This window comes from Ciceribacter azotifigens (assembly GCF_048159625.1).
In the GTDB taxonomy this organism is placed as follows: domain Bacteria; phylum Pseudomonadota; class Alphaproteobacteria; order Rhizobiales; family Rhizobiaceae; genus Allorhizobium; species Allorhizobium azotifigens.
In genome coordinates this window covers 1-56,655 of record NZ_JBLQTA010000014.1, presented here as the reverse complement: position 1 = coordinate 56,655, position 56,655 = coordinate 1, and the positions used below count along the sequence as shown (strand labels likewise).

Below are 56,655 nucleotides of genomic sequence, written 5' to 3'. Positions count from 1 at the left end.
CTTGGCCACGAGCCGGCCGAGCGCAGTGATAAAGGCCTCGTAGCACTCCGTCGCTTTGGCGTGCGCGGCCTGCGCCACCGGTTCGGGCAAGGCCGGCGTCGTGGTGGTCCAGAAGCGGATGAACACTTCCAACGTCTCCACCGCGATGCCCGACATCGCGCTCCAGCTGCTACATTCGCCCCGATCGGTGGCGTACCGGCGATCATGACGATCTCGTCGGCTGGCAGAAGCTCCATCATTTCGCCGGCGTCAGCAGCGCACGGGCAGTTTCCCCGCCGCGACACCATGATATGACCGAACCAGCGGCTCAACCTATGGCCCGCGTAATTCTTCATCGCTCAAATCTCGGCTGCCGGGCCGAGAGCGTCCAAGGCGCGTTTCGAGGTCGGCTCATCGTTGGTGGCGAGGCTGACGCGCACATGGCAAGTGTCTCGGATCGTGTCGTTGGGGCCGTATGCACTCTCAATCTGGTTCAGCGACTGGGCGATCACGAACATCTTCAGGCGCCAGCCGGTAGGTGCGCTATCGGCAAGGCGGTCGGATCAGTCCGCCTTTCGGTGGCCACCTGCTAGCGCGCCACCGCTCCGAGGCGACAAAGGCGGGTGCCCCCGGGATGGTTGCTCGGGGCGAGGGTCGAACAGATTTCGATCCCCGGAAATAAAACCACTCGCAATCATGCGATGAAGACCTGCTGCCGAAGAAATCCACGCAGACCCCGCAGTCGTAGATTTTTCGCAGCAGGGCTCCTCGTCGCCCATCCCACCCCAGGAAAAGCCTTCACCGCGGCTGATCCGATTTCTCCGCGATATAGGCGACAATTGCCGAGATCGTCGCAAGACGAGGGTAGTCCTCCTCGGGCATCGGCAGACCAAACCGCTTGCCGAGCGCCGCCATCAGATTGAGGAAGTCGATTGAATCGAGATCATACTGCTCCCGCAACGAACGTTCGGGGACGACCTCGGCCGGATCGATGTCTGGCGCGATCCGCCGCAGTTCCGCCTTGACGGCATTTTCGATGTCCTGTGCGGTCATAATGCCTCCGGTCGCTGGAGCAGATCTGTGATGGTACTGAGGAAAAGCGCACCACGATGGCCGTCGCTGACCCGGTGATCCCCGGCAAGCGAAAGGCTGACGACGCGCCGCGGCAGGATGTGGTCGTCTTCGAAGACAGCTTTCGTCGCAGGGGTGCCGAAACCGACGATCGCCACTTGCGGCGGATAGATGACACCGTAGAGCGTTTCCACCCCTCTGTCCCCGAGACTCGATATCGTAATTGTGGGGTCGGCCAGTTCCGAGCCCCGGAAGCGTCCGGCGCGCACGCGGGCGACAAGGTCCTTCAGTTTCTCCATCAGTTCCGGGAGCGGCATCCGGTCGACGTCGTGGATCGCCGGCGCGACGAGTCCGCCTCCACGGATATTGATCGCCACGCCCGCATGCACTGCGCTCGCCGGCGCGAATGCGCCGTTCAGATAGTGACCGTTGAACTCCGGGTAGCTCTTCGCCGCGACTGCCACGGCCTTGATGAAGAGAGCGCCAAGCAACAACCGGCTCGCGGGATCCCGGCCGGCATTGTACGCGGCAAGCCATGCCTCGGCCTTCGCGAGCGCTGCGTTGTGGGCGAGGTAATAGTGAGGGATTTCGCGCTTCGATCGCGCCATCGCCGCGGCTATCGCGGCGCGCATGCCCGTCATCGCCTGGCCCGTCGAGGCCGCCTCCCCTTGCCGCAGCGCGTCCTCCCGGCCTTTGCGGGCCTCGACATCAGCAAGCACGATCTCACCCCGGGGGCCGCTGCCATGCAACTCCGCCAGCGCTATTCCGGACTGCTCGGCGAACCGTCGCGCCGCGGGCGTGACGAGAATGCGTGCGGCAACTCCCGGCCCGACCGGAACCACGGGCACGGCCTGTGGAATGGGCGGTGGGGCGACCGCTGTCGCGATCATCTCCGCCACCTTCACGGCAACCGGCGGCGCCGGAGCTTCGACGGCAACCTCACCGGGATGGGCGATCACCGCCATCGGCGCACCGACCGGCAATCGGTCGCCGATCGCCACGAGGCTCTCCTCGAAGACCCCGTCCTCGAAGACCTCGATTTCGATCGCCCCCTTCTGGGTCTCGACGACGGCGATCACATCACCATGTCGGACGGCGGCGCCGGGTTTGACGAGCCATTCGACCAGTGTCCCCGCCTCCATGTCGGCGCCGAGAGAAGGCATGTGGAAGGTGCCCATGCTCAGCCCTTTCCAAACATTGCCTTGACAGCCGCGACGATCGTCGCGGTCTGCGGGATCGACGCCTGCTCGAGATGGGCGGGATAGGGGATCGGCACCTCCGCACTGCAGACGCGGGCCGGCGGCGCATCGAGGTCGAAGAAGCCGCGCTCGGCGATCTGCATGCCGATCTCGGCGGCAAGACTGCTCGTCCTCCAACCCTCGTCGACGACGAGAATTCGATGGGTCTTGCCGACAGAGGTGAGGATCGTGTCCATGTCGAGCGGCCGAAGCGATCTGAGGTCGATCACCTCCGCCTCGATGCCCTCTTTCGCCAGCTGCTCGGCGGCTTCCAGGGTCTTGAACAGCGACCCGCCGTAGGTGACGAGCGTGACGTCGCGCCCCGCGCGGCGGATGGCGGCGCGGTCGATGTCGACCGCACCGGCATTCACCGCGAGCCTCCCGGTGCGGTTATAGAGCATGACATTCTCGAAGATCAGCACCGGATCCGGCTCCTGAAGCGCCGTCCAGAGCATGCCGCGGGCGTCCTCGATCGTCGCCGGCGCAAGTACGCGGATCCCCGGAATATGGGCATACCAGCCCTCGAGGCTGTGCGAATGCTGGGCGGCGAGCTGCCGGCCCGCGCCCGTCGCCATGCGGATGACGACGGGGACGGGAAATTGCCCGTTCGACATGTGGCGGAGCGTGGCGGCGGTGTTGACGATCTGATCAAGCGCAAGCAGCGAGAAGTTCACGGTCATCACCTCGACGATCGGCCGCATGCCGGCGATCGCCGCACCGATCCCTGCTCCGGTGAAACCGGATTCCGAAAGCGGCGTGTCACGGATGCGTTCGGGCCCGAACCGGTCGAACAGGCCCTTGCTGACGGCATAACAGCCACCGTAGCGGCCCACGTCCTCCCCCATCAGGAAGGTTCTCTCGTCCCGTTCCAGCGCCTCGACGATCGCCGCCTTGACGGCCTCGCGATAGCTGATCTCGACGGTTTCTGCCGACGGCGCAATCATTGCCGGCGCGGGCGGTCGCACATCCGCGTAGACATCCCGCGTCAGCGTTTCCACCGGTTCCCAGGTGCCGGCTTCGGCAAAGGCGACGGCCTCGGCGATTTCGCCGGCGACCTCCGCCTCGATCGCGGCAATCTCGGCCTCGTGGACGATGCCGTTCTGTGTGAGCCATGACTGGAAGCGGACGATCGGACCCTTGGCCCGCCATGCCTCAACCTCGGCCTTGTCGCGATAGAGCTGCGCATCGAACATCGAATGGGCACGGAAGCGATAGGTCCTGAGCTCGAGGAAATAGGGCTTTCCGGTCTCACGGATCGCGTGGATGGCGCGCCTTGCCGCCACCTCCACGGCGACAACATCCATGCCGTCGACCGCCTCGCTCGTGATCCTGTAGCTCTCCGCCTTCCTGTGAATGTCGGTCTCGGCCTCGGATCGCTCCAGCGCCGTGCCCATCGCATAGCGGTTGTTCTCGCAGATGAAGAGAACCGGCAGGCCCCAGAGCGCGGCGAGATTGAGGCTTTCGTGGAACTCGCCCTCCGCGACCGCACCCTCGCCGAAGATGCAGGCTGTGACACGGTCCTCCCTGCTCATCCGGTCCGCCAGCGCCAGACCGACCGCGAGAGGCAGGCCGCCGCCGACGATGGCGTTTCCGCCGTAGAAATTGTCGGCACTCGAAAAAAGATGCATCGAGCCTCCGCGGCCGCCGGAACACCCCTCCGCCTTGCCATACATCTCGGCCATTACCGCGCCCATCGGCACACCGCGAACCAGCGCATGCCCGTGCTCGCGATAGGTGGCGACCAGACGATCCCGCTCCTCCAGCACGGGAATTACGCCGACGGCGATCGCTTCCTCGCCGTCATAGAGGTGCAGGAATCCTCGGATCTTCTCCTGGGTATAGAGTTCGGCGCATTTGTCCTCGAATCGCCGGATGCGGATCATCTGCTTCAGGAGGCCGAGCGAGTGCTCGCGGGTGAGATGCGGCTTGAGGCTGCTGTCGCTGGTCATTTTTCGTCACTCTCGAGCGTGGAGATATCGCCCTCGGGGAGGCCAAGTTCACGGGCCTTCAGGAGCCGTCGCATGATCTTTCCGCTACGGGTTTTCGGAAGGTTCGTCCGGAAGGCGATCTGTTTGGGCGCGACGGCCGGACCGAGGCGGCGCCGGGCATGGCCGAGCAGGTCGAGTTCGAGCTCCTCTCCCGGCTCGTATCCGTGCCTCAGCGCAACAAAGGCCTTGACCACTTCCCCAGCCGTCTCATCGGGAACGCCGATGACCGCAACTTCGGCGACGGCCGGATGCTCCATCAACACGCTTTCGACCTCGAAGGGGCCGATCAGGTGGCCGGAACTCTTGATCACGTCGTCGTCGCGCCCGACGAACCAGTAGTAGCCGTCGGCGTCCCGCATCGCGAGATCGCCGGAGAGATACCAGTCGTCGAGGAAGCACTTGCGGTAACGTTCCTCCTCATGGAGATAGGCGCGCATCATCGACGGCCAGCCAGGACGAAGCGCCAGATGTCCGATCGTCATAGGGGCCGTCACTTCACGCACGCCCGTTTCGCTCTTCTCGACGATGCCGGCGGTTATCCCGGGCAGAGGCTTGCCCATGGAGCCCGGCTTCACGTCCATGGCGGCATAGTTGGCGATCATGATCCCGCCAGTCTCAGTCTGCCACCAGTTGTCGTGAAAGGGTTTGCCGAAGGTCTCGTTGCCCCAGACGACCGCTTCGGGATTGAGCGGTTCGCCGACGCTTGCCATGAACCGAAGATGAGAGAGATCACGACGCTTCACCGGGCCGGTACCGACCTTCATCAGCATGCGGATTGCCGTCGGTGCCGTGTACCAGACATTGACCCGTTCGGCCTCGAGAATGCCGTACCAGCGCTCGGCATCGAATTCGGCCTCGTCGACGATCATCGTCACGCCGTTCGTCAGGGGGGAGATGATGCCGTAAGAGGTGCCCGTCACCCAGCCCGGATCGGCCGTACACCAGAAGATATCGTCGGGATGCAGGTCGAGTGCGGTCCGGCCGGTGACGTGATGGGCGACGACCGCCTCATGCACATGCACCGCTCCCTTGGGCCGGCCCGTGGTGCCGCTCGTGAAATGCAGAAGCGCCATGTCTTCTGGCACGGTCGGTGCGACCTCGAAATGCGGTGATGCCTCGGCCATCAGGTTGCGGAGGTCCAATGTTCCTTGTGGCGGCTCGCCGTCACCGTCAATGATGAGGACATGGGCAAGGCCCGGAAGCTCGCTCCGCCACCCGGCCACCTTGCGCTTGAAGAGCGCGGCCGAGGTGACCAGCACCCGCGCGTCGCCGATCTCCATGCGTGCCTTCACCGGCTCGGGCCCGAATTGCGAGAACATCGGGCAAAAGACCGCGCCGGCCTTCAGCGTCCCGAGCGCTGCTATGTACAGCTCGGGCACCCGCCCGAGAAGCGCGTAAACACGCTCTCCCTTGCCGATGCCGAGCGACGCCAGCACATTTCCGAAGCGGTTCGTCCGGTCCTTCAGGTCGGAATAGGTAAGATTGTGACGGCTGTCGTCCTTGGCGATCCAGCGAATGGCGACCTTGTCCGCAAGACCATCGGTGACATGGCGGTCGACCGCCTCATGGGCGATGTTGAGGCCACCACCCGGCAATCCGTCGAGAAGGGAGCGGGCATCGTCCCAGGTGAAGCCTTCGAGCAAAGCCTCATAGCTGGAGAAATTCGCGCCCTCGACGGTGCTGCGGTCCTTGGCAATGATCTCCATCCCTGCTCCCCGCCGGCCCGACCCGGCATCGCTCGGCAACCGCCACCTGTTCCGGGCCTCCCGAACGTCTTTCCCAGCCGGCCACTTACCGGGCGATTGCGCGATAACGCCTTTTGTTCTTTTATTCGGATATGATTACATTGTTGTTGGCCTATATCAATCAACCACAATTGTAAGAGAAGACCTGGAATGACGCCCCGGCGGGGCGGTTGTCGAGGGATCGTTCGATCTCCTCAGACGGCCGCGGCGCTTTATCTTTTCCTCACAGCGCCCTGCCACCTTCGCAATCGAGACCTGAAGCGTCGTCGCCGTTGCGTTCGCCCGTTCCAGCAGGCAAACGCTGACATGTCCGATATTGTCTTTCTGATATTGGGCTGCAGCACGCTGTTGATGCTTGTGCTCTACGCCCGCGCGCTGCTCCTGGGCGTGCCTCGCGACCGGCCGCGCATCCTGACGCAGCTCGTCCTTTGACCCCCGGTGATGACGAGCGGCATCGGTTTCCTCTCCGCCGTGACCGCGATCGCTCAAGCGATGGCCAGTGCCGGGCCCGGGCCAGGCCCGATGGTGGGGCCGCGAGCACCTTCGCGGCCATTCCAGACGCTGGCAAGCAGATCGAACATGAGCAGCTAAGGCAGCGACAGAGGTCTGCACGACCGATGCAGACGCGCAGATCTGCCCCGGGAGCAGCGTTCCCACCCACCCGAAGTGGCCAATTTAGGCAACGGTCGTCGCGCCGGGTCCCGTGGACAACACCAGTCGGACGTTGCCTGGCCTCATTGTGTCGCCTTGCCAGGGCGCAGCCTCCCGCCGCCCGCATCTGGCGAAAAGGCCCGGATCACTTCACAAGACTGAACGACACCATTGCGTTCCACACAACACATGAAGCCGCCGTTCGAAGCGCAATATGGTTGGTGGATGAGCGAGCGGCCGGCCATCATGTCGTCGTCGTGCTTTTTCATGCAAGAATCAAACTTGGAGGACTGTAGCTGCGCCATCGTGCAGCCCCTTATCTTGTCCTGCCGCTTCGGCTTTGCATCGGCCATCGAGGAATTCGAAACCGCAAGAGCCACCGCGAAGGCTATCGCGACCGCCGTGCGAGGCAACGCTCCAACTTGTATGGCCATAGGCACCTCCTGTTTCAAGGCTCAGGGTTGCTGCTTCACGCTCTCCGGACCGAGTGCATTTCGGGCCCAACGCGACGTGTCTCAACGTCGACAAGGACGTCCAGAGGCATTGGCGACACCCGCTTCACGAACATTCGTGTCGATACCCATTCGTCAGCGTTTGGTAACGACGACCGCCAGATACTCGCCCCCGACGATCAGCGAACGGTCGCCGTCCCGGTTGAACCGGTTCAACAGGGCCAGGATGTCCGCTCGGAGCGAACTCTTTCCGTTCTCGGCGAGGGCGGCAAAGGCGCGATTGGTCGGGCCATAAAATCTCTGGAAGATTTCCAGCCAATGATCGGCCGATTTGTAGCGAAAGGTGAACGTCTGGGGCGTAGCAACGACCTCATGTCCCGCGAACAACTGGCCGAGATGTGTGGGTGTGCCCCATAATGCCGGAGACTGAAGATTGAGCGGCGGTGGGACGTGCCTGCCGATACACTTGAACAACTGACCGATGAATCCCTCCGGCGTCCAGTTCGCAAGCCCGATCCGGCCGCCGCTACGGCATACTCTCAGGAGTTCCCCGGCAGCCTTCGCCTGATCGGGAGTGAACATCACGCCGAAGGTTGAAAGAACCACGTCGAAGCTACCGTCGTCGAAGGGTAGTGCTTCGGCATCTGCCTCCTTGAAACCGATACTGAGGCCTTCCGCTGCTGCCCTCGCGCGGGCCCGGTCCAGCAAGCTGCCGACATAGTCGACGGCGGTGACGTCGGCCCAGCGGCGTGCCGCCGCCAAGGACGCATTGCCATTGCCGGCGGCGACATCGAGGACCTTCTCGCCGGCCCGTAGATCGACGGTTTCGCAGAGGTGTTCACCCACGCTTTGAAGGGTTGTTCCGATAACTGCGTAGTCGCCGGCAGCCCAGGTCGCCTGCTGGCGCGCCTTGATTGCTTCCAGGTTGGGTTCCGGCGGATGCGCGTCGCGTTCAAGCGTCGCAGAGTCAGGGGCAACCGTGGTCATAAGCGTCGTCCTCCGTTTGTTCGGTGGTCAACAAAATCTCTCGAAGCCGGCGCGCTCTTCAAGTACAGTTTCTGGACTGGTGATCAACCGACTTTTGTGATTGGTTTCCATGATGCCGGAGAGTGGTTACCGCCAGTTCTGTCCTGTCGCGAAAGGCGCGGAAATCGTCGCCACGCGCTGGACTCCTCTGGTCCTGCGCGAGTTGATGTGCGGTGAGATGCGCTTCAACGACATCCATCGCGGCGTGCCGCGAATGTCACGTTCGCTTCTGTCTGCACGTTTGCAGCAACTGGAAGCAGACGGCATTGTCAGACGGGTCCAGCGATCCCGCGGCAACGAACTGGGTTCGGTCTGGACACTTACACCTGCCGGGGATGCCTTGCGCGAAGTCGTCGAAGCCATTGGCAAGTGGGGACTGATACATGGACGGCAGAACGTTACAGGGGAAGACTTTGACTCGACGGTGTTGATGTGGGCGCTGCGGCGGCGAATTAATCGGACGCTGCTGCCCCCGCATCGTGTCGTCATACGATTCGACTTGTCAGGTGTCGCTCGCTGCCGGACTGGTCTGAGATTGCATTGGCTCGTCCTGGAGCCCGACGGCGTGGATGTCTGTCTCAAGGATCCGGGTCATCCCGTGGATGCCATTGTAGCTGGTCCAATTTCGATCCTCATCGACGTCTATCTGGGATATCGTCCGTGGCGAGAGGCTGTGCGCGGTTCGCTTACACTCGACGGAAGCCGTACAATCACAGGACAGCTCGAAAAGTGGCTGCGCCTGGACCACGTAGTCGGTCGTGACCTGCCGATCGTGCCACCGCGGCCGGCGTAACGACCCGTCCACGCGATCAGGGCCTCCGCCGGCAGGTGGAGTCGACGTGCGCTCCCGTAGAGGCCATGGTCGGTAGCGGTCAAGATCGGCAGCCGGCGGGCTCGATCAGCCGTACTCACGAACTGCGAGATCGAGATGGCTTCGGATCCAATTCGAAAGAGAGTCCCTGGCAGCGCGCTAAATCGCTCCGGCCATCAACCGAACCATCGATCATTCGGCCGCGATGATCTTGAATGGGACGCGTTCCGGCATCGCCTTGCTGTTGTTCATCAGGTAAATCAGACAACTAGTGCGCAGAAGCGAGCTGAAATTGGAAATCGAGCCATTGATCTCGAGTGCCTCGTCATGAAGGGCCGACAGGAATCGGGCAGTGGAACAGCCCTGCGTCTCCGCGATTTCGTCGATCAGAACCCAAAATGCCGCTTCCAATTGAATGCTGGTGGAATGGCCGGCAATACGGACAGAACGGTTGATCGGGCGATACCGTCCAGGGTCCTGGCCAGCATAGATCTCGCACATGGTTCCCTCCTGCTTTTTGTTGTCACTATGGCCCTCGGCACTGCGGCCGTCAAACGTCTTCGGCCGGGGGATAGCCCAAAACCGTTCCTACATTTTTTCAGCTGCGGTAATCCGCTGCTACCGCCCCCGCCGGGTTCTTCGTATTCTTTGCGAAACGAAGGAGCACACATTTGGCGAAAACCATCCACTCAATGATCCGCGTCCTGGACGAAGCGCGTTCGACGGCATTCTACGCAAAAACCTTCGGTCTCGACGTTGCCGAACGGCTGGACTTCGACACCTTCACGTTGATCTATCTCAGCAATGCCGAGAGCGAGTTCGAGCTTGAGCTGACCGTCAACAAGGGGCGGGAAGAGGCCTATGACCTCGGCACCGGCTACGGTCATCTCGCCGTCAGCGTCGCTGACCTCGATGCCGAGCACAGTCGCATCACCGCGCTCGGCCTCAACCCCGGCAAGATCGTCGAATTCAACCGCGACGGCGCCCTGCTGGCTCGCTTCTTCTTCATCACCGACCCCGACGGCTACAAGATCGAGGTTCTGCAGCGCCACGGGCGCTTCAAGTAAGCGCATCGCCCGGCGGGTTAGAGGACCCTGATGGGCGTTGCCGACAAGAGGGGAAGGCGCGGGGTGCCGCGCCGCCCATCGACGGGGCCCTGAGAGGAGGGCATCGCCGACATTGCCACACGATCCTGGGAGGAGAATGACGTGGTCACGCTTTACGAAAAATCGAATGGGATTTCCCGCCGCGAGCTGTTGAAGCGCAGCGGTACCGCCGGCGCGCTGCTGGTGATCAGTGGCTCGGCAGTGATCTGTCCGCAGGCCGCCTGGGCGCTGGAGGCCAAGGCGCTGAAGCCCGAGACCATGGCGACGCTGATCAAGCTCGCCCGCGACATCTATCCGCACGACCAACTGGCCGACCGCTTCTATGCGATCGCCGTCAAGGGACAGGACGATCGCGCCGGCAAGGATGAAGCCCACAAGCGGCTGATCGAGGACGGTATCGCCGATCTCGACAAGCGCGCTGGCGCGGGCGGCTATCGCGGCCTCGGCTGGGAGGACGATCGCGTCGCCATCCTGCGCGACATCGAGACCACTCCCTTCTTCCAGGCGGTGCGCGGCGACCTCGTCGTCAGCCTCTATAACCAGAAGGAGCTGTGGCCGATCTTCGGCTACGAGGGCGAGTCCTATTCCAAGGGCGGCTATATCGAGCGTGGCTTCGACGACCTCGAGTGGCTCTGACGCCGGCCCATGAAACAGCATCGCCGCCCGAGGAGGCCCATCGCGGATGGGAGCGGCGGCGCATTCCACACATGCCGATCTGACATTCCTGGGAGGAAATCATGGCAGCGCCTTATGATCTCAACGACGACAGCGTGGTCGTCATCATCGGTTCGGGTGCCGGCGGCGGAACGCTTGGCAACGAACTCGCCCAGAAGGGCATCGACGTCGTCATCCTCGAAGCCGGTAGCCGGCACGAGTTCGAGGACTTCATCAATGACGAATGGGACAGCTTCGCCCAGCTCGCCTGGCTCGACAACCGTACCACCGGCGGCGGCTGGCGCGTGGCGAAGGACTTTCCCAACCTGCCGGCCTGGATCGTCAAGGCGGTCGGCGGCACCACCACCCACTGGGCGGGTGCCTCGCTGCGCTTCCAGGAGCACGAGTTCAAGGATCTGACGACTTACGGAAAGGTCGAAGGCGCCAATCTGCTCGACTGGCCGATCACGCTTGCCGACCTCGAGCCCTATTATGCCAAGGCCGAGGACAAGATGGGCGTGACCCGCACGAACGGCATCGAGGGCCTGCCGGGCAACAACAACTTCAAGATCCTGAAAGCCGGCGCCGACAAGCTCGGCTACAAGGAATGTCACACCGGCAACATGGCGATCAATTCGGCGCCGCGCGACGACCGCAACAGCTGTCAGCAGACCGGCTTCTGCTTCCAGGGCTGCAAATGGGGCGCCAAGTGGTCGACCCTCTACACCGAAATCCCCAAGGGCGAAGCGACCGGCAAGCTGGAAGTGCGGCCGAATTCCCACGTCGTCAAGATCGAGCACGACAAGTCGGGCAAGGTAACAGCGGTCGTCTATGCCGACAAGGACGGCAATCTGAAGAGCCAGAAGGCGCGCATCGTCTGCGTCGCCGGCAACTCGATCGAAAGCCCGCGCCTGCTGCTCAATTCGCACTCCTCGATGTTCCCGGACGGTTTGGCGAACTCTTCTGGCCAGGTCGGCAGGAACTACATGCGCCATACGACCGGTTCGGTCTATGCCGTGTTCGAAAAGCCGGTGCACATGTATCGTGGCACGACCATGGCCGGCATCATCCGCGATGAGGCGAGGCATAATCCCTCGCGCGGCTTCGTCGGCGGCTACGAGCTGGAGACGCTGTCGCTCGGCATTCCGTTCATGGCGGCCTTCCTCGATCCGGGCGGCTGGGGCCGCTCCTTCACCTCGGCCATGGATCAATATGCCAACATGGCGGGGCTGTGGATCGTCGGCGAGGACATGCCGCAGGAGAGCAACCGGGTGACCCTGCACAAGGAACTCAAGGACAAGTACGGCATGCCGATCCCGGATGTTTCGTTCACCGACCATCCGAACGACGTGGCCATGCGCAATCACGCCTACAAGCAGGGGATGGCGATCTACGAGGCGGTCGGGGCGACCCGCTCGTTCCCGACTCCACCCTATCCGTCGACCCACAATCTCGGCACCAATCGCATGAGCGAGAAGGCTAAGGACGGCGTGGTCAACAAGCATGGCCAGACACACGACATCAAGAACCTGTTCGTCTCCGACGGCAGCCAGTTCACCACCGGTGCGGCTGAGAACCCCACGCTCACCATCGTGACGCTGGCGATCCGCCAGGCCGACTACATTGCGCAACAGATGGGTTCCGGCGACATCTGAAGCGACACTCGCCTGGCCGGAACACCGGCCAGGCTCTCTCCCAAATGTGATCTGGCTCCATGGATGGCTGCCAATCGCAGCGACACGAGCCGCCCGATGTCAATGCTTCGGCTGCTCTGGCGCCCGCGCGGTTCAACGCCGGGAATTCCTCGTTGCGCCGGCTGCGGAGCGCTCAACAAAACCGCCGGATCGGAAACCTTCAGTGTTCTCGTCCGACCCAGAACTGACATGGAGGGACCGGAACGGGAACGGTCTCGCTGACGGGCTTCAGTTGCTTGGTCTTGGTGCGCTTGTTGAACTCATGCTCGCCCATATAGGTCCGCCGGGTGAGAATACAGTGAACTTGTCCGATGCCCATCGCCCACCGTCGCGGGTGAAGATCTCGATCTCGGCCTGAGCGACGGGAACGGGGCCACGCCAGTCGTCGGCTACGGTCCATGTGCCGAGGTCGTGTTTTGGCGGCCTGCCGGGAAAGAGCCAAGATGGCCCAGAAGTTCCTCAAGCTGCTCCGACGCCGTGGGAAGCCTTATAGTGCAACGAGAGGTGGATACCGTCTCCTGTTTGTCGCCGTCTCCGGGATCAATATTCACGGAAGGAATCGAACTCGTTGCGGGGCCGCCATGCGACCGGGCCTGCAATCCACCGATTGATCTCTGATTCGTGCCATCCCGCGCCGTTGACGCTGATCTGGGCGGGAAATGTGACCCACGATGGAACACATGAGCAGCCGCGGACTCATCATCATGCCAACATTGCTCTTCTCCTCCCAAGGAGAAGGTCGGTCAGAACAGGTCGGCGTCGAGCGCCATGATATCGGCAGCGCCGGCGCGAATGGCCGCGTCGAGGCTCACGGTCTGAGGCAGCAGGCGGGCCGCGAAGAAGCGGGCAAGCACGAGCTTGCGCTGCTTCAGCGGCGGCGTTGCATCGGCAGCGGCCCTGCCCGCCATGCGCACCCAGAGCCAGCCGAAGCTCACCAACGCGAAGAAGCGCAGGTAGTCGGTGGCGCTCGCTCCGGCCTCCGCCGGATCTGTGCCCTTGGCCAGCAAGTCTTCCGTCAGTTTCTCCAGCCGGGCAAGGGCTTCGATGACGGAGGCCTTCACCGTTTCCAGTTCGGCCGGCCCCTTCGTCGCCGAAAGCTCGCCGCGCACCAGCGCGAAGAAGCCGCGCGCCACCGCGCCGTTTTCCATCGGCAGCTTGCGGCCGACGAGGTCCATGGCTTGCACGCCGTTGGTACCCTCGTAGATCTGGGCGATGCGGGCATCGCGCACATACTGTTCCATGCCCCATTCGCGGATATAGCCGTGGCCGCCGAACACCTGCTGCGACTGGACGGCGATCTCGAAGCCGAAATCGGTGAAGGCGGCCTTCACCACCGGCGTCAGCAGCGCGACGAGACCATCGGCCGTGCGGCGGGCTTCCGCATCGGGGTGACGGGCGGCGATATCCATCTGCAAAGTGGTCCAGATGGCGAGCGCGCGCCCGGCCTCGGTCAGCGAGCGGCCTGTCAGCAGCATCTTGCGCACGTCGGCATGTTCGATGATCGGCACCGGACCGCGCGCACCGTCGGCGGAGCGGCCCTGCAGGCGCTCGCGGGCGTAGGCAACGGCCTTCTGGTTGGCGGCCTCGCCGATGCCGAGACCCTGGATGCCGACGAACAGGCGTTCTGCATTCATCATCGTGAACATGGCGTTGAGGCCGCGGCCGGGCTCGCCGACCAGCCACCCGATGGCGCCGTCATAATTCATCACGCAGGTCGGCTGGGCGTGAATGCCCATCTTGTGCTCCAGCGAGCCGACCGACATGCGGTTGCGCTCCCCGAGCGAACCGTCTTCCCTGACGAGGAATTTGGGCGACAGGAACAGGCTGATGCCCTTCACGCCCTTCGGCGCATCGGGTAGGCGTGCCAGCACCAGATGCACGATGTTGCCACCGAAATCCTGGTCGCCTGAGGAGATGAAGATCTTGGTGCCCTTGATCGCATAGGAACCGTCACCCACTGGCTCGGCTCGGGTGGTGAGCAGGCCGAGGTCGGTGCCGGCGGAGGATTCGGTGAGCGCCATCGCGCCCGTCCAATCGCCGGAGATCATTTTCGGCAGATATTTCTGCTTCAGTTCGTCGCTCGCATGATGGGCGATTGCCTCGACCGCGCCGCGGGTCAGGCCCGGAAACAGGCCGAAGGAGAGGTTGGCGGAGGACAGCATCTCGTCCAGCAGGATCTGCAGCACGCGTGGCAGGCCCTGTCCGCCGAATTCCGGATCGCCTGACAGCCCGCCCCAGCCCGCCTCGACGAAGGCCTTGTAGGCGTCGGCGACGCCCTTCGGCGTCGTTACCAGCCCGTTTTCCAGCTTGCAGCCTTCCTCGTCGCCGGGGCGGTTGAGCGGTTCGAGGATTTCGGCGCAGAACTTGCCGCCCTCTTCGAGAACGCTCGTTGCGAGTTCCGTATTGACCTCTTCAAAGCCGGGAAGGGCGGCCATCTGCGCGTCGAAGTCGAAGACCTCGCCGAGCAGGAAGGAGATGTCGTCGACGGGAGGGATATAGCCAGCCATGGGAGTTCCTTGCCTCTTCTTGTTCAGTTGCGCAGCGGCTTGCCGGTCGCCAGCATGTGCTTGACGCGGTCCACGGTTGCGGGTGTTGCCAGCAGGTCGACGAAGGCCTCGCGCTCCAGCGCGATCACATCGTCTTCCGTCAGCGGTTTCAGTGGATCGGCGGAAGGTCCGCCGGTCAGAACATTGGCGAGCGCGTTCCCGACCACTCCGTCATGGGCGGTGGCCCGACCGGCGAGCGCCTCGCCTTCGATGATGTTGTGGATCGCGGAAGCGCCCGACGGCCCGGCCATGGTGATCACCGCCGGTTCCGGCGCGACATAGCCTTCCGCGAGCGATAGCGCCTTTGCCTTGGCGTCGGCAATCAGCCGGCTGCGGTTCATGGTGATGCCGTCGGTGGCCTTGAGATAGCCGAGGTTGCGGGCATCGAAGGCACTGGCCGAAACCCTGGCTGGCGCGATCAGGTTGAACGCGGCAATCGCAGGCGCGACCGGCCCCCGTAGCGCCGCGGTGGAGGCCGAGAAGCGCAGCATCATTTCCTTGCAGCCGCCCCAGCCCGGCACGACGCCGATGCGGGTTTCAACGAGGCCGATGGAAAGCTCCGCATGGGCCTGAATCGCGTCACAATGCAGAAGGATCTCGCAGCCGCCGCCGAGCGCCAGCCCGGCTGCAGCACCCACCACCGGGAAGGGGGCGTATTTCACCGCCTTGAAGGTGCGGTGGCCATGGTCGATGAAGGCACCCAGCGCCTCGCGGCCGCCCTTTTCCACCGTGTCGAGGAAGACGCGCAGGTCGGCACCCGCGCTGAACACGGCAGCATCGCTGCCGATCACCAGCACCTTGAAATCCCTGGCCGTCCGTTCGAGAGCCTTGTTGATGGCGTCGAGCAAGTCGGCATTATAGGTGTTCATCTTGGTGCGGAATTCGAGGCAGGCCACACCGTCGCCGAGATCCCAGAGACTCGCTGCACCCCAGTCCTCGACCGGCTTGCCGGCGAGCTTGAGGTCGGAAACGAGCAGCACGCCGTCACCCTTGGCGATCGGCTCGACCGTGCCGTCAGGCAAAAGGTTGGCGCGCTCTCCGCCGACAACCGAATAGAAGCCGCCCTTTTCTGCTGCAAGCGTGAGATAGGCGGGCACGGCAACGCCGCGCGCTTCGAGCCGTACCTTCAGCCAGCCGGCGCCGAGCCGGTCGATCAGTTCAAACGGACCCTGCTTCCAGCCGTAGCCGGTGCGCATGGCCTCATCCACGGCATCGGGAGTGTCGGCGATGTCCGGCACCAGCGATGCGGCATAGGCGAGCGCCTTTTCCATAACCACCGAGGCATAGCGACCGCCGAGGCCGACATGTTCCATCAGCGCGCGCGGATCGCCGCCGGAGGCATCGAGGCTTTCGGAGGAAACCGCCTTCTGCGGCCGGTAGTCACCGGTCTTGAGGTCGGTCACATCGCGCGGCTTGCGGTCGGGCGAAAGGCGCACGAAGCCCGCGCCGCTTTTGCGGCCGAGACGGTTTTCCGCGATCATGCGAGCGATCAACGCCGGTTCGGCGTCATAGTCCTTCACCGGGTCGCCGGCGGGCGTCGCCTTCTGCAGGCTGCGCAGGATGGTCGGCATGAGGTCGATGCCGACGAGATCCAGCAGTCCGAAGATGCCGGTGGAAGGAATACCGAACGGCTTGCCGATGATGGCGTCGGCTTCCTCGACATCGAGACCGAGTTCGATCGCCTCGTTCTGCGCCACCACCATCCAGTAGTTGCCGACGCGGTTGCCAATGAAGCCGGGGGTATCCTTGCAGATGACGACGCTCTTGCCGAGGCCGCGATCCGCGAAGTCACGGATCGTTGCGGCGACTTCAGGCTTGGTCACCTTGCCCGATACGAGTTCCAGCAACCGCATGATGCGCGGCGGATTGAAGAAATGGGTGATGAGGAAATCGGCGGCGAAGCCCTCCGGCAGCCCATCGACCAGCGAATGCAGCGGAATGGTCGATGTGTTGGAAGAGACGATCGAACCCTTCTTCCTGACGCCGTCGATGGCGCGGTAGAGCGTCTGCTTGATCTCCAGCTTTTCCGCGACTGCCTCGACGATCCAATCGGCGTCGGCGATCAGCGCGAGGTCGTCCTTCGTCGAGCCGGTAGCGATGCGCGTCGCGAATGCCGGGTCCATGAAGCCGCCCGCCTTGAGCTGGCGGGCGACGCCGCCGTCGGCGAACTTCTTCTCCATGTCGAGCAGCACCACGTCGAGCCCTGCATTGGCGAGATGGGCGGCGATGCCCGAACCCATGACGCCCGCGCCGATGACGGCGGCTTTTCTGATCTCGGACATGATTATGCGGCCTCCAGAACCATGGCGATGCCCTGACCGCCGCCGATGCACTGGGTGGCGAGCGCATGGCGTCCGCCGTCGCGCTTCAGGAGCAGCGACGCCTTGCCGACAAGGCGAGCGCCGGTCGCACCCAGCGGATGGCCGAGCGCGATTGCGCCGCCGTCGCGGTTGAGGCGAGCGGGATCAATGTCGAGATCGCGGCAGCAGGAAAGCACCTGCACGGCGAACGCCTCGTTCATCTCGATCACGTCGAGGTCGGCGGCGGAAATGCCGGCGCGCTTCAGCGCCTTGCGGCTCGCTTCCACCGGACCGATGCCCATGATCTCCGGCGCGCAACCGGAGACCGCATAGCCCGAGATGCGGGCGAGCGGTGTCAGGCTATGGCACTTCACGAAGTCCTCCGAGCAGACCAGCGTCGCGGATGCACCGTCGGTGAGCGGCGAGGAATTGCCGGCCGTCACCGAGCCGCCGGCCTTGAAGGCGGTCTTGAGGCCGGCGAGCTTTTGCGTATCCGTCTCGCGCGGGCAGCCGTCGGCGGCGACATCGCCAACCGGCACGATCTCGGCCGCCAGCCGGCCATCGGCGCGGGCGGCGAGCGCCTTCTTCTGGCTTTCCAGCGAATAGGCGTCCTGTTCCTCGCGCGAGATGCCGTAGCGGTCGGCAAGGTTTTCCGCCGTCAGTCCCATGTTGAGGAAGGCGATGCGCTGGGCGTCGCTCCAGGCCGGGTTCGGCATGGGGTTGAAGCCCATCATCGGCACGCGGCTCATGCTCTCCACGCCGCCCGCGACGAAGGCGTCACCAGCACCCATCGCGATCGCGCCAGCCGCCATCTGTATCGCCTGCATGGACGAGCCGCACCAGCGGTTGACGGTCGAAGCGCCGACCGATTGCGGCAGGCCGGCGATCAGCGCAGCACAACGGGCGATGTTGAGACCCTGTTCGCCTTCCGCGAAGGCGCAGCCGAGGTTCACGTCCTCGATCTCGTCCGGATCGATGCCGGAGCGGTCGACCAGCGCCTTGATGACGCCGGCGGCGAGATCATCGGGGCGGACGCCGGCAAGGGCGCCGCGATAGGCGGGTGCAAAGGGGCTGCGCAGGTAGTCGACGATATAGATTGCAGGCATGGTCTTCTTCTTCCTGTCCGGTCGGGCGTCACATGTTGGGATAGTTCGGGCCGCCGCCGCCTTCGGGCGGAACCCAGGTGATGTTCTGCGACGGGTCCTTGATGTCGCAGGTCTTGCAGTGCACGCAGTTCTGCGCGTTGATGACGAAACGGGGACCCGTCTTCGCCTGTTCGTCGTCATAGACGACCTCGTAGACCCCGGCGGGACAGTAGAGCCGCGCCGGCTCGCCATAGAGCGTCTGGTTGCGGGTGAGCGGGATGGCGGGATCGGCAAGTCTCAGATGCACCGGCTGGTCCTCAATATGGTTGGTGTTCGACACGAACACCGAAGACGGTTTGTCGAAGGTAAGCTTCCCATCCGGCTTCGGATAGCGGATCGGGGTGACCTCCGAGAGCGGCTTCAGGCACTCGAAATCGGCCTTCCTGTGTTTGAGCGTGCCGAAGGGCGAGATACCGAACAGCGTCTGCAGCCACATGTCGGTGCCGCCGAGACCGACGCCGAGCACGGTGCCGAAACGCGACCACAGCGGCTTGACGTTGCGAACGGGCTTCAGGTCCCGCCCGATCGCCGACGTGCGCCAGCCGGCATCATAGGCTTCAAGCGTATCGTTGGCGCGGCCGCTGGCCAGCCCGTCGAACACGGCATCCGCCGCCTGCATGCCGGAATGGATGGCGTTGTGCGAACCCTTGATGCGTGGCACGTTCATGAAGCCCGCCGCGCAGCCGGCAAGCATCCCGCCGGGGAAGGAAAGCTGCGGCACCGACTGGTAGCCGCCCTCGGTTAGCGCGCGTGCGCCATACGCGATGCGCTTGCCGCCCTCGAAGGCGTCGCGGATCAAGGGATGGGTCTTGAAACGCTGGAACTCGTCAAAGGGCGAGAGCGTCGGGTTCCTGTAGTCGAGATGCAGCACGAAGCCGACAGTCACGAGATGATCGTCGAAATGATAGAGAAACGAGCCGCCACCGGTGTTCATGTCGAGCGGCCACCCGATCGAGTGCTGCACCAGTCCCTTGCGGAACTTTTCCGGCTTGACCTGCCAGAGTTCTTTGATGCCGATGCCGAATTTCTGCACCGAGCGTCCCCCGGTCAGGTTGAAACGGGCGAGAAGCTGCTTTGTCAGGCTGCCACGCGCGCCCTCGGCGAACACGGTATATTTCGCCCGAAGCTCCATGCCGGGGGTGAAATCGTCGTTCGGTTCGCCATCACGACCGATCCCCATGTCGCCGGTGGCGATGCCGGCAACCGCGCCATTGTCGTCGTAAAGCACTTCGGTCGCCGCAAAACCCGAATAGATCTCGACGCTGAGCGCTTCGGCCTGCGCTCCGAGATAGCGGGCGACATTGCCGAGCGAGCCAATGAAGTTGCCGTGGTTGTTCATCAGCGGCGGTGTCAGCGCATTGGGCAGGCGGACAGAGCCGGCTGGGCCGAGCAAATGGAAACGGTCGTCGGTGACTTCGGTCGTGAGTGGCCGGTCCGGGTCGGTCCGCCACTCGGGCAACAGCGCATCGAGGCCGGAAGGGTCAATCACCGCACCCGACAGGATATGCGCGCCAACTTCCGAACCCTTTTCCATGACAACGACGGAGATTTCCTGGCCCGCCTCCATCGCGCGCTGTTTGAGGCGGATCGCCGTCGCAAGGCCGGCCGGTCCAGCACCCACGATCACCACGTCGAAGTCCATGGCCTCCCTCGGTACCTCGCTCAACCTCTCCTCCTTCAGCTGATGGCTATGTTTGTACCAAACGATTGTTACAGTTCGCAAGTGCAAAATTCTTCTCGCACTTGCGAAGTCAGTGGAGAGTGTTGCAAGGGCATTTGGGAAAAGCGCCGGTCTGGGCTATGAGCATTGAAGAGGTGCAGTCGGACGATGAACGAATGCCGGGAGATGCAATGACGGACGGAGATGGCCGGGAGGAGCTGCGCGTGCCGCGAAGCGCGCTGGTGGGCGCATTGCAGTTGAGTGGCCTGAGCGACCGCCATCGCGATATCCTGGAAGCCGCCGCCACCCTCTTTGCCGAACGCGGCTATGCGGCGACGTCGGTGCGCGATATCGGCGAGCGGGTCGGGCTGCTCGGCGGTTCGCTCTATCATTACATCAAGTCAAAGGAAGCGCTGTTCGTCCGCATCCACGACATCGCCCTGCAGGTGGCGGAGGATCGCATCCGCGCGGCCATCGCGCCGCTTTCCGATCCGTGGGAACGGCTGGAAGCGGCATGCGTCACCATGATGGAAATCCAGCTCGATCCCAATTCGCTGACCATGCCGCTGATGAATGACTTCGCCTCGGCCCCGCCGGAGATCCGTGAACGGCTGGTGGAAAAGCGCGACACTTTCGAACTGGTGTTCCGCGACCTGATTGCCGCCCTGCCGCTCGACCCGGCCCTTGACCGCGGAGTCTACCGCCTGCTGCTGCTGACGCTGCTCAACAATGTCTCCAGCTGGTATCGCCCCGGCCGCCTGACCCCCGACGAGATCGGCCGCCAGATCGTGACGATCTTCCGGCACGAAAAGTGACGGAGGCATCGAGTTTCGCACGGGCCTGGAAGCACGAACCTCGACAATGTTATCCGCTTTGCTGCCGCCGGAATCCGCGCTGGTATTGCGGCTTATGTCTCTGCTGGCGATCGACGCAAGCAGATCAGCGATTCGCCTGCGCCGTTCTTTCACCACTACACGTTTACTCTTGCGACCCCAGGAACACTGTTGAGTTGTGATCTTCCTGTCGAGTGTGTCATCTCCATGACATGGTCCCTGCAGACTGGAGGTGGACGTTCTGATGCAATGATCTCGCTTGAGATTGTCCAACCAGCCGAACGCCAAGACCCATCAGTCGCGCTCGGTGCCGCACCGCTGGTGTCGGCTATCGGGCCTTTGTCGCAGGAGACTGACCAGGCCAAAGGTGAGGATGGATCCGCCCGACTGTTGTGGGCCCGCACAATTTGTCAATTCGCCGGAGCGGCTGCCGGCGATCAACCGGGCGCATTACGTTTACGGCTTTAGAGGTGCGTGAGGATGTTCACTAGTCGACCAAAGGGATCGCGAACATAGAACCGGCGCACACCCCAGGGTTCCACTGCCGGTCCGTATTCGATCGGAATGCCCGCTTTGGCAACGCGCGCCAGCATTTCCTGCAGATCGTCGACCTCTATCGATAGGTCGGGAACCGCTGTGCCTAAACCGCCTTCGGATGCGAAGCTCACCTGAACCCTCGCCTGGGCATCGCTGGCGAACGTCCGGATCCAGCCGTGATCCATGACGACCTCAAGTCCGAGGATGTCGCCATAGAACGCCTTTGCATCGTCCGGTTCGACACAGGCTATATTGGCGACGATGCGTCTTACAGTCACGAAAGGCCCTCCTTGCGTCATCATCTTCAGACATAGCGCGAATTCGCGCGAGGTCGAGGTCGGCCGCGGCCCATCCGCGCAACGTGCCCGTTTGCCGCGATCGTCTCCTGGATCAAGTTCGCCAGGCTTGCGCATGGTCCCCTCTTCCGCCGGGTTACGGCAAAGGGCAAGGCTGTCGGGCCGGAACGGTTGGATGACAAAGAGGCGTCGCGGCTGGTAAAGCGGGCTGCGATGGCCGCCGGCGTTCGAGACCTATCTTTCCGAGCTCAAGCGCGCAAAAGAGTTTTCAGGCCATTCTTTACGTGCGGGACTTGCTCGCTCCGCTGAAGGCGATGAGCGATACGTGCAAAAGCAGCTCGGTCATGCATCCGCAGCGATGACACGTAGATATCAGCGAAGACGAGATCGGTTTCGTGTGAATCTTGTCTAGGCCGTGGCCTGAGGTCACTGCTGACATGACACCACCGCTGCCCCATTTGCATTCGATGTGATCATGGTGTGCTCGCGATCCGCCTGACGCAAACGCCGGCGGAAATTCATGACAAGCAAAAGCCGTCATGGCCGACCTTGATGCCGAGGGCATCACGGCCTTAATCTACAGGGCATACGTTCAATCTCGATCAAACTGCCGATCGATGTAATTGATCCAGTCTCGGACATTGCCAAACAAGACTGTCAGATCGTAACGCCACTCCAAGAGAAGCAGACGCCAGTTCATCCCCTCGCAAGGACGGCCTTCCTGAGCCATCAAGCCGTGAAGGAAGTCCATCTTCGCAGTCGGGGACGTGTAAAGATGATGCGTAGGCCCATGTGATCGATAGGCTCCGGTTGGAAAGGCCTCGTGGACATCGACTTGCGATACAACAGGCATCATGTGTCCTCCTTCTCGGCAGGCTGCTGTTGAACCTCGTCGCCATTATACACCCGTCGTCGCCATCTGTTAAACGTCGCGAGCGAGATCACGGTCCAGTGAAGACCTCCCCAACGAGTCCTCTTCCTGGACGAAATGACGTCGCCGCTAAGTCAGCCTTTGTCCATAACACTGGTCCGGCCATGCGAGGTATCATGTGATGATCTGAATGCCTCCCGTCCATTCCGAACATCGAAACGCAGTCTTTTCGGTTTTGGCCCAGATGGGAGGTCTGCGTTAAGAGCAAGGGGAATGCGCCTGTACGAACCATCCGAGCCGGTTTTGAAGCGCAAGAACGACTTCATGCTCGAGAACGGCGACCGCAGGCGTTGCCAGAAACAAGGGGGTGATATGCGTTTTCATGCAGACCATGCAGTCGGCGTTCTGTTCATCGCGGTAGGCGGCATCGCAGTCTATCTCGGTGTCGGATATGGATTCGGGAGCCTCGCGGAGTTGGGACCGGGTGCCTTGCCGATACTGCTCGGGGCCACGCTTTTGATGTTTGGAGTCGCGCTCCTGCTCCAGGCCCATTTCGCAGACGAGGGGCGAAAGGCGATCGCTCTTATGCCACGCGAGGAGATACGCCCTTTCCTTGCCATTCTCGCCGCGCTCCTAGCTTTCGGACTGCTGATCGACCGGGTCGGCCTGCTTGCGAGCCTCGTCGCACTCGTCGCCATCGGCTGGCTGGCCGACAAGCGGGGACGTCTGACGGAGCTGCCGCTCCTTCTTCTCGCCATCGCGGCGATCGTTGTCGCGATCTTCTATGTCGGACTGGGCATACCCTTCCATCTGATCGACTGGAGCATCGCGCGTGCCTGAATTCTTCTCATCGATCCTCATGGGCCTGCAGGTCGCGGCCAGCATCGACAATCTCTTTTATTGCCTCTTGGGCGTGACACTTGGAACGGCGATCGGGGTCCTGCCCGGGGTCGGGCCGATCATCACGATTTCGCTGCTTCTGCCGCTGACGTTCGGCCTGCCCCCGACTGGCTCACTCATTCTGCTGGCGGGGATCTATTACGGCGCGGCCTACGGCGGATCGACGACCTCGATCCTGCTCAATCTGCCGGGCGAAGCTTCATCTGCCGTAACCTGTCTCGACGGCCACCAGATGGCACGGCACGGACGGGCGGGGTCGGCCTTGGCAATTGCCGCTCTCGCCTCCTTCTTTGCCGGCACGGTCGGCACGGTGTTGATTGCCGCTGCCGCGCCGGGCATGGCTTCGATCGCGGCAAAATTCGGTTCGGCGGAATATGCAGCCCTCGTCTTCTGTGCGCTCATCGCCACGGCCTCGATCGCCAAGGGAGGTTTCATCAAGGGCATCGGATCCGGTGTTCTCGGCGTCCTGATGGGTCTCGCCGGTGCCGATGTCGCCTCGGGCGTCTTCCGCTTCACCTTCGGCATCTCAGAACTCCGGGATGGGATCGATTTCGCCGTGCTGGCGGTCGGGCTCTTTGCCGTCTCGGAAATCATCACAACCATCGGCAGTTCCGGAAAGCCGGAGGTCTTGACGACGACGGTCGGGCGGCTTTGGCCGAATGCCCAGGAGTTTCGCCTCGCATGGCCGGCCGTGCTGCGCGGGACCGCGCTCGGATCCTTCCTCGGAATCCTGCCGGGCGCCGGCCTGGCGATGAGCTCCTTTTCCGCCTACATGGTCGAGAAGAGCATTTCCCGGCGCCCGGACCGTTTCGGAACCGGCGCCGTCGAGGGGGTGGCTGCGCCCGAGGCGGCGAACAATGCGGCCTCCCAGACTGCGTTCATACCGACGCTGATGCTGGGCGTCCCGGGCAGCCCGGTCATGGCTCTTTTTCTGGGGGCCCTGATGATCCAGGGGATCAATCCGGGGCCTAGTATGATCAGCACCAATCCCGACCTCTTCTGGGGGCTGGTCGGGTCCATGTGGATTGGCAACCTCATGCTCGTTATTCTGAACTTGCCGCTGATCGGCCTCTGGGTGAAGCTTCTGACAGTGCCCTACCAGTGGCTCTATCTGTTCGTCCTCGCTTTCGCCTCCGTCGGGGTCTATTCGATCGGCTTCTCCTCTGTGCAGATCCTGACGCTCGTGATCTTCGGCGCCGTCGGTTATGTGCTTAAGCGGGCGGACTGCAGCCTCGCCATGTTCATCCTTGGCTTCGTGCTCGGGCCGATGTTCGAGGAAAACTTCCGTCGCGCCCTCTCGCTGTCGCGCGGCGATCCGATGACCTTCATCAATCGCCCGATCAGCCTGACGTTTGTCTTACTTGGCATCGTCATCCTGCTTGCCGCCACCACATCGCTGGTGAAGCGCGGCGCGCTGGAAGCAAGCGAATGAGGGTAGGACTGCAATTTTTCCAACAAGGGGCGGGAGCATCGAAGTATGCTCCGGCCCTTTCGGTTTCAGGATATCCCCGGGGTAAGGGCCGGCGGCGTCCCGTCGACCGGACCGACCGGACTCCGGGCTAAAGCCGGCTGAGGAGAACGACAATATGCGGGCTTTTGGTGCAACGGGGTTCACATGGTCCCCGGCAAGCCTTCTCGCCGGCCCTCAGAGAGCGTTGATCCAGCCCCTTAGAGCGCGAACGATGCTACCGACATCATCGATGTCATCGAGCCTGAGCAGGGCGCGGGCCAGTTCGTCTGCGTGCCCTGACGAGATCACCCCCTCGACATTGCTCCTGAACTTCCGCAGATAGTCTTCATGACCGATCGGGTTGCGGCGCGTTCCCGGCATATCCTCGATGGTGTGGGTGAATTCGCGGCCATCATTGAGGCGGACCGACACGGTGGCGCGAGACCTGCTGATATCGGCAGCCGCCACAGGGTCCGGGCGGTGGACGACCTTGTCCGCGACCGCATTGATCCGTGGATCGACAAGGCTTTCAGGCGCATAGGCGTACTTGTCCATGCGGCCGAGCACGAGCGCCTCGGCGACTGTGTGCTGCAGGCTGATGCGCCCATGCCAGCTCGTCCGGGGCCGCCTCTTCTCGACAAGGGGTTCACAGACGGTCGCAAACGACCGTGGCATGATATCGCAGTGAATGATGTCGATCTCCTCGGGGGCAAAGCCATGGGCGTCGCGCAGCGCGATGGCGGCGGCGATGAACGGAATAAGGGTGTAGGCGCAGGGATGGGCCTTCGAGGCGATGTTCAACACCTCCCAGCGTGCACCGAGTTCATCGGTCAAGGCCGAGAAGCGGAATTGGGGAGCCGACTGGAAATGGCTCTTGAACCATCCGAACTTACCCTCGAAGACAGGATGGGGACCCGAAATTCCCTGGCCGGCCAGGGCAACCGCGCGGACTGCTGCCGAAGCCGCCATGCCCACATGCAGTGTCTTTGTCGACGTCCCGTCCTCGAACGAGGCAATCGAGCCGGCCGACAGGCTGGCGGCGGTGCCGATCGCGTGGATGGTCTGTCCGACCGACAGGCGTCGTAGACGCGCCAGCCCCCAGACCGCGCCAAAGATGCCGTATGTGGAACTTGGATGGAAGCCGACCTCGTGCATTCGGATCGGCGAGATCAGTCCGAGGCGACAAAGAAGTTCGCTGCCCACGAGGAGGGCCTCGATGAGATCCCTGCCCGAAAGTCCGAGCCGTTCGCACTCGGGCAGGAGCGCCGACAGGACCACGCCTGTCGGGTGGATGTTGGACTGGATGTGGGTGTCATCGAATTCGAGAACCGCGGACATCACGCCATTGAGGAAGGCCGCATTGGCAGGCGTCGTGGGCGCGGCATCCGTCAGCGAGAAGGCCGGACCGGTGGCACCATCCGAATCGGCGACGGCCCGGCGCGCGGCAGCGACCACGTCGAGTCCGCTCGAGGCGATCATCACACCGATCATGTCGAGGATCTGGAGCCTCGTATGTTCAAGGACCGCTTCGGGAACGGTGTCTGGCGAAAATCCTGTGATCCATTCCGCAGCGGCAGCACTGAGGGTCGAGGACGTTGGGCGTCTGTCGAGCATTGATCTCAAATTCCCTTTCCAGCCAAGACCAAGGGCGATGCGCGCCAAACGGTGGCGCGCATCCCGTTACTCCCATGCAACCCCCTGGTCGGGCGCAGTTACTTCTTGCTGACGTCCATGCTCTTCAGCAGTTCGCCGAAATAGGTGTATTCCGCCTCGAGCTCCTGCTGCAGCTGGGCGCCGGTGCGAAAGCGCGGCGAAAAGCCAGCCCGGGTCAGCGCCGTGCGGAACTCCGGGCTTTCATTCGCAGACTTCAGCGCCCGTTCGATCATCTGGACGAGTTCCGGGGGCGTCCCTGCGGGTGCCATCACGGCCTGCCAGCCGCCGGTCCGGACGTCCTTCAATCCCACCTCCCGGAACGTCGGCACAGCCGGGAAGTCGGCTAGGCGGTTCTCGCCGGGCACTGCAATCGGCACCAGCTTCCCTTCCCGCGTGGGCGGAATGACCATCGCATCGATGACGAACTGCACATCGCCCGACAGGAGTGCCTGGACGGCCTGTGACGCGCCACTATAGGGTATATGCCGGGCCTCGACACCGGCACTGCGCAGGAAATCGACACAGATGATATGGCCGGTCGAGCCAACGCCGACAGACGCGTAATTCAGCATGCCGGGATTGGCCTTGCCATAGGCGACGAGCTCATCGTAGTTCTTCACGCCGAGGGACGGCGGCACGCTCAGCATGCGCACCGATTCGCTCACATTGGCAATCGCCACGAAATCCTTGAGCGGATCGAAGCCGATCTGGGTCAGATGCGGAGCGGTGGTGAAGATGGCGCTGCCGGCCAAAAGCAGGGTTGCCCCATCCGGCTTGGCACGCGCCGCCTTTTCCGTTCCGATCGTGCCGCTTGCCCCGCCGATGTTCTCGACGACGACCGTCGTCTTAAGGCGCTTGCTGATTTCCTCCGCAATCATGCGACCGGTAATGTCACCACCGCCGCCGGGCGCATAAGGCACGATCATGCGTACCGTCTCGATGGGGTACTGCTCCTCCGCGAGACCCCCCACCGCACCGGTCAGTACAAACGCTGCCGCAGCCAGCCCAGATTTCAAGCCCTTTGTCCAAACGACCATCGATTCCTCCTCACATCATGGTGTCCGCTTGGGCGCACAGTGGCAGCCGCTCCGGCCAAATGCAAAAGTTCGCAAGGTGCGTTCCGAAGAACGAAATCGGCAGCACGGGCGCCGGACAGACAAGCTTGAAGACTCTTCGCTCTCCGGAAGGGGGTTATGGTGGCTGCGGCCATGGTTGCAGGAAGGTTTTCGCAGCGGGCACACAGGCGGCGGGCCTGCGCTCGCCTATCCGGGCTGAGGCCGCGGTTCTCGACCCGCGGCCATGGCGCGCGCGGCGTCGCAGGGGTTCGAAGCTGGATCGCCCGGCACCCAGGATCAGGGGAACCGTCCATCCTGCCGCGAGTGATGAACCGCATGTGCGAGCTTCCGGTCGACGGCCAGCACGACCTTGCCGATCTGCTGGTTGGCGTCGAGGATTTCGTGGGCGGCCGCGACTTCTTCGAGCGGCATCACGGAATGGACGCGGGTGACGATCTGCCCCGCCTCAATGAGCGGCCAGACGTGATCGATCAGCTCCTGTGCAAGCCGGCCCTTATAGGCCGGCGGCCGCGGCCGCAGCGTCGAGCCGGTCATCGTCAATCGCCGGCGAACGAGGGACCGGACATTGACCGTCGCCGTTTCCCCGAGATGACTGGCGATGAACACCAGACGGCCGTCGAAGGTCAGCAGATCGAGCTGTCGCTGGGTGTAGGGGCCGGCCTGCGCATCGAGGATCACGTTGATCCCGCTGCCGCCGGCAAGATCGCGGATCTGCTGATCCCAGGCCCCGCGATAATCTACGGCCGCCGCGGCACCGAGATCAATGCAGACTTTCTGCTTCTCGGCAGTGCTCGCCGTCACATACACGGTGGCCTTGCGGAGGATCCTGGCGATCTGGATGCCCGCCAGGCCGACACCGCTTGTCCCGCCCTGGATGAGCAGGCTTTCCCCCTCCTCCAGTCGCGCGAGCCAGATGAGATTGTTCCATGCGGTGAAGAAGACTTCCGGAAGCGAGGCAGCCTCGGCAAAGCTCAGGCCTCGCGGCACAGGCAGGCATTGGACGGCGGGAACGGTACAGTATTCCGCATAGCCTCCCCCATTGGTAAGGGCACAGACGGCATCCCCCTCGGCAAGGCCACGAACGTTTTCGCCGACCTGCTCGATGAGGCCGGAAACGTCCAGTCCGAGGATCTTGCTCGCACCCGGCGGCGGCGGATAAAGGCCGCGTCGTTGCTGGACATCCGGCCGATTGACGCCGGCAGCCGCCACCCGGATCAGCACCTCGCCTTCCCCGGGAGACGGCTTCGGCCCTTCTGTGATCTGCAGCATATCCGGGCCGCCCGGTCTTTCGACCTCGACAAAGCGCATCATCTCAACCGCCACTCCGCATCCTCCTTCGGGCGTCCATCTCGACGAGCCGTGACGAAGCGCCACGCACGCCGCAACCGCACCTCTGCCTACAAGATCTGCGGGCGACCTAAAGCCCGATCGCTGGGCCTGCCCTGATAATCGCAAGAGAGCGCCCATCCGGCATGTCCTCGCAGATGAAGGGCGCTCCGTACATCCCAAGGAAGAGATAGGACCGGACGGGGAGGGATCATCGATACCCGACGTCAGGTCTCGCTCCTCCTCGCGGAAGGTCGCCGACGCCATGATTGTCTCTCCGCGCGCCGAGGGCGTCTGCATAGAACTTGACTCACGGTTCTCACAACGTAATGTCCCCGCATTCCGCCAGACGAAACAAGACGCTGACATCCTGGGGAGGAGAGCAGCATGGGAATTCGGGCAATTGAACGCGCCATGCGCGTCCTTCAGGAAATGAACCTGCAGCCGATCAGTACGATTGCTCATCTTCATACGCGGACGGGGCTGCCGAAGCCGACCTTGGTGCGCATTCTCCAGACGATGGAGGAGGCCGGCTATGTGGAGAACGATCGCCGCCAGGGCGGTTACCAGGTCAGCGGCCTGGTGGCGTCTCTCAGTTCGGGCTATCACAAGGAGCCGATGGTCGTGGAAGCTGGCCGTCCCTGGGCGATCGCCATTACACGCAAGTACAAATGGCCGACCTCGATCGCCCTTCTCGACCACGACGCGGCCGTCGTGCGCTTCAGTACGGTGGCAGAAAGTTCGATCTCGCCCTTCCACAAGACGGTCAACATGCGACTGCCGCTGCTCACCCGCGGGCTCGGACTGGCCTATCTGGCGTTCACGGATCTGGAAGAGCTCAACCTGATCATAGACATGCTGCGCAAGTCGGAGGATCCCGAGAACGCCCTTGCCCATTATCCGGACCGGCTCAACAAGCGGCTGGAGCAGGTCCGCAAGGCGGGCTATGCAACGCGCTCCTCGCTCGTCGAGCCGAAGAACTCCAACACAATCGCCGTGCCTATCTTCAACGAAGACGGCCGTGCGGTAGCCAGCCTGGGGCTCACCTATTTCACCACTGCCTTTCGATCGGAGAAGGAGGCGTGCGCGCGCTATGTGCCGGTTCTGAAGTCGGCCGCGTCGGAGATCCTCCTTGATCTCAAACGTCTGCAGGGAAACGCGCTCCAACCATCCTTCGCGACCACTCCCGACCGCGTTCCGACCTGAGAAACGGCCGGACTTTGTCTCGGACGACGTCGGGAAGCCCGCCTAAGATCGCCACAACACGATCAGAGGAGGCTTCATGAATCCGTCTTTCACGCTCTTCCGTCAAAGGCTTGTCCAGCGGGAAGCCATGCTCGGGACCTTCGTCAAACTGCCGACGACCCAGGCAATCGAGATCTTCGGGGCAACGGGCATGGACTTCGTCGTCATCGACCAGGAACACGCCCCGCTCGACCGCGCGCAGGTCGATCTTATGGTTCTGGCTGGCCGCGCGAGCAATATTGCCCCGCTCGTCAGGCTTGCCGACGCCAGCGAAGCTTCCGTACTTTCTGCCCTCGATTGCGGCGCTTCCGGCATCCTGGTTCCCCATGTCACGAGCGTGGAAAAGGCAAGGTCCATCGTCGCCGCCTGCCGTTACATCGGAGGGGCGCGCGGCTTCGCTTCGATGACCCGGGCCGGCCTGTGGGGCTCGCGAGGCAGGGTGGAACACATGCGGACACAGGATGCCGAACTCGCCTGTATCCTCATGATCGAGGATCTGGAGGCCGTGGAGCGCACGATGGAAATCGCCTCCGTCGAGGGAGTGGACGCAGTTTTCATCGGCCGTGGCGACCTGACGGCCGCCTTCGGTGACCATCCGGACGCCGCGCAACTGGCCGCAGAAGCGGCCATCCGCATTGCCGAGGCAACCGGGGCCGCCGGAAAAGCGTTGGCGATCCTGGCGACAAGCCCAGCGGATGCGGCAACTTTCCGTGCCTTGGGAGCAACAGTATTTCTGGTCGGCAGTGACCATAACTTCCTGAGATCGTCTGCCACAAACGTCCTTCGGGACCATGCGGCTATCAAACGGGACCAACTGCGGGCGGGCAGTTGATCTGAAACAGGGTGTCGGCACGTGCCGTCATTGCCCAGCCTTACAAGGCGGCGTCTCATCTTCAAGGGGCAGCGCGGGCTCGACCGTCGGATGATGAGGCCGGCAAGCCGGCAGTTTCTGCATGCGAAACGGCCCCGCAAAGACTTTGTGATCTGCGCGAACACATGCGACGACCGCCTGTCCGCGCGCAGGATGTTCCGCAACGAGGGAGTGAGCTTTGACCAATCCAACCATAATAACGTGCGCCATTACGGGTAATATGACCAGCGTTGATTCAACGCCCTATCTGCCGGTGACACCGGAACAGATCGCCAATTCTTCCCTTGAGGCGGTGCGAGCCGGCGCTGCGATCGTCCATATCCACGTGCGGCATCCGGATGGACGGCCGAGCATGGAACTTCAGCATTATCGCGAAGTGGTGGAGCGCCTGCGATCCGCAGAGGAGGACGTCATCATCAACCTGACCACGGGTCCGGGTCAGAGGTTCGTCCCGAGCGAGGACGATCCAAGCGTCGCCGGTCCCGGCACCACGCTTATGGCACCGGAGCGCCGTGTCGAGCACATCGCGGCGCTTCGACCGGAGATCTGCAGCCTCGACTTCAATACGATGTATTCGGGTAATTCGGTGGTCATCAACACCCCCGGCAATCTCGCCGTTATGGCCGCCATTATCCGTGATGCCGGCGTGCGACCGGAGCTGGAAGTGTTCGACAGCGGCGACATCCAACTGGCGAATGAGTTCATACGAAACGGTCGGCTGGACACCCCTGCGCTGTTCCAGATTGTGCTCGGCGTGCGCTACGGCGCGATCGCGACGCCGGAGACCATGGCCTATCTGACCTCGCTTTTGCCCGCCAGTTCCCATTGGGCAGCCTTCGGGATCGGCCGGATGGAGTTTCCGATGCTGGCTCAGGCCTGGCTGTTGGGCGGACATGTCCGTGTTGGCCTCGAGGACAACATCTACCTCGAGAAGGGGGTCCTGGCGAAGGGTAATGCCGAACTCGTCGGCAAGGCGGTACGGATCATAAAGGAGCTGGGAGGAGTCGTTGCGACCCCGGCGGAGACCCGCAAGATCTTGGGCCTCAAGAGACAGCTGCCCAGGGCGGCCTGATGATTGCGACTGAATAGATCCCGTCGAAACCAAATGGAGGGACAAATGTACGTTTCAAGCGACCCCAGATCCAGCCTTGCCAATGCCGCCCAACCAACCGAGGCCAGGCTGCACAGCCGCTATTTCGGCTCGCAACTCGGCTTGTTTTACGAGAAGCCGCCGCAAGTCTCCGACGAGACCGGAGAGACCTGGGTCAGCCGGGGCCAGAATTTCGTCGTCGCCTACAGCGCGGGCCGGCAGGACGGCGTCTTTGCCCGCAAGGAGCAGGCTGACGAATATGCGGTGATCATCCCCGACAGGGAAACGACGGTCGAAGTCACCACGAAGGATGGAACGACGACCGTTCCGGGCTATTCCGTCGTCTTCATACCGCCAGGCGCCAGCCGGATCCGCCTGGTGACGGCGGGGACCATCGTCCGGCTCTTTACCCCGAAGTCCACCGACATGGCGGAGGCGGCAGCCAACAGCGACGCCTTCCGGGAGCCGCACCCAAACGTGCCGCCGTTCGAACCCTGGCCGGAGCCACCGGGTGGGCTCAAGGTCAGATGGTACACGCTGGATGTCCCGGAAGATCCCTCGCGTTTCGGGCGGATCTATCGCTGCACGACCTTCATGATCAATTACCTGACGCCACGCATTGGTCCGCGGGAGCGCGACAAGGTCTCGCCCCATCACCATGACGACTTCGAGCAGTGCTCTCTGGCGCTGAGCGGCGCCTTCACCCATCATCTGCGCTGGCCTTGGACCACCGACATGAACATCTGGCGTGACGACGAGCACCTCTATTGCCGTTCACCCTCGATCTGCGTGATCCCACCCCCGGCCATTCACACGACCACCGCCGAATCCCCCGAGGTGAACCAGCTCGTCGACATTTTTGCGCCGCCGCGCATGGATTTCTCCCTGAAGCCAGGCTGGGTGTTGAACGAGGCCGACTATCCAATGCCCCCGAGAGGAGAGGCAAGGCTGGCGGCCGCGACGATCGTCGCGGCCGCCGGTCCAAGGTGCATGGTCTTCCCGAGGAGCCGAAAAGCTATCCGGTCAGGTCGGCTGAACCAGACCCGCATCGACCAGAGGACGTATGGAATCGATCTCACGCTGGATCGCCGCGCGCATCTCGTCCGGAGAGTTGGCGACCGGCGTCAAACCCAGCGATGCCAGCTTTTCCTTGGCGGCCGCTGTCTCGACCCACTCCCTGATCGCTCCATTCATTGCGGCAACGATCTCCGCCGGCATGTCCTTCGGTCCCACGGCACCAAACCACAGTGTCTGCTCATAATCCTTGAAACCCTGTTCCTGGACGGTTGGCGCGTCAGGCAATTCGGGTGCGCGCTTGGCCGAGGTGACGGCCAGCGCGTGGATCTTCCGGTCGCGAATGTGGGGCAGATAGTTGGAAGGTGCGTCCAGGGCGAAGTGAATATGGCCGCCGAGGAGGTCTGCCAGCAGCGGCGGAGAGCCCTTGTAGGGAATGTGGTTGATTTCAACACCCGCCATCTGGCCAATGATGGCGGCTGCGATGTGCCCCTTTGTGCCGGCGCCGGGATTGCCGATATTGACCTGCCCGGGATTGGCCTTGGCATAGGCGACCAGATCCTGCAGCGACTGGGCCGGAGCGGATTGACTGGCGCTCAGCAAGGCCGGGCTCTGTGCAATGATCGATATCGGCGTGAAGTCCACCTGTGGATCATAGGCCAGGTTCTTCTGAACCACTTTGTTGGCTGCTATCGGCGCACTGCCGCTTATCATGATCGTGTATCCATCCGGCGCCGCGCGGGCGAGCCGACCGCCGGCCAGGCCACCCGCCGCGCCCGCATGGTTCTCGACCACGAATTGCTGGCCGAACTTCGCCGTCAGGACATCCGCGACGAGGCGTGTAATCATGTCGCTGGTGCCCCCAGGCGGATAGGCCGACAAGACCACGGCCGGTTTGCTCGGCCACTGATCCGCGAAGGCAATACGGTTCGAGGTCAGCATCACAGCCGCCCCGCCGAACACCATGAATTCACGTCTGTTCATAGCTGCTCCTCCCAATACCCGTTTATCGGGCCTCTTCGGCCAAACTAGCGCGGCCAGACCGGTTTACGAAAATTTGGCTGCCCCCATTTCGCGGGATGGAATGCTGCCGGCCGTTCAGCATTTCCGGCCATCGGCCAGCCACTGTTCCTCCTCGCCATGAAAGGCATCCAGCCTGTCGGGCCGGTCGTCGCCCAGCAGATCCGGATTGACGGTGACGCCACGCTGGCTCTGGATGTAAGTGAGGAACTTGTAAGATGGCCGCATCGTCGCCAGGAGCTGCCAGTCGACCGGAAGCTGTTCAGCGGGATTGACCGGTTTCATGACATCTCTTTCGAACAGAACCTCGAAGGAGAGGAGCTTCCAATCGCTCTCTTCCCGGACCGCACGCGAGAAGAAACGACAAAAGACATGGAAGTCCACCTCCACGCCGTGAAGGCGCGCCCTGTTGAAGATCATGGCAGGACTTTCCACCGTCGCCCTGTTCCCTTTCACGCGCGCAAAGGCCGGAAACACCCAGTGCTTGCTATTGCCGGTATTGCCCATCCATTGGCGCGTCGCCTCGACATAGGCGTCACCGCCACGTCCTTCGTACCAGCTCGTACGGACATAGGCGTCGCGGTGAAAGCACGCGCGCATCACGTCGAATCTCCGCTGATCGCGCGCGAAACGCTCCCGGCGGACCAGGTCGAAAAGCGCCTCGCGATCGAGAAGGGCCTGCAGTCGCATGTCTTGGTTCGGTTCCATGACGCCTCGAACATTTCGTTGGTTGGTGGTCGCGCGGAGCGCGTGGACTAGTCGGCCTCCTGCAATCCTTCCTCCCGCACACGGCGGAACCGGGGCGAGACGATCGACAGCAGGAGAAGCATCGCCACGAACAGGGTGCCCAGGCTGAGCGGCGAGGTGAAGAAAATGCTGGCATCGCCGTGCGAAATCAGGAGCGCCCGCCGCAGATATTCTTCGGCCATCGGACCCAGAATCATGGCGAGGATGAGGGGCGCGGCCTCGGCGCCGACCTTCCGGAAGAAATAGCCAAGTACGCCGAACAGCGCCATCATGTAGACGTCGAAGACGCTGTTGTTGATGCTGTAGACCCCGATCACGACGAACACGCAGATCATCGGAAAAAGGTAGTGATAAGGGACCGAGATCAGCCTTGCCCAGAGGCCGACAAGCGGAAGGTTCAAAAACAGCAGCATCAGGTTGCCGAGCCACATCGACACGACAAGCCCCCAGAACAGCGCCGGCTGCTGCGTCAGAATCTCGGGGCCGGGTTGAACGCCCTGAATCACCAGTGCGCCGATCATCAGCGCCATGGTCGCCGTTCCCGGAAGGCCGAGCGTCAGCATAGGGATGAAGCAGGTCTGCGCTGCCGCGTTATTGGCCGCCTCGGGACCGGCAACACCTTCGATGGCGCCCCGCCCGAACTCCTCGGGATGGCGGGAGACCTTTTTTTCCAGGGCATAGGCGGAGAAGGAGGCAAGTAGCACCCCGGCGCCCGGCAGCACGCCGAGCAGGACACCGAGCCCGGTCCCCCGTATGATCGGCGCGACCATGCGCCTGCGGTCTTCACGGGTGGGAAAGAGACTGCTGATGGGTGCCGTGCTGGCCTCTCGGTCTCGTTCGTTCTCGAGGTTGGCAAGGATGTCGCCAAGGCCGAATATCCCGGTTGCAACGACCACGAAGTCCAGTCCGTCGAACAGATTTGCCGAACCAAAGGTAAAACGCGCGGCGCCAGAATTGACGTCAGTGCCGATCATCCCGAGCATCATGCCGAACAGTGCCATGCCGAAAGCCGTTAGCAGCGACCCGCTGGCCAGGACCATGGAAGTGATAAGCCCCAGCACGATCAGCGAAAAGTATTCGGCGGGCCCGAAGGTCAGCGCCAGACTGGCGAGCAGGGGCGCGGAAACTGCAATGAAAAGCGTTCCGACCGTTCCTGCGAAGAAACTGCCGATCGCCGCCGCTGCCAGAGCCCGGCCCGCTTTGCCCTGTTTTGCCATCTGGTGACCGTCGAGCGTGGTCACTACCGACGACGCCTCGCCCGGAAGGTTCATCAGGATGGCCGTTGTCGAGCCGCCGTACTGCGAGCCGTAGAAAATCCCGGCCAACATAATCAGGGCAGTGTCGACTGGCAGCCCGAAGGTGAAGGGCAAGAGCATGGAGATCGTCGCAATCGGCCCGAGCCCCGGCAAGACCCCAACCGCGGTGCCGAGCAGGACGCCAGCGAAACAGTAGAGCAGGTTCCACAAAGTTGTGGCCGTCGAAAAACCTAGTAGAAGTCCGTCAAAAATGTCCATGTCCGGTCCCTCGTCGCGCGTTGATTACTGCAGCCAGGTGCCGACCAGCGGCATCGGCAAACCGATCAGTTGCACGAAGAGTAGACAGCAAAGGCCGGCAAACAGCAGTGCTCCGGCCAGCGCCGTCCAGTTCCAGCGAAACTTGCTACTCGTTGCCGCGCTGATAACGAGCATCAGCAAGACAGCGGCGAAAAGACCCAGCGGCTCAACCGCCAGGCCGAAAACGACGACAGAGCCAGGAACAAGCAATAGAGGCTTCCAGCGGACTTGTGCGACCGTGTCGCCGGACGCCGCCATCGAGCGGATGATGACCCCAATCCCCGTCACCACCAGCAGGCCGGACACGATCACCGGAAAATAGCCCGGCCCCATCCGGCCGGACGTGCCGAAGGGATACTGCCACGCCATGGACAAGGCGACGCAGCCGGTCAGGGTGAAGAAGAATCCGAGCAAGGTGTCCTGGACGACTTTCATGTGAACCTCCCGATAAAGCGGACGAGCAGCCGGCGCCTCTGTGGCGGGATCGACTGCGGTCCGGAAATGCGCACCGTCTCGACCTCCTCCTGTCGAGACGGCATCTGCTGACGAGGCTATGATGGATAGCCAAGTATTGCCTTGACCTCGAGATATTCCTCGAAGCCGAACAGACCGAACTCGCGTCCGTTGCCGGATTGCTTGTAGCCTCCGAATGGCAGGCTGCGGTCAAAGGGCGCGCCGTTGAGATAGACGCGTCCGGCGCGGATGCGGTTTGCAACCTTTCGCGCTCGCTCCGGATTTGCCGACTGCACAAATCCCGCAAGACCGAACGGCGTGTTGTTGGCGATCGCGATCGCCTCCTCTTCGGTCTCGTAGTTCATGATCGACAAAACCGGCCCGAAAATCTCTTCCCGCGCAATGCGCATGTCTTCCGTCACATCACCGAAGATGGTCGGCCGGACATAATAACCGCGATTGACTTCCGTCGGCCGACCGGGACCGCCGGCCACCAGGACGGCCCCATCCTGAATACCGGCGTGGATCAGGTCCTGAACCTTGTCGAACTGGGCACGGCTCACCAGCGGGCCCATGGTCGTCTGTTCATCAAGGGGATCGCCGAGGCGGATTTCAGCGACCGCCTTTCGGGCCGCTTCGAAGGCCAGGTCCCGCCGTGATCGGGGGATGAGCATCCGGGTTGGCGACTGGCAGTTCTGGCCGGCATTCGTGTAACAGGCATGGACGCCGGCTCGGACGGACGCTGCGATGTCGGCATCATCGAGGATGAGGTTCGCCGATTTCCCGCCAAGTTCCTGTGCGACCCGCTTCACGCTGTCGGCCGCCAGCTTGGCTACCCGGACGCCGGCCACGGTCGAGCCGGTAAACGAGATCATGTCGACGCCGGGATGGCTGGCGATTGCCTCGCCCACCGTCGGCCCATCTCCGTTGACCAGGTTGAAGACGCCCGGCGGCAGGCCCGCCTCGTCGATGATCTCCGCAAGCAGCATCGAGCTCAGCGGCGCCAGTTCGCTCGGCTTCAGCACGACGGTACAGCCGGCGGCAAGAGCGGGCGCGACCTTCGATGCCACCTGGTTGAGCGGCCAGTTCCACGGGGTGATGAAACCGCATACGCCGATCGGTTCGCGGCGAATGATGCCGCTTCCCATCCGCTGCTCGAACGCATAGCTCGCCAGAACGCGAACGGCTTCCTCGAAATGGAAGAGCGCAACCGTGGCCTGACGCTCCGTCGAAAAGGTAATCGGCGACCCCATCTCCAGTGTCATCAACCTCGCCAGTTCCGGCAGGTTGGCGCGAAAGCCCCTGATGATTCGTTCTAGGTAATTGAGGCGTTGCTCGACGCTCGCCTCGCTGTAGACCGTAAAGGCGCGCCTTGCTGCCACCACGGCCTTGTCGACATCCTCGCGCGAGCCGAGACTGATGCTGGCAAAGGTTTCCTCCGTTGCGGGATTGACGACGCCGATCGTGGCGGGCACGACAGGCTCAACCCAGCGTCCGTCGATGTAGAACTTTCGTTTTTCCATGCTTCCAGTCATTGGATACCGTCGCGGGATTGAGTTGGGAAAGAGTATAAGCTTCGCCACCCGTCGCAACGCGTTCTCGGTGACGTTTCGTCTGACGACAAAGCGCGACCACTTACCCTCCGCCCACGTGCGCAAGGGACTGCGGAGGCGATCAAAGGTGACGCCCCTCGTCGACGGGGACAATGATGCCGGTCGAACTCGTGAGATTGACGATGCAGGCGACGACCGCCCGCGCTACGTCGTCCGGCGTCGTCACATGCCCGAGTGGCAGTCTCAGCGCCACCTGCTCGAGCTGTTCGCGTGTGCGCTGTGGAACGAAGTCGGTGTCGACCCCCGCCGGGGAGACGGAAAAGACCCGGATCTTCGGTGCGAGCACCTTGGCAAGGGCGATGGTCAGCGAATCGAGTCCCCCTTTTGCAGCCAGGTAGGCGAGGCTGCTGCCAATGCCGGTGCGGGCGGCAATCGAGGAAATGTTGACGATCGCCGGATTGTCGCCGCACTCCAGCAACGGGCGAAATTCCCGGACCATCGCGAACGGACCGCGCAGGTTCAGCATCACGGTGCGATCGAAGATGTCATCGGTGAGACCCTCGAGGTCCGCCGCACGAACCGGTGTCGTCTGACCGCCGCAATTGACGAGCGCATCGACCTTGCCGAACCTTTCCTTCACGGCCGCGGCCGCCGAAGCGATCGAGGCTCCATCGTCGATCGAGATCCGCATGGCGAGATGGCCGCTGCCCGAAAGGCCGCTTACGACCTCGTGCGCCGCATCCTGTCTCGCATTGTAGCCGACGACGACGGTCGAGCCCATCGCCGCCAGACGGGCGGCAGTGGCCCTGCCGATCCCGCTGCTCCCTCCGGTGACGACGCTCACCCCAGGCACGGGGAGATCGGGAAGTTCGATCGTCGGCATTGTCTCTCCTTGGAGCCGCCTGCGGCGGATTGCCAATTGGAATGGTCCCTTGAGGGCCTAGGAAGCCGCTTGGCGGTGAGCCATGCTCGCAGGGTTTAAGTATCGTGTCCACGCAGACCGAGCGAGGAACTGGCCGTCCGGTCCCTTTGTCTCTCTGACGCTCGCGCTTTCTTGCCCGCTGCCATCACTCGATGAGGCCAACCAGTCGCGCGGGATTATCCGCCACCATGGTCCGCACCTCCTCCTCGCTAAAGCCCAGCGCGAGGCAGAGCTTGATTGCCTGTCGCATTCCCTCGACCGGCGTGGGATTGTCGACCTGGCCGAGATCCGAGCCGATCGAGGATCGCGACACACCGGCAGCGAGGATGTGCTCCTTCAGTTCCTGCGGCGAGAAGACGTTGAACCGGCTATCGACATAGAGCGCGGCCGATTGCTCGATCAGGGCACCCATGGCGGCCAGATCACGAATGTCGTCATACGTGAAGTGCAGGCCGTACATCGGATGATTGACGAGAAGCCGCTTGACCCCCCGCACCCGCGCCTCCTCGAAGAGCCTCCAGATCTCCCAAACATGCAGGTGCCCGGACGACAGGATGACGTCGAACTCAGCGATCAGGTCGAGGATCTGCTTCACCTCGTCGAGAATGTTGCCATAGCCGTCGACGACCGTCAGCCCCGGCGAGTTCCGCAACTGGACATTGGATGCCAGCCGTACCTTGCGATGCGCGCTTCTGATGTGGTTGGCCGCCTGTGCTGTCGGCATCCAGATGAGCTTCGCCCCCATCTTCAACTGCGCATCGACGACGAACGGATTGAGGCCACCGGTGGAATTGTTGAGCACCAGGCCGCTGAACATGGACAGGCCGCGGTCGCCGAGGACCCGCTCGATCAGCGGAATGAACGGTGCGACCGAATAGTGATGATCCTTGAACAGCAGCCCTCGCATCCCGGCCTCCACGGCTTCTTCCGCGGCCTGGAGGTGGTCGAGCTGCCGTGGCATCGTCGAGGGACCGGAATGGACATGCAGGTCCAGCGCGCCGCGCAACAGCGCCGCCGCACGCTCTTCATCCACCCCGGCGATTAATGCCCGAACTTCCTCCCGGTTGCGTTTCGTATCCTCTGCAGCGGCCATTGCCATCCTCCGTGAACATGTGCTGCAGCCTTAGGCCTTGACTTGACGAGACCACAACCTATCGTCCGGGGCGTTCCGCCGGCCGAAACGGAACGGAGGTGTCGCAAGGAGGAAGCGATGGGAATTCGATCCGTCGAGCGCGCGATGACCGTGCTGCATGAGCTCAATCTGCAGCCGATCAACACGATCGCTCAGCTTCACGCACGCACCAAGCTCCCCAAGCCCACCCTGGTTCGCATCCTCAAGACGTTGGAGGAGACCGGCTATGTGGAGAATGACACGCGGCAGGGCGGGTATCAGGTCACCGCTCTCGTCACCTCCTTGAGCTCGGGGTTCCACAAGGGGCCGATGGTGGTGGAGGCCGGCCGCGCCTGGGCGATCGCTCTCACGAGAAAGCACAAATGGCCCGTGGCAATCGCCCTGCCTGACTATGATGCGATGGTCGTGCGTTTCAGCACCGTGCCCGACAGCCCGGTTTCCCCCTTTCACAGCACCGTCAATCGCCGGCTTGGAATGCTGACGCGAGCCCTCGGGCTAGCCTATGTCGCCTTTCTCGACCGCGAAGCCTTCGATCTGACAATGGGTATTCTCAAGAACTCGGAGAATCCTGAGGATGCACTGAGCCACCATCCGAACGAGATCGACCGCCTCATGAGGCGGATCCGGGAGGACGGGTATGCGACCCGTTCGTCCCTGGTCGAGCCTCGCAACTCCAATACGATTGCCGTGCCGATCATCAGCAAGGGCGGTAGCGTGCTTGCCACGATCGGCCTCACCTATTTCAAGTCTGCATTTGCCACGGACCTACAGGCCATCGATCGCTTTGCGCCCGTCCTAAAATCTGCAGCTTCCGCGATCTCGGAAGACCTGGAGCGCCTGTCGAGTGCTGCCGGTTTTTCGGACACCGCGTTAGGCTAATCCCACCTTGTTTTCAAATCCCATTGGGCGGAATAAGCCGAGTGTCGAACGCCGGCGCTTCGGATTGTAGAAGCGCTCGATGTAGTCGAACACGTCCGCTCTTGCATCGTCTCTGGTTCTGTAGACCTTACGATCTGTCCTTTCCCTTTTGGTGATGGGAAGGGCCCTCCTTGCATCATCATCTTCAGGCATAGCTCGAATTTGCATGCCGGACAGGTGTGTTGACGCACAAGAAAAAGGCGGCGACCGGTCCGACGATCCTCTCTTCTCTCGACGGAACGCGTGGCGATCAGGCAGCGGCGGTAATCTCTTCGGCAAGGATGCGATAGAGTGCCATCTGACTTGCAGCCCATCGTTCGAATTCGTCGACAAGGTCCGCGGAAACGACGAGGGGCCGACCGCCCCGGGCGACCGAGAACCAGCCCCTTTGCCTGGCCTCGATCAGGAGATTGCCGACGTGCTGCCTGGAAACGCGAAACCTCTCTGCCAGCCCCGCATAGGTTAGCGGGAGCGTGAATGACGTGCTCCCTGACCGCGCGGCATAATGCGCGCCCATGACGGCCGCAAGCAGAGGATAGCCGCTGTCGCGCTCGGCGAGCTGCACGATAATCGGGAATGGCGAGAAATAGATATCCTCGTCATGGAACCGCTCCGCCGAACGACCGAGCCAGTCGGCGAGCAGAATCTCGTCGTTGTGGATAAGGCCAGTGAGCGGTGCCGATGCCGGAAGGAGAAGCTCCGAGGCCTCCAGAAAGGCGAGCGGGGAGCGCGCGACTTCCTTCAGGAGCGCGGAAGAGGGGCGGAGATGAAGGCTGCGACGATCCGCACCCCGCTCCGCGATTGCGTATCCCCCGTGCTTCAGAGCATCGACGAAACTTGCGACCTGCCGGGCACTCGCCGGCACCTTCCGCTGCAATGCCGTCAACGTCGGCGGCTCCCTGCCGTCGCGACGCCACCGGGCGTGGTTCCCGATGAGATCAAAGCAGACGATGTAGCGCATGCTTTGCCCGAACAGCTTGGTGGCCGGCCAGGACACTTCGGGCGGACGAGTCATCTCGACGCAATAGGACACCAGCGCTTCGGTGAAGAGCGGTCCCGCAATCAGGGATGCCGCAAGCGACGACACACTCGTCGGCGCCGCGACTCCGGGAGAGCAGCGTGAAAATCCCTCCTCACGATCGTCCGGCAATGACCCGCTCATCGACAATCCCTGCAAAGTTTGGACTTTGCAGTTGCATGCCACGAATGACAATAATCAACCAGCGGTTATGGCTGCCACCTCTGCCAAACGGTTAACGATTGGTTTTCGTGGTCAATGCGGCAGATTTTCCTTCAATCCCGATGGGCGAAACATTGTGAGGTATCGTCATGTGTGACCTGTGCTCTGTGAATGCGACGCGACTGTCCCGCCGCGGGCTGGTCCTCGGAGGTGCGGCGCTCGCCGGTATGTCGATGATGGCACCAGGCACGGCGTGGTCGCAGGACACGCCGCAGAACGCGATCTCGCCGGATGCCGCGCTTCAGCGCCTGATGGAGGGCAACGCCCGCTATGCCGCCAACACGTCGGCGAACAATGACTACTCGGCCGGGCGTGCGGCGCGCGTGAACGCGCAATATCCGATCGCCGCGATCCTGAGCTGTGCCGACGCGCGCGTCGCTCCGGAACTTGCCTTCGACCAGGGACCGGGCGATCTGTTCGTCGTCCGCGTCGCCGGCAACTTCCTCAACAACGACGGGCTTGCCAGTTTCGAATATGCCGTCAAGTACCTCAACGCGCCGTTGCTGATGGTGCTCGGACACTCCAATTGCGGTGCGGTCGGCGCAGCGATCAAGGTGATCAAGGACGGAGCGACGCTTCCCGGGCATCTGCAGGACATGATCCGCGACATCAAGCCCGCCGTGGAGACGGCGGAAAAGTCGAAGCCCGCCGACCTGCTGTCCGCCTCGATCGCAGAAAACGTGCGACAGGCGGCGCACCGCCTCGAGACAGCTTCCCCTATCCTGACCGACTATGTCGGTTCCGGGAAAGTGAAGGTCGTGGGCGCTCAGTACGACCTCGCGACAGGAAAGATCGCATTGCTCTGACCTCCCAGGTGGGTCGAGTTCCCGTCAGGCGGCGTCTGCAGCTCAGGACGCTGCCGCAGTCGCCTCCAGCAGAGAGCGTGCCGTCTCCTCGTCGGTAATGAGACCGTTCACATGGCCGCCGCGTACTGCTGCCAGGATTGCGGCATGCTTGCGCCGTCCGCGCGCGAGGCCGATGACCGTCGAGGTCTCCCGCGGAGGGATGGAAATGCTGGCGACACGCTCGTTGACCGGGTCGTCGAGAAGCTTGCCGTCGGAGCCGAAAACCCAGCCGCAAATTTCGCCGGTGGCACCGGTTTCGAGGAGGGCCTCCATTTCCAGGCGGGTCAAGAAGCCGTCGAGCAGCAGCGGCGCATCGAGCCCCATATGGCCGACACCGACGAAGGTAACGTCGGCCTTCGAACCGAGTTCGATCGTCGGAGCGACGAGCGGCTGGCTGCGCAGGAGATCGCGTTCGGCGCGCGAGGAGACGAGAACCGGTAGCGGCATCGGAAAATGCGGCGCCTTCACCGCATCCGCCATCGAGAAGATGACGTTGAAATAGGCGGCCGACCCGTCCGGACTGATATTGCCGGTAAGGGACACGATCTTGTGCTGCGGGCACTCCATGGGCGAGAGCTGGTCGATCACCGCCCGAAGCGTGCGACCGGTCCCCATGCCGAGGATCAGCGGATCGCTCTGCTTCAGCCAGCGCTCGAGTTCGGCGGCACCTGCCTCGGCCACCCCGACGGTCGCGGAATCCCCTCCCCCGCCGGACGGTACCACCTCGACCTGCTTCAGGCCGAACTTGTCCTTAAGGGCCTCGGCGAGTTCCATGCACGCGGCAATCGGATGATCGAGCCGGACCTTGATCAGCTTCTCCGCGATCGACAGCGAGACGAGCCTTTGCGCGCTCTGGCGGGAAATCCCCATCGCAGCGGCGATCTCGTCCTGTGTGCGGCCGGCAACGTAATAGAGCCAGCCTGCCCGGGCCGCATCGTCCAGCCGTGTCTGCCCTTCCGATCGTCTCGCCATCCGCTCTTCCGCCCCTCTTTCCCATCAGTGCTGCCAAGTTTTGCGAGCCCTGTCAAACCGCCGGAGACGAACCCGGCGTCTTGCTTCCCTCTTGCGCGAACTACTCATATGTGAAAGAAGCATTCACATAAGAATTTCAAGACAGTCGCTGCGCCACAGGGCCCGCCGGCGGACGGGAGGAGCGAAGAATGCAGGATAGATGCGGATCGTTGCTGGCGGGTCTGACCGTCGTCGACATGAGCCAGTTCCTTTCGGGCCCCTATTGTTCGCTGCGCCTTCTCGACCTCGGGGCCCGGGTGATCAAGATCGAGCGGCCCGACGGCGGCGACCTGTCACGAAGGCTCTATCTCAGCGACACCGACGTCGGCGGTGATTCCACGCTCTTCCACGCAATCAACCGCGGCAAGGAAAGCCTCGGCATCGACCTCAAGAACCCGGAGGATCTCGCCTTCCTGCGCAAGCTGCTCGCGAAGGCCGACGTGATGATCCAGAATTTCCGCCCCGGCGTGATCGAGCGGCTCGGGCTCGACTACGAGGCCGTGAAGGCGATCAATCCCTCGATCGTCTATGCCTCGATCAGCGGCTATGGCGAGGAAGGGCCTTGGGTCATGCGACCGGGGCAGGATCTTCTTGCCCAGGCGAGGTCGGGCGTAATGTGGCTCAACGGCGACGAGGGCCAAGGGCCGGTGCCGCTCGGCCTCTCGATTGCCGACATGCTTGCCGGCGCGAATACCTGCGAAGGCATCCTCGCCGCCCTCGTCCGCCGCGGCCTATCGGGCAAGGGCGCGCACATCCAGACGAGCCTGCTCGAAAGCCTTATCGACCTGCAGTTCGAGCTTCTGACGACCCACCTGAATGACGGCCGGCGGATGCCGAAGCGCGCCTCCTTCCGCAACGCCAATGCCTATCTCTCGGCGCCCTACGGCGTCTATCCGGCGCGCGACGGCCACCTCGCCATCGCCATGACACCGATCGGTCGCCTGCAGGACCTCATTGGCGTCGACGCCTTGTCGCCGTACCGCGACGACCCGAAGTCCTGGTTCACGCATCGCGACGAGATCAAGTCGATCATCGCCGAGCGGATTGCCGGGGAAACGGTTGACCACTGGCTTGCCATCCTCGAGCCCGCCGACATTTGGTGCTCGAAGGTCCTCGACTGGGAGGAGCTCTTGTCCAGCGAAGGCTTTGCCGTGCTCGACATGCTGCAGACCGTGACGCGCGAGGACGACGTCTCGGTCGGAACCACGCGCTGCCCGGTCAGGATCGACGGGGTACGCCCGATGGGTAGACGCGCCGCGCCGCTCGTCGGCGAACACACGGCTGCGATCCGCGCGGAGTTCGACCGATGAGCCGCCGCCTGAAAGGCATGACCTGGAGCCATCCGCGAGGCTACGACCCGATGGTCGCCTGCTCGGCCGACTGGCTGGCGAAGACGGGCGTCACCATCGACTGGGACAAGCGCTCGCTGCAGGATTTCGAGAGTTTCCCGGTCGAGGAGCTTGCCCGCCAATACGACCTGATCGTGATCGATCACCCCCATGTCGGGCAGATCACCGCCGAAGGCTGTCTGACGCCGCTCGACATTCCCGAGCGGCGGGAAGAGCTGGCAGCGCTGGCGGACGGCAGCGTCGGCGCCTCGTTTCCGAGCTACAACTGGCACGGCCACCAATGGGCCTTTCCGATCGATGCCGCGACCCAGGTGCTCGCCTGGCGTCCCGACAGGCTCGGCACCGCGCCGGCCCACTGGAACGAGGTTCTCGATCTTGCCCGCGTCGGCGAAGTGCTGCTGCCGCTACGCCCGCCGCACTCGCTGATGAGCTTCTTCACCCTCTGCGGCCAGTTGGGCCGGCCCTGCTCGGTAACGACCGATGCGCCGTTCGCGGATGCCAAGATCGGCGGACGGGCTCTGGAGATGATCCGCGAGCTTGCCGCCCTTAGCGATCCGGCCTGCTTCGCCATGGATCCGATCGCGGTGCTCGACCGCATGGGTGAGGCCGGATCGCCCTTCACGGTTTCGCCGCTGATCTACGGCTATGTCAGCTATTCGCTCGAGGGCTTCCGTGCGAACCGCATCGCCTTCGCCGATTTGTCCCTCGGCCAAACCCTCGGCTCGGGCGGCTCCGCGCTCGGTGGCACGGGAATTGCGGTTTCCGCCTTCTCGGCCGATCGGGACGCGGCAATCGACTTCGCCTACTGGATTGCCGGCGGCGAGACACAGGCCGATCTCTACTGGCGCGCGGGCGGCCAGCCCGGACATGCTGCCGCGTGGGCTAATGACGCGGCCAACGCGGTGACGCTCGACTTCTATCGCGCGACACGCCGCACCCTGGAAGGCGCGTGGCTGCGGCCGCGCCATGACGGCTATATGCCGTTCCAGGAAGAAGCCTCCCATATCGTCAATGACGCGGTCCGGGGCAGCCTACCCGTCAAGGCCGCGATCGACCGCCTGAACGATGGTTTTCTGAAGAGCTTCGGGGGCTGATCGCCCCCGCTTCCTCATATCTTACGCTTGTCCGATCCGGCGGCCTGCCTCACGTCAGCCGCCAAATCCTCCGGGCATTGGCGGAGAATACCTTTTCCTTGTCTCCGAGGCTGACACCGGAAAGCAGGGCCTGGGTTGCACCGACCCAGGTCGAGAGGCCGCCGCCGAGGGTGCAGACCGGCCAGTCGCTGCCCCAGACCATGCGATCGAAGCCGAACGTCTCGACGACATGCACGAAATACGGCTTCAGGTCCTCGAGCGTCCAGTCTTCCGCGCCGTAGGCAGGCAGCCCCGAGAGCTTGACCGTCACGTTCGGCCGTCGGGCGACGTCCGCGAGCGGTCTTTCCCAGGCGTCGAACCCGCCGCCCTTGATGTCGGGCACGCCGCAATGATCGAGAATGAACGGAACGTCCGGTGCGAGATCGGCAAGGGCGATCGCCTTTTCGATCTGGTGCGGCAGCACGCAGAGATCGAAGGGCAGCCCGGTTCCCGCCAATCGCTTGATGTTCTCGCGAAACAGGCGTCCTTCGGAAACGTCGTCCGGCACCACGTGCAGGACGCGACGGAAGCCGCGGACGAAGCCGCCGGCCCGGACCCGTTCCAGATAGTCGGCAAACCCCGCCTGTTCCGGCCGGCAAGAGGCAATCGCACCCACGAGGAGGCTCTTCTCGGTACCGGCGAGATCACCGACAAAGTCCGTTTCCCGCTCGATATCCTCCTCCGCGACGTCGACTTCCATGTGAAGTGTCGCGCCGATCCCCAGGCGCCGTGCTTCCCGCGCATAGCGCTCATAGGTGAAGTCGGCGTCGAGCGGCGGGACATTTTTCAGCCAGGGATAGGAGAGCCGCTCGCGGTAGATGAGATGCAGGTGCGTGTCGACGATCATGCCGCGGGTCCTCCTCTGTGACGCAAGAAAACCTGCCACAGAAAAATTGCCTCTTCAAATACGAATTTTCGAAGCCTCAGGATTCGCTCTGGAAACCCGATCCAGCCATTTCCGAGAGACGTTGGGTCGTGTCGGCGAGCAGGTGGATCGTGCTCGATATGTCCGGGGCACCCGGCGTGTTGATCAGGGTGATGTAGGGCACAGTCAACGCGGCGATTGCCTTGCCGTCGGCCCCGACCACAGGGGCAGAGAGATTGATGACGCCGGCGGTCTGGGCACTCGGCATCATTTCATAACCGCGCGTGCGTATCTGGTCGAGCCGGCCCAGGAATTCTGCCGTCACCTTGCTCTGGTCGCCGCCGCTGCCGAGATATTCGGCAATCATCATCTGGCGTTCCTCGGGCGTGCGGAAGGCAAGCAGGACGTGTCCGGAGCCCGTCTCGAACAGGCTGATGCGCGAGCCGACGCGGATCGAGATGCCCCAATAGCCGGGCGCCTCCTGCTGCGCGATGACGACGGGATTGCCCCGGTCGAAGACCACCAGTTGGTTCGCCTGGCGGGAAGCCTCGGCAAGCTCGCGCATCAGCGGCACGGCAAAGGAAACCAGACGGCGAACCGGGGCGTGGAGCTGGGCGAGACCGAAGAGCTTCAGCGTCAGGGTGAAGCGGTCGCCGTCGATCCTGGTGACGTAACCACGTTTCACCAGCCGGTCGAGCATCCGATAAAACTCGTTGGGGCTGCGGTCGAGGCGCTTGGCGATCTCGGCCTGGGTGAGGCCGCCATCGACGGCGGCAAGAAGCTCGAGAATGTCGAGCCCCTTGTCGAGCGCAGGCGCACGGTAGCGATCATTCTCGTCGTCGGCCACGTGTTTCACTCCTTAGTGAATACAACCGTTCATATACGGATAATCAGGCTTCCACAATAGTTTCGGCTTGACGACGGATGGATGATTGGTTTGTATATGAATGAAGCTCTCATTGGTGAGGGCTGAGACATGAGCCCACATGGGAGGAGAGAATGTCTAAATTCCTGACCGGCGTCGCAGCCGGTGCCCTGATATGTGCTTCGGCGGGCCTGGTGACTGCAGCCGACCTGCCCGGCAAGTTCGACGGCGTGACGATCGACGCCAAGCTGATCGGCGGACAGCAATACGAATCCCTCTATGCCCGGATCGCGGAATGGGAGAAGCAGACCGGCGCCAAGGTCAACGTGCTTTCGAAGAAGAACCATTTCGAGCTCGACAAGGAGATCAAGTCGGACATTGCGACCGGCAACATCACCTGGTGCGTGGGATCGAACCACTCGTCCTTCGCCCCGCAATATCCCGAGGTCTACACCGACCTCGCCGCGCTGCTTCCGAAGGAAGAGATCGACGCCTTCGTGCCGGCGAACATCAAGGCTTCCACGCTCGACGGCAAGCTCGTGATGCTGCCGCGCGCCCAGTTCGACGTCTCGGCGCTTTACTACCAGAAGAGCCTCTACCAGGACGAAGCGAAGAAAAAAGCCTTCAAGGAAAAATACGGCTATGACCTCGCCCCGCCCGATACCTGGCAGCAGGTGACGGACCAGGCCACCTTCTTCTCGAGCCCGCCGGATTTCTACGGCACGCAATTCGCCGGCAAGGAAGAAGCAATCAACGGCCGCTTCTATGAAATGCTGGTCGCAGAAGGCGGCGAGTATCTCGACGCCGACGGCAAGCCCGCCTTCAATTCGGAAGCTGGCGTCCGCGCACTCGACTGGTTCATCAACCTCTACAAGGCCAAGGCCGTTCCGGCCGGTACCACCAACTATCTCTGGGACGATCTCGGCCAGGGCTTTGCCTCCGGCACCATCGCCGTCAACCTCGACTGGCCTGGCTGGGCGAGCTTCTTCAACGACCCGAAGTCCTCCAAAGTCGCCGGCAATGTCGGCGTGAAGGTTCAGCCGGCCGGCTCCTCCGGCAAGCGGACGGGTTGGTCGGGTCACCACGGCTTCTCGGTCACCGAAAGCTGCGCGAACAAGGAAGCTGCCGCATCGCTGGTGTGGTTCCTGACCAATGAAGACAGCCAGAAGCTCGAGGCTGCGGCCGGTCCTCTGCCGACGCGCACGGCGGTCTGGGAGTGGGACATCAAGGAGGCGGAAGACGACCCTTACAAGAAGGAAGTCCTGAGCGCCTTCCAGGAAGCGGCACAGCACGCCTTCCCGGTTCCGCAGACGCCGTCCTGGATCGAAATCTCCAACGCCGTCTACCCGGAACTCCAGGCTGCGATCCTCGGTGACAAGACCGCCAAGCAGGCCCTCGATGACGCCGCCGCGAAGGCGACCGAAATCCTCGAGGACGCCGGCGAGCTGTAAGCAGAGACGGCCCCTCACCCGACTGCCATTCTGTCCTCGTTCGGACAGGGTGAGGGTCGGAGTGAGGGGCATTTCGCAGTCCAAGCGGCACAAGCCGCGACCACAGAACAGACCAACAGCACACAGGAGAAGCCTTACATGAAAGGCTGGAGACCACCGGCACCCGCCCTGCTTCTGCTGCCCGCATTCATCGTCCTGGCGGCCGTCGTCGTCATCCCTCTCCTGCTCTCGCTTTATTCGAGCTTCACGCCCTTCCGGCTGACGCAGCCGGCCTCTCTCTATAGTTTTGTAGGCTTTCGCAACTATGCGCGCATCCTGACAGACTGGGAGTTCTGGACGGCGTTCGGACGCACCGTGCTTCTGCTGACCGTTGCTCTCAACGTCGAGATGCTACTGGGCCTTGGCCTCGCCATGCTGGTCGAAAAGGCCTCGCGCGGACAGCGGGTGCTGAGAACCATCATGATGTTTCCGATGATGTTCTCGCCGATCCTTGTGGGCTTCCAGTTCAAGTTCATGTTCAACGACAATATCGGCCTCATCAACAATGCCCTGCAGTCGCTCGGTCTGACGACCCAAGCGATCCCGTGGCTGATCGACGGTCAGCTCGCCTTCTGGGCAATCGTGATCGCCGAGGTATGGTCGTCCACCTCGGTCTTCGCAATCCTCATTCTCGCGGGCCTGCTCGCGATGCCGAAGGAGCCGGTCGAAGCTGCGCGCGTCGACGGCTGCACGTCCTGGCAAACCTTTCGCTATGTGACCTGGCCTTTCGTCATGCCGTTTGCCTATATCGCGATGACGATCCGCTCGCTCGACGTGGCGCGCGCCTACGACATCGTGAAAATCATGACCGACGGAGGGCCGGCCAAGCGAACGGAACTGCTCTGGACGCTGGTCTCGCGGACGGCCTATTCCGACGCCCGCATGGGGCTCGCCAATGCCATGGCCTATGTCGCGATCCTGCTCTCCATCCTCTTTACCGTCTATTTCTACCGGAAGCTGGCGGCAGCCCGAACCCAGATTGCCGCGGAGTGGTGAGATGAACGAAAACGCAAAACATCGTCTGAAGGCCGGCCTGCTCTCCGCCGCCCACACGATCGGTCTTTTTCTCGCCATGGCCGTCATCTGCCTGCCGGGTCTGTGGATCGTGCTCGCCTCCTTTCGCCCGACGGTCGAGATCATGGCAAAGCCGCCGGTCTGGATTCCGCAGGACCTGTCGCTGGAAGCCTATGTCGCCATGTTCTCCGGCGTCGGCCAGGGCGGGATCCCGATCATCGACTACTTCCGCAATTCGTTGATCATCTCGGTCACCTCGACGGCAATCTCGCTTGCGATCGGCATGGCCGGCGGCTACGCGTTTGCCCGCTATCGCTTCAAGGCGAAATCCGCGATCTTTCTCGGTCTCATGCTGACGCGCACGGTACCCGGCATCGCGCTCTCGCTGCCGCTCTTCTTCGTCTATGCGAAACTCGGCATCATCGACACGCACTTCGGCATGATCCTCGTCTATGTCGCGCTAAACGTGCCCTTCACGATCTGGCTGATCGACGGCTTCTTCCGCCAGGTGCCCAAAGATCTCGCCGAGGCCGCGCAGATCGACGGCTGCACGCGCTGGCAGGCCTTCTGGCAGGTCGAATTTCCGCTCGCGGGACCGGGCATAGCATCCGCCGGCATCTTCGCCTTCCTCACCTCCTGGAACGAATTCGCACTCGCCTCTCAGCTTACCCGTTCCATTAACTCGAAAACGCTGCCCGTCGGCTTGCTCGACTATACTGCCGAGTTCACGATCGACTGGCGCGGCATGTGTGCGCTGGCCGTCGTGATGATCATCCCAGCGCTCGTGCTGACCTTCATCGTGCAGAAGCATCTCGTCTCCGGCCTCACCTCCGGCGCAGTCAAAGGATAAGCCATGGCAACCGTCACCCTAGAAAAGCTGGTCAAGCGCTACGGCGCCCTCGACGTGGTTCACGGCATCGATCTCCATGTCGCCGATCGCGAGTTCATTGCCTTGGTCGGGCCATCCGGCTGTGGCAAGTCGACGACGCTTCGCATGATCGCGGGTCTCGAGCCGATCTCCGGCGGGAATCTCAAGATCGGCGGCCGCATCGTCAACGACCTGCCGCCGCGCGCCCGCAACCTCGCAATGGTCTTCCAGTCCTACGCTCTCTACCCGCACATGACCGTTCGCGAGAACATGGGCTTTTCGCTGAAGATCGCCGGAATGAAGCCGGAGGAGATCGGCCCCCGTGTCGAGGAAGCGGCCCGCACCCTCGACCTGACTGCCCTTCTCGATCGCCGGCCTTCGCAGCTTTCCGGTGGCCAGCGCCAGCGCGTCGCCATGGGCCGGGCGATCGTGCGCAATCCGGAAGTCTTCCTGTTCGACGAACCGCTCTCCAACCTCGACGCCAAGCTGCGCACACAGATGCGCACCGAGATCAAGAAGCTCCACGCCAAGGTGCAGTCCACGGTCATCTACGTCACCCATGACCAGGTCGAGGCGATGACGCTCGCCGACCGCATCGTCATCATGCGCGACGGCCGGATCGAACAGGTCGGCACGCCGGAGGACGTCTTCCAGCGCCCCGCCTCGAAGTTCGTCGCCGGCTTCATCGGCTCCCCGCCGATGAACCTCAAGGACGCCGAGATCGCCGACGGTCGCGTCGTCTTCGGCAATGGCGAAAGCCTGCCGCTGCCCAAACAGTTCTCCGGACAGGTGACCAGCGGACAGAAGGTGACTTTCGGTCTTCGCCCTGACGATCTCTATCCGGCCGGGCACGGCATCCACTCGGGCAACGAGACCGACGTCCACATCGCCGACCTCAAGGTCGCCATCACCGAGCCTCTCGGCAACGAGACGCTGGTGTTTGCCGATTTCGGTGCCGGCGAATGGGTCGCCCGAATGCTGAACCCCCGTCCGGTACGTTCCGGAGAGACAATGGCCTTCTGCTTCGATCTTTCGCAGGCCCATCTTTTCGACCGTGAATCCGGCATTACACTGAGAGGCTGACATGGCACGCATCGAACGCATCGAACTCAAGATGGTCGATCTTCGCCCGAAGGTCGAACGTACCGACGCCATCCAGAGCTTCGTCAGCCAGGAGACGCCGATCGTAACCATCACCGACAGCGACGGTGCCGTCGGCACCGGCTACAGCTACACGATCGGCACCGGCGGCTCCTCCGTCATGCGCCTGCTTGCCGATCATCTCGCCCCGCGCATTCTCGGCCGTGACGCCGACCGGATCGAGGCGATCTGGCATGAGCTCGAATTCCTGACCCACGCGACCACCATCGGCGCGATCACGTCGATTGCGCTCGCGGCGATTGACACCGCACTCTGGGACCTGCGCGCCCGCAAGCAGAACCTGCCGCTCTGGAAGCTCGCCGGCGGCGCCAAGGATCGCTGCCCGCTCTACACCACCGAAGGCGGCTGGCTGCACATTCCGACCGCGGCCCTGGTCGAGGATGCTCTCGAAGCCAAGGCGAAGGGGTTCACCGGCTCGAAGATCAAGATCGGCAAGCCGAACGGTTCCGAGGATTTCGCCCGTCTCTCGGCCGTGCGCGACGCGGTCGGCGACGGCTATGAGATCATGACAGACGCCAATCAGGGTTTTTCCGTCGACGAGGCAATCCGGCGGGCCGAGCGTCTGCGGGACCTCGATCTCGCCTGGCTTGAGGAGCCCCTGCCGGCGGATGATGTCGACGGTCACGTGCGGCTCAACCGTTCCACTGCAACCCCGGTCGCCATCGGGGAATCGCTCTATTCGATCCGTCATTTCCGCGAGTACATGCAAAAGGGCGCCTGCTCGGTCGTCCAGGTCGATGCCGGCCGGATCGGCGGCATCACGCCGTGGCTCAAGGTCGCTCATGCGGCCGAAGCCTTCGACATGCCGGTCTGCCCGCATTTCCTGATGGAATTGCATGTGAGCCTCACCTGCGCAATTCAGAATGGCAAGTATGTCGAGTACATTCCGCAGCTCGACGACATCACGACGTCGCGACTCGTCGTCGAAAACGGCATGGCACTCGCCCCGTCGACGCCGGGTCTCGGTATTGCGTGGGACTGGGAGGCGATCGCCGCCCGCGCCATACCCGAATTCAACCGGGACATTCGCTAGAGGGAGGATGAGATGCAGCGTATCGGCATGGTGATCGGCATACGGCCGGAGAAGATCGAGGAATACAAGCGCCTGCACGCGGCCGTCTGGCCCGAGGTGCTGTCGATGAACTCCGCCTGCAACATCAGGAACTACTCGATCTTCCTCAAGGAGCCGGAAAACCTGCTTTTCTCCTTCTACGAGTATCACGGCACCGACTATGCCGCCGATATGGCAAAAATGGCGGCCGACCCGAAGACCCAGGAATGGTGGTCGGTCTGCATACCCTGCCAGCAACCGCTCGAAACCCGCAAGGAAGGCGAGTGGTGGGCGCAGATGCCGGAGGTCTTCTTCCATGCGTGATACGCGCAGAGTCCGAACCCCGGAGAGGCGCCGATGACGTTCGATCCGAGAACGCTCGCGCAGGCCTGGCCACTGCCGTCGAACCCACGTCCGATCGTGACCTTCGGAGCCGGTTCGATCGTCGGGGACGGACATTATCCCGCCTATGCCAAGGGCGGCTTCCCCGTCGCCGGCCTTTATGATCCAGATCACGAGAAGGCAAAAGCGCTCGCCGACAAATGGAGCGTGACAGCGTACTCGACGATCGAGGAAGCAGCAGCGGTCGACGACGCCATTTTCGACCTCGCAACGCCCCCCGCCGCGCACGCGAAGGTTCTCGCGGCGCTTCCCGACGGCGCGGCCGTCCTCGTCCAGAAGCCGATGGGTGCGGATCTTGTGGCGGCAACCGAAATCCTCAAGATCTGCCGGGAGAAGAACCTCAAGGCGGCCGTGAACTTCCAACTGCGCTTTGCCCCGATGATGCTGGCACTGAAGGATGCCATCGCCAGGGGCCTGCTCGGCGAGGTCGTCGACTTCGACGTCTATCTGGCGCTCGATACGCCCTGGGAGCTCTGGGCCTTCCTCGAAGGCCTGCCGCGCATCGAAATCGCCATGCACTCGATCCACTATCTTGACGTGATCCGTCAGGTGCTGGGCGACCCGAGGGGCGTTCATGCGAAATCGATTGGCCATCCGAACCACCGGATGGCGCAGACGCGCACGACCGCGATCCTCGATTACGGCGATCGCGTGCGCTGCGCGCTGTCGATCAACCATGACCACAAGTTCGGCCGCAAGCACCAGGCCTGCGAGTTCCGCGTCTGCGGAACGGAAGGAGCGGCTTACATACAGCTCGGCGTCAACCTCGACTATCCGCGCGGCGAATCGGACATCCTGGAGATCTACCCGAAGGGTGGTAACGACTGGGTGACGGTGCCTCTCGACGGCACCTGGTTCCCGGATGCCTTCGTCGGACGCATGGCCAATCTGCAGCGCTTTGCCGCCGGCGAAGACGCCGAACTGGTTTCATCAGTCGAGGACGCCTGGCGCACCATGGCGCTGGTCGAGGCGCTCTATGCCTCGAACGCCGCCCCAGCCACGCCGCTCGCCGAAAAGCCCTGACAAGGAAGACCACAGTGGAACAACTGAAATACTACGAGGACTATCAGATCGGCGACCAGCGCCAGACGACGGGCCGCACGATCACCGAGACCGATTTCATCGTCCATGCCGGCCATACCGGCGACTTCTTCCCGCACCACATGGACGCCGAGTTCGCCAGGACGACCCCCTTCGGCCAGCGCATCGCCCATGGCACGATGGTTTTTTCCATCGGCATCGGGCTCACCGCCTCCGTCATCAATCCGGCCGCCTTTTCCTATGGCTATGACCGCATGCGGTTCATTCGCCCGGTCTTCATCGGCGACACCATCCACACGCGCGTGACCATCCATTCCAAGGAGGACGATCCCAAGCGCGCCGAGCTCGGTCGCGTCGTCGAGCGCACCGAAGTCATCAACCAGAGGGGCGAGGTCGTGCTCGCCGCCGATCACATTCATATCGTCGAGCGCCGGCCCAAGGCTGCCTGACGCGCCATATCCTGAAAGGATCACCCCATGTCGCTTTCCCTCAAAGACAAACGCACCCTGATCACAGCTTCGGGCCAGGGGATCGGGCGAGCGAGTGCGCTGGCCTTTGCTAAGGCCGGTGCAAGCGTGGTCGCGACCGACATCAATGAGGGGGCGCTCGACAGCCTCGCGGCAGAGGCGAAGGCCGAAGGGCTCGCCCTCGAGACCCGCGTGCTCGACGTGCTGAAGGACGAGGCCGTCGCGGCGATCGTTTCCGAAACAGGCCCCTTCGACGTGCTCTTCAACTGCGCCGGCTTCGTTCATTCCGGCACCGTCCTCGACATGGCCGACAAGGACCTCGACTTC

52 protein-coding genes and 3 pseudogenes (1 of these 55 only partly in view) are annotated in these 56,655 nt (G+C 62.9%); 25 read left to right on the top strand and 30 right to left on the bottom strand.

Translation table 11 applies throughout. The annotated features are described in order from the left end of the window. The 6 genes and pseudogenes from ACM6UT_RS17845 to acsA form a co-directional block, all read right to left on the bottom strand. Positions 1 to 156: the 5' portion of a hypothetical protein gene (locus tag ACM6UT_RS17845; RefSeq protein WP_416798694.1), read on the bottom strand. Its footprint begins 60 nt before the window's first position; the window shows 156 of its 216 coding nt (coding positions 1–156); the start codon lies at positions 154 to 156; its stop codon lies beyond the left edge, outside the window. An 11-nt stretch (positions 157 to 167) separates the two neighbouring features. Beyond that, positions 168 to 512: pseudogene (locus ACM6UT_RS17840) on the bottom strand (TraM recognition domain-containing protein); the annotation flags it as partial. 265 nt (positions 513 to 777) lie between these two features. Then, complete coding sequence (locus tag ACM6UT_RS17835; RefSeq protein WP_416798693.1) at positions 778 to 1,032, bottom strand: acyl carrier protein; 255 nt, start codon at positions 1,030 to 1,032, stop codon at positions 778 to 780. Next, positions 1,029 to 2,228: a dihydrolipoamide acetyltransferase family protein gene (locus ACM6UT_RS17830; RefSeq protein ID WP_416798692.1), complete on the bottom strand. Its 1,200-nt coding sequence runs from the start codon at positions 2,226 to 2,228 to the stop codon at positions 1,029 to 1,031. Before ACM6UT_RS17830 ends, ACM6UT_RS17835 begins: the two co-directional genes overlap by 4 nt. Positions 2,229 to 2,230: 2 nt before the next feature. Beyond that, complete coding sequence (pdhA, locus tag ACM6UT_RS17825) at positions 2,231 to 4,237, bottom strand: pyruvate dehydrogenase (acetyl-transferring) E1 component subunit alpha (protein ID WP_416798691.1); 2,007 nt, start codon at positions 4,235 to 4,237, stop codon at positions 2,231 to 2,233. Then, positions 4,234 to 5,982, bottom strand: coding sequence for an acetate--CoA ligase (acsA, locus tag ACM6UT_RS17820; protein WP_416798690.1), 1,749 nt, complete (start codon positions 5,980 to 5,982; stop codon positions 4,234 to 4,236). Before acsA ends, pdhA begins: the two co-directional genes overlap by 4 nt. A gap of 345 nt (positions 5,983 to 6,327) precedes the next feature. Here acsA and ACM6UT_RS17815 point away from each other — a divergent pair, with 345 nt between their 5' ends. Next, entirely contained in the window at positions 6,328 to 6,453 is a 126-nt protein-coding gene (locus ACM6UT_RS17815) for a hypothetical protein (RefSeq protein WP_416798689.1), read from the top strand. Positions 6,454 to 6,755: 302 nt separating this feature from the next. Here the strand turns inward: ACM6UT_RS17815 and ACM6UT_RS17810 are convergent, their stop codons facing one another. Beyond that, positions 6,756 to 7,106 (bottom strand): hypothetical protein, encoded by a 351-nt coding sequence (locus tag ACM6UT_RS17810; protein ID WP_416798688.1) that lies wholly within the window; start codon positions 7,104 to 7,106, stop codon positions 6,756 to 6,758. A gap of 153 nt (positions 7,107 to 7,259) precedes the next feature. After that, a complete protein-coding gene (locus ACM6UT_RS17805) occupies positions 7,260 to 8,111 on the bottom strand; it encodes a class I SAM-dependent methyltransferase (protein WP_416798687.1) in 852 nt (283 codons plus the stop codon). Positions 8,112 to 8,220: 109 nt separating this feature from the next. Between ACM6UT_RS17805 and ACM6UT_RS17800 the strand changes: the two genes are divergently transcribed. Then, complete coding sequence (locus tag ACM6UT_RS17800) at positions 8,221 to 8,943, top strand: winged helix-turn-helix transcriptional regulator (RefSeq protein WP_416798686.1); 723 nt, start codon at positions 8,221 to 8,223, stop codon at positions 8,941 to 8,943. 210 nt (positions 8,944 to 9,153) lie between these two features. On the opposite strand, the gene ACM6UT_RS17795 is transcribed toward ACM6UT_RS17800, so the two are convergent. Next, positions 9,154 to 9,462 carry a ribbon-helix-helix domain-containing protein gene (locus tag ACM6UT_RS17795; protein WP_416798685.1) on the bottom strand — a complete coding sequence of 103 codons (309 nt, stop codon included), beginning with the start codon at positions 9,460 to 9,462 and terminating at the stop codon, positions 9,154 to 9,156. Between the two features lie 170 nt (positions 9,463 to 9,632). Here ACM6UT_RS17795 and ACM6UT_RS17790 point away from each other — a divergent pair, with 170 nt between their 5' ends. The 3 genes from ACM6UT_RS17790 to ACM6UT_RS17780 all read left to right on the top strand — a co-directional run bounded on the left by ACM6UT_RS17790 (position 9,633) and on the right by ACM6UT_RS17780 (position 12,376). Continuing rightward, positions 9,633 to 10,028, top strand: coding sequence for a VOC family protein (locus ACM6UT_RS17790; protein WP_416798684.1), 396 nt, complete (start codon positions 9,633 to 9,635; stop codon positions 10,026 to 10,028). Between the two features lie 141 nt (positions 10,029 to 10,169). Continuing rightward, positions 10,170 to 10,703 (top strand): twin-arginine translocation signal domain-containing protein, encoded by a 534-nt coding sequence (locus ACM6UT_RS17785; protein ID WP_416798683.1) that lies wholly within the window; start codon positions 10,170 to 10,172, stop codon positions 10,701 to 10,703. Between the two features lie 101 nt (positions 10,704 to 10,804). Beyond that, entirely contained in the window at positions 10,805 to 12,376 is a 1,572-nt protein-coding gene (locus ACM6UT_RS17780) for a GMC family oxidoreductase (protein WP_416798682.1), read from the top strand. A 199-nt stretch (positions 12,377 to 12,575) separates the two neighbouring features. On the opposite strand, the gene ACM6UT_RS17775 is transcribed toward ACM6UT_RS17780, so the two are convergent. From ACM6UT_RS17775 to ACM6UT_RS17755, 5 genes are all read right to left on the bottom strand, one after another. Next, positions 12,576 to 12,734, bottom strand: a complete 159-nt coding sequence (locus ACM6UT_RS17775; protein WP_416798681.1) for a hypothetical protein — start codon at positions 12,732 to 12,734, stop codon at positions 12,576 to 12,578. Between the two features lie 424 nt (positions 12,735 to 13,158). Further along, positions 13,159 to 14,922 (bottom strand): acyl-CoA dehydrogenase C-terminal domain-containing protein, encoded by a 1,764-nt coding sequence (locus ACM6UT_RS17770; protein WP_416798680.1) that lies wholly within the window; start codon positions 14,920 to 14,922, stop codon positions 13,159 to 13,161. A gap of 23 nt (positions 14,923 to 14,945) precedes the next feature. Further along, a complete protein-coding gene (locus tag ACM6UT_RS17765) occupies positions 14,946 to 17,243 on the bottom strand; it encodes a 3-hydroxyacyl-CoA dehydrogenase/enoyl-CoA hydratase family protein (protein ID WP_416798679.1) in 2,298 nt (765 codons plus the stop codon). A gap of 2 nt (positions 17,244 to 17,245) precedes the next feature. Then, positions 17,246 to 18,367: a thiolase family protein gene (locus ACM6UT_RS17760; RefSeq protein WP_416798678.1), complete on the bottom strand. Its 1,122-nt coding sequence runs from the start codon at positions 18,365 to 18,367 to the stop codon at positions 17,246 to 17,248. Positions 18,368 to 18,395: 28 nt separating this feature from the next. After that, a complete protein-coding gene (locus tag ACM6UT_RS17755; RefSeq protein WP_416798765.1) occupies positions 18,396 to 20,048 on the bottom strand; it encodes an electron transfer flavoprotein-ubiquinone oxidoreductase in 1,653 nt (550 codons plus the stop codon). Between the two features lie 209 nt (positions 20,049 to 20,257). Here ACM6UT_RS17755 and ACM6UT_RS17750 point away from each other — a divergent pair, with 209 nt between their 5' ends. Further along, positions 20,258 to 20,881, top strand: coding sequence for a TetR/AcrR family transcriptional regulator (locus ACM6UT_RS17750; RefSeq protein ID WP_416798677.1), 624 nt, complete (start codon positions 20,258 to 20,260; stop codon positions 20,879 to 20,881). 482 nt (positions 20,882 to 21,363) lie between these two features. Here ACM6UT_RS17750 and ACM6UT_RS17745 read toward each other — a convergent pair whose 3' ends face one another. After that, positions 21,364 to 21,714 (bottom strand): VOC family protein, encoded by a 351-nt coding sequence (locus ACM6UT_RS17745; RefSeq protein WP_416798676.1) that lies wholly within the window; start codon positions 21,712 to 21,714, stop codon positions 21,364 to 21,366. A gap of 43 nt (positions 21,715 to 21,757) precedes the next feature. Here ACM6UT_RS17745 and ACM6UT_RS17740 point away from each other — a divergent pair. The 3 genes and pseudogenes from ACM6UT_RS17740 to ACM6UT_RS17730 form a co-directional block, all read left to right on the top strand. Continuing rightward, positions 21,758 to 22,144, top strand: a pseudogene (locus ACM6UT_RS17740) (tyrosine-type recombinase/integrase); the annotation flags it as partial. Between the two features lie 732 nt (positions 22,145 to 22,876). After that, positions 22,877 to 23,443: a tripartite tricarboxylate transporter TctB family protein gene (locus ACM6UT_RS17735; RefSeq protein ID WP_416798675.1), complete on the top strand. Its 567-nt coding sequence runs from the start codon at positions 22,877 to 22,879 to the stop codon at positions 23,441 to 23,443. Between the two features lie 19 nt (positions 23,444 to 23,462). Continuing rightward, positions 23,463 to 24,935, top strand: a complete 1,473-nt coding sequence (locus ACM6UT_RS17730; RefSeq protein ID WP_416798764.1) for a tripartite tricarboxylate transporter permease — start codon at positions 23,463 to 23,465, stop codon at positions 24,933 to 24,935. Between the two features lie 213 nt (positions 24,936 to 25,148). Here ACM6UT_RS17730 and ACM6UT_RS17725 read toward each other — a convergent pair whose 3' ends face one another. The 3 genes from ACM6UT_RS17725 to ACM6UT_RS17715 all read right to left on the bottom strand — a co-directional run bounded on the left by ACM6UT_RS17725 (position 25,149) and on the right by ACM6UT_RS17715 (position 29,005). Next, positions 25,149 to 26,567: an MmgE/PrpD family protein gene (locus ACM6UT_RS17725; RefSeq protein ID WP_416798674.1), complete on the bottom strand. Its 1,419-nt coding sequence runs from the start codon at positions 26,565 to 26,567 to the stop codon at positions 25,149 to 25,151. Between the two features lie 98 nt (positions 26,568 to 26,665). Then, positions 26,666 to 27,643, bottom strand: coding sequence for a Bug family tripartite tricarboxylate transporter substrate binding protein (locus tag ACM6UT_RS17720; protein ID WP_416798673.1), 978 nt, complete (start codon positions 27,641 to 27,643; stop codon positions 26,666 to 26,668). Positions 27,644 to 27,958: 315 nt separating this feature from the next. Further along, entirely contained in the window at positions 27,959 to 29,005 is a 1,047-nt protein-coding gene (locus ACM6UT_RS17715; protein WP_416798671.1) for an NAD(P)H-quinone oxidoreductase, read from the bottom strand. 390 nt (positions 29,006 to 29,395) lie between these two features. Between ACM6UT_RS17715 and ACM6UT_RS17710 the strand changes: the two genes are divergently transcribed. From ACM6UT_RS17710 to ACM6UT_RS17700, 3 genes are all read left to right on the top strand, one after another. Beyond that, entirely contained in the window at positions 29,396 to 30,214 is an 819-nt protein-coding gene (locus tag ACM6UT_RS17710; RefSeq protein ID WP_416798670.1) for an IclR family transcriptional regulator domain-containing protein, read from the top strand. A gap of 76 nt (positions 30,215 to 30,290) precedes the next feature. Continuing rightward, entirely contained in the window at positions 30,291 to 31,085 is a 795-nt protein-coding gene (locus ACM6UT_RS17705; RefSeq protein WP_416798669.1) for an HpcH/HpaI aldolase family protein, read from the top strand. A 217-nt stretch (positions 31,086 to 31,302) separates the two neighbouring features. After that, the gene (locus ACM6UT_RS17700) at positions 31,303 to 32,196 is read left to right on the top strand and encodes a beta-keto acid cleavage family enzyme (RefSeq protein ID WP_416798668.1); all 894 of its coding nucleotides are present in this window, start codon (positions 31,303 to 31,305) and stop codon (positions 32,194 to 32,196) included. 1,041 nt (positions 32,197 to 33,237) lie between these two features. Here the strand turns inward: ACM6UT_RS17700 and ACM6UT_RS17695 are convergent. The 7 genes from ACM6UT_RS17695 to ACM6UT_RS17665 form a co-directional block, all read right to left on the bottom strand. Further along, a complete protein-coding gene (locus ACM6UT_RS17695; protein WP_416798666.1) occupies positions 33,238 to 34,212 on the bottom strand; it encodes a Bug family tripartite tricarboxylate transporter substrate binding protein in 975 nt (324 codons plus the stop codon). A gap of 114 nt (positions 34,213 to 34,326) precedes the next feature. Further along, positions 34,327 to 34,956, bottom strand: coding sequence for a nuclear transport factor 2 family protein (locus tag ACM6UT_RS17690; RefSeq protein WP_416798665.1), 630 nt, complete (start codon positions 34,954 to 34,956; stop codon positions 34,327 to 34,329). A 47-nt stretch (positions 34,957 to 35,003) separates the two neighbouring features. Further along, on the bottom strand, positions 35,004 to 36,509 hold the full coding sequence (locus tag ACM6UT_RS17685; RefSeq protein WP_416798664.1) for a tripartite tricarboxylate transporter permease: 1,506 nt from the start codon (positions 36,507 to 36,509) through the stop codon (positions 35,004 to 35,006). 24 nt (positions 36,510 to 36,533) lie between these two features. Then, positions 36,534 to 36,983: a tripartite tricarboxylate transporter TctB family protein gene (locus ACM6UT_RS17680; protein WP_416798663.1), complete on the bottom strand. Its 450-nt coding sequence runs from the start codon at positions 36,981 to 36,983 to the stop codon at positions 36,534 to 36,536. A gap of 116 nt (positions 36,984 to 37,099) precedes the next feature. After that, a complete protein-coding gene (locus ACM6UT_RS17675; protein ID WP_416798662.1) occupies positions 37,100 to 38,524 on the bottom strand; it encodes an aldehyde dehydrogenase family protein in 1,425 nt (474 codons plus the stop codon). A 151-nt stretch (positions 38,525 to 38,675) separates the two neighbouring features. Further along, the gene (locus ACM6UT_RS17670; RefSeq protein WP_416798661.1) at positions 38,676 to 39,437 is read right to left on the bottom strand and encodes an SDR family NAD(P)-dependent oxidoreductase; all 762 of its coding nucleotides are present in this window, start codon (positions 39,435 to 39,437) and stop codon (positions 38,676 to 38,678) included. A gap of 184 nt (positions 39,438 to 39,621) precedes the next feature. Further along, the gene (locus tag ACM6UT_RS17665; RefSeq protein WP_416798660.1) at positions 39,622 to 40,569 is read right to left on the bottom strand and encodes a DUF6282 family protein; all 948 of its coding nucleotides are present in this window, start codon (positions 40,567 to 40,569) and stop codon (positions 39,622 to 39,624) included. A 117-nt stretch (positions 40,570 to 40,686) separates the two neighbouring features. Between ACM6UT_RS17665 and ACM6UT_RS17660 the strand changes: the two genes are divergently transcribed. Beyond that, positions 40,687 to 41,487 (top strand): DNA-binding transcriptional regulator, encoded by an 801-nt coding sequence (locus ACM6UT_RS17660; protein WP_416798659.1) that lies wholly within the window; start codon positions 40,687 to 40,689, stop codon positions 41,485 to 41,487. Here the strand turns inward: ACM6UT_RS17660 and ACM6UT_RS17655 are convergent. Continuing rightward, positions 41,479 to 41,637 (bottom strand): annotated as a pseudogene (locus tag ACM6UT_RS17655) (IS3 family transposase); the annotation flags it as partial. The gene ACM6UT_RS17660 and the pseudogene ACM6UT_RS17655 sit on opposite strands and share 9 nt — an antisense overlap. Before the next feature lie 139 nt (positions 41,638 to 41,776). Then, positions 41,777 to 42,688: a MarR family transcriptional regulator gene (locus tag ACM6UT_RS17650; RefSeq protein WP_416798658.1), complete on the bottom strand. Its 912-nt coding sequence runs from the start codon at positions 42,686 to 42,688 to the stop codon at positions 41,777 to 41,779. A gap of 167 nt (positions 42,689 to 42,855) precedes the next feature. On the opposite strand from ACM6UT_RS17650, the gene ACM6UT_RS17645 reads away from it, so the two are divergent. Beyond that, a complete protein-coding gene (locus tag ACM6UT_RS17645; RefSeq protein WP_416798657.1) occupies positions 42,856 to 43,572 on the top strand; it encodes a carbonic anhydrase in 717 nt (238 codons plus the stop codon). Between the two features lie 42 nt (positions 43,573 to 43,614). Here ACM6UT_RS17645 and ACM6UT_RS17640 read toward each other — a convergent pair whose 3' ends face one another. Next, entirely contained in the window at positions 43,615 to 44,583 is a 969-nt protein-coding gene (locus ACM6UT_RS17640; RefSeq protein ID WP_416798656.1) for a sugar-binding transcriptional regulator, read from the bottom strand. A gap of 188 nt (positions 44,584 to 44,771) precedes the next feature. Between ACM6UT_RS17640 and ACM6UT_RS17635 the strand changes: the two genes are divergently transcribed. Together ACM6UT_RS17635 and ACM6UT_RS17630 are read left to right on the top strand one after the other, a co-directional pair. Then, positions 44,772 to 45,932, top strand: a complete 1,161-nt coding sequence (locus ACM6UT_RS17635) for a CaiB/BaiF CoA transferase family protein (protein WP_416798655.1) — start codon at positions 44,772 to 44,774, stop codon at positions 45,930 to 45,932. Further along, the gene (locus ACM6UT_RS17630; protein WP_416798654.1) at positions 45,929 to 47,065 is read left to right on the top strand and encodes an extracellular solute-binding protein; all 1,137 of its coding nucleotides are present in this window, start codon (positions 45,929 to 45,931) and stop codon (positions 47,063 to 47,065) included. Before ACM6UT_RS17635 ends, ACM6UT_RS17630 begins: the two co-directional genes overlap by 4 nt. A 49-nt stretch (positions 47,066 to 47,114) precedes the next feature. Here ACM6UT_RS17630 and ACM6UT_RS17625 read toward each other — a convergent pair whose 3' ends face one another. Together ACM6UT_RS17625 and ACM6UT_RS17620 are read right to left on the bottom strand one after the other, a co-directional pair. Next, complete coding sequence (locus ACM6UT_RS17625) at positions 47,115 to 47,951, bottom strand: amidohydrolase family protein (RefSeq protein ID WP_416798653.1); 837 nt, start codon at positions 47,949 to 47,951, stop codon at positions 47,115 to 47,117. A 76-nt stretch (positions 47,952 to 48,027) separates the two neighbouring features. Further along, positions 48,028 to 48,816 (bottom strand): IclR family transcriptional regulator, encoded by a 789-nt coding sequence (locus ACM6UT_RS17620; protein WP_416798652.1) that lies wholly within the window; start codon positions 48,814 to 48,816, stop codon positions 48,028 to 48,030. 152 nt (positions 48,817 to 48,968) lie between these two features. On the opposite strand from ACM6UT_RS17620, the gene ACM6UT_RS17615 reads away from it, so the two are divergent. From ACM6UT_RS17615 to ACM6UT_RS17575, 9 genes are all read left to right on the top strand, one after another. Then, entirely contained in the window at positions 48,969 to 50,285 is a 1,317-nt protein-coding gene (locus tag ACM6UT_RS17615) for a type 2 periplasmic-binding domain-containing protein (RefSeq protein ID WP_416798651.1), read from the top strand. A gap of 138 nt (positions 50,286 to 50,423) precedes the next feature. Beyond that, on the top strand, positions 50,424 to 51,320 hold the full coding sequence (locus tag ACM6UT_RS17610; protein WP_416798650.1) for a carbohydrate ABC transporter permease: 897 nt from the start codon (positions 50,424 to 50,426) through the stop codon (positions 51,318 to 51,320). Position 51,321: 1 nt separating this feature from the next. Continuing rightward, positions 51,322 to 52,188, top strand: a complete 867-nt coding sequence (locus ACM6UT_RS17605) for a carbohydrate ABC transporter permease (protein ID WP_416798649.1) — start codon at positions 51,322 to 51,324, stop codon at positions 52,186 to 52,188. A 3-nt stretch (positions 52,189 to 52,191) separates the two neighbouring features. Then, on the top strand, positions 52,192 to 53,289 hold the full coding sequence (locus tag ACM6UT_RS17600; RefSeq protein WP_416798648.1) for an ABC transporter ATP-binding protein: 1,098 nt from the start codon (positions 52,192 to 52,194) through the stop codon (positions 53,287 to 53,289). A gap of 1 nt (position 53,290) precedes the next feature. Beyond that, on the top strand, positions 53,291 to 54,400 hold the full coding sequence (locus tag ACM6UT_RS17595) for a mandelate racemase/muconate lactonizing enzyme family protein (RefSeq protein ID WP_416798647.1): 1,110 nt from the start codon (positions 53,291 to 53,293) through the stop codon (positions 54,398 to 54,400). Between the two features lie 12 nt (positions 54,401 to 54,412). Beyond that, positions 54,413 to 54,742: an L-rhamnose mutarotase gene (locus ACM6UT_RS17590; protein WP_416798646.1), complete on the top strand. Its 330-nt coding sequence runs from the start codon at positions 54,413 to 54,415 to the stop codon at positions 54,740 to 54,742. 33 nt (positions 54,743 to 54,775) lie between these two features. Then, positions 54,776 to 55,843 (top strand): Gfo/Idh/MocA family protein, encoded by a 1,068-nt coding sequence (locus tag ACM6UT_RS17585; RefSeq protein WP_416798645.1) that lies wholly within the window; start codon positions 54,776 to 54,778, stop codon positions 55,841 to 55,843. A gap of 14 nt (positions 55,844 to 55,857) precedes the next feature. Further along, positions 55,858 to 56,310: a MaoC family dehydratase gene (locus ACM6UT_RS17580; protein ID WP_416798644.1), complete on the top strand. Its 453-nt coding sequence runs from the start codon at positions 55,858 to 55,860 to the stop codon at positions 56,308 to 56,310. A gap of 27 nt (positions 56,311 to 56,337) precedes the next feature. Then, positions 56,338 to 56,655, top strand: a 318-nt coding sequence (locus tag ACM6UT_RS17575) for an SDR family NAD(P)-dependent oxidoreductase (protein ID WP_416798643.1), incomplete at its 3' end; no start/stop codon positions are given.

Coding starts and splice junctions, on each gene's coding strand:
- ACM6UT_RS17835 (WP_416798693.1), bottom strand. CDS start 1,032: ATGACCGCACAGGACATCGAAAATGCCGTCAAGGCGGAACTGCGGCGG.
- ACM6UT_RS17830 (WP_416798692.1), bottom strand. CDS start 2,228: ATGGGCACCTTCCACATGCCTTCTCTCGGCGCCGACATGGAGGCGGGG.
- pdhA (WP_416798691.1), bottom strand. CDS start 4,237: ATGACCAGCGACAGCAGCCTCAAGCCGCATCTCACCCGCGAGCACTCG.
- acsA (WP_416798690.1), bottom strand. CDS start 5,982: ATGGAGATCATTGCCAAGGACCGCAGCACCGTCGAGGGCGCGAATTTC.
- ACM6UT_RS17815 (WP_416798689.1), top strand. CDS start 6,328: ATGTCCGATATTGTCTTTCTGATATTGGGCTGCAGCACGCTGTTGATG.
- ACM6UT_RS17810 (WP_416798688.1), bottom strand. CDS start 7,106: ATGGCCATACAAGTTGGAGCGTTGCCTCGCACGGCGGTCGCGATAGCC.
- ACM6UT_RS17805 (WP_416798687.1), bottom strand. CDS start 8,111: ATGACCACGGTTGCCCCTGACTCTGCGACGCTTGAACGCGACGCGCAT.
- ACM6UT_RS17800 (WP_416798686.1), top strand. CDS start 8,221: ATGATGCCGGAGAGTGGTTACCGCCAGTTCTGTCCTGTCGCGAAAGGC.
- ACM6UT_RS17795 (WP_416798685.1), bottom strand. CDS start 9,462: ATGTGCGAGATCTATGCTGGCCAGGACCCTGGACGGTATCGCCCGATC.
- ACM6UT_RS17780 (WP_416798682.1), top strand. CDS start 10,805: ATGGCAGCGCCTTATGATCTCAACGACGACAGCGTGGTCGTCATCATC.
- ACM6UT_RS17775 (WP_416798681.1), bottom strand. CDS start 12,734: ATGGGCATCGGACAAGTTCACTGTATTCTCACCCGGCGGACCTATATG.
- ACM6UT_RS17770 (WP_416798680.1), bottom strand. CDS start 14,922: ATGGCTGGCTATATCCCTCCCGTCGACGACATCTCCTTCCTGCTCGGC.
- ACM6UT_RS17765 (WP_416798679.1), bottom strand. CDS start 17,243: ATGTCCGAGATCAGAAAAGCCGCCGTCATCGGCGCGGGCGTCATGGGT.
- ACM6UT_RS17760 (WP_416798678.1), bottom strand. CDS start 18,367: ATGCCTGCAATCTATATCGTCGACTACCTGCGCAGCCCCTTTGCACCC.
- ACM6UT_RS17755 (WP_416798765.1), bottom strand. CDS start 20,048: ATGGACTTCGACGTGGTGATCGTGGGTGCTGGACCGGCCGGCCTTGCG.
- ACM6UT_RS17750 (WP_416798677.1), top strand. CDS start 20,258: ATGACGGACGGAGATGGCCGGGAGGAGCTGCGCGTGCCGCGAAGCGCG.
- ACM6UT_RS17735 (WP_416798675.1), top strand. CDS start 22,877: ATGCGCCTGTACGAACCATCCGAGCCGGTTTTGAAGCGCAAGAACGAC.
- ACM6UT_RS17730 (WP_416798764.1), top strand. CDS start 23,463: ATGGGCCTGCAGGTCGCGGCCAGCATCGACAATCTCTTTTATTGCCTC.
- ACM6UT_RS17725 (WP_416798674.1), bottom strand. CDS start 26,567: ATGCTCGACAGACGCCCAACGTCCTCGACCCTCAGTGCTGCCGCTGCG.
- ACM6UT_RS17720 (WP_416798673.1), bottom strand. CDS start 27,643: ATGGTCGTTTGGACAAAGGGCTTGAAATCTGGGCTGGCTGCGGCAGCG.
- ACM6UT_RS17710 (WP_416798670.1), top strand. CDS start 29,396: ATGGGAATTCGGGCAATTGAACGCGCCATGCGCGTCCTTCAGGAAATG.
- ACM6UT_RS17705 (WP_416798669.1), top strand. CDS start 30,291: ATGAATCCGTCTTTCACGCTCTTCCGTCAAAGGCTTGTCCAGCGGGAA.
- ACM6UT_RS17695 (WP_416798666.1), bottom strand. CDS start 34,212: ATGAACAGACGTGAATTCATGGTGTTCGGCGGGGCGGCTGTGATGCTG.
- ACM6UT_RS17690 (WP_416798665.1), bottom strand. CDS start 34,956: ATGGAACCGAACCAAGACATGCGACTGCAGGCCCTTCTCGATCGCGAG.
- ACM6UT_RS17685 (WP_416798664.1), bottom strand. CDS start 36,509: ATGGACATTTTTGACGGACTTCTACTAGGTTTTTCGACGGCCACAACT.
- ACM6UT_RS17680 (WP_416798663.1), bottom strand. CDS start 36,983: ATGAAAGTCGTCCAGGACACCTTGCTCGGATTCTTCTTCACCCTGACC.
- ACM6UT_RS17675 (WP_416798662.1), bottom strand. CDS start 38,524: ATGGAAAAACGAAAGTTCTACATCGACGGACGCTGGGTTGAGCCTGTC.
- ACM6UT_RS17670 (WP_416798661.1), bottom strand. CDS start 39,437: ATGCCGACGATCGAACTTCCCGATCTCCCCGTGCCTGGGGTGAGCGTC.
- ACM6UT_RS17665 (WP_416798660.1), bottom strand. CDS start 40,569: ATGGCCGCTGCAGAGGATACGAAACGCAACCGGGAGGAAGTTCGGGCA.
- ACM6UT_RS17660 (WP_416798659.1), top strand. CDS start 40,687: ATGGGAATTCGATCCGTCGAGCGCGCGATGACCGTGCTGCATGAGCTC.
- ACM6UT_RS17650 (WP_416798658.1), bottom strand. CDS start 42,688: ATGAGCGGGTCATTGCCGGACGATCGTGAGGAGGGATTTTCACGCTGC.
- ACM6UT_RS17645 (WP_416798657.1), top strand. CDS start 42,856: ATGTGTGACCTGTGCTCTGTGAATGCGACGCGACTGTCCCGCCGCGGG.
- ACM6UT_RS17640 (WP_416798656.1), bottom strand. CDS start 44,583: ATGGCGAGACGATCGGAAGGGCAGACACGGCTGGACGATGCGGCCCGG.
- ACM6UT_RS17635 (WP_416798655.1), top strand. CDS start 44,772: ATGCAGGATAGATGCGGATCGTTGCTGGCGGGTCTGACCGTCGTCGAC.
- ACM6UT_RS17630 (WP_416798654.1), top strand. CDS start 45,929: ATGAGCCGCCGCCTGAAAGGCATGACCTGGAGCCATCCGCGAGGCTAC.
- ACM6UT_RS17625 (WP_416798653.1), bottom strand. CDS start 47,951: ATGATCGTCGACACGCACCTGCATCTCATCTACCGCGAGCGGCTCTCC.
- ACM6UT_RS17615 (WP_416798651.1), top strand. CDS start 48,969: ATGTCTAAATTCCTGACCGGCGTCGCAGCCGGTGCCCTGATATGTGCT.
- ACM6UT_RS17610 (WP_416798650.1), top strand. CDS start 50,424: ATGAAAGGCTGGAGACCACCGGCACCCGCCCTGCTTCTGCTGCCCGCA.
- ACM6UT_RS17605 (WP_416798649.1), top strand. CDS start 51,322: ATGAACGAAAACGCAAAACATCGTCTGAAGGCCGGCCTGCTCTCCGCC.
- ACM6UT_RS17600 (WP_416798648.1), top strand. CDS start 52,192: ATGGCAACCGTCACCCTAGAAAAGCTGGTCAAGCGCTACGGCGCCCTC.
- ACM6UT_RS17595 (WP_416798647.1), top strand. CDS start 53,291: ATGGCACGCATCGAACGCATCGAACTCAAGATGGTCGATCTTCGCCCG.
- ACM6UT_RS17590 (WP_416798646.1), top strand. CDS start 54,413: ATGCAGCGTATCGGCATGGTGATCGGCATACGGCCGGAGAAGATCGAG.
- ACM6UT_RS17585 (WP_416798645.1), top strand. CDS start 54,776: ATGACGTTCGATCCGAGAACGCTCGCGCAGGCCTGGCCACTGCCGTCG.